26 protein-coding genes are annotated in these 57,671 nt (G+C 62.0%); 15 read left to right on the plus strand and 11 right to left on the minus strand.

Annotation, left to right across the window (positions count from 1 at the left end; translation table 11 throughout):
• Window positions 1-115 precede the first annotated feature (115 nt).
• Complete coding sequence (locus BZL43_RS14585; protein ID WP_095632956.1) at window positions 116-1,939, minus strand: glycoside hydrolase family 15 protein; 1,824 nt, start codon at window positions 1,937-1,939, stop codon at window positions 116-118.
• Between the two features lie 165 nt (window positions 1,940-2,104).
• On the opposite strand from BZL43_RS14585, the gene BZL43_RS14590 reads away from it, so the two are divergent.
• The 6 genes from BZL43_RS14590 (at window position 2,105) to BZL43_RS14615 (ending at window position 29,977) form a co-directional block, all read left to right on the plus strand.
• Complete coding sequence (locus BZL43_RS14590; protein WP_095632957.1) at window positions 2,105-2,845, plus strand: thioesterase II family protein; 741 nt, start codon at window positions 2,105-2,107, stop codon at window positions 2,843-2,845.
• A gap of 40 nt (window positions 2,846-2,885) precedes the next feature.
• A complete protein-coding gene (locus BZL43_RS14595) occupies window positions 2,886-3,869 on the plus strand; it encodes a TauD/TfdA family dioxygenase (protein ID WP_095632958.1) in 984 nt (327 codons plus the stop codon).
• Window positions 3,870-4,046: 177 nt separating this feature from the next.
• Window positions 4,047-7,454, plus strand: coding sequence for a non-ribosomal peptide synthetase (locus tag BZL43_RS14600; protein WP_095632959.1), 3,408 nt, complete (start codon window positions 4,047-4,049; stop codon window positions 7,452-7,454).
• The gene (locus tag BZL43_RS14605) at window positions 7,451-15,274 is read left to right on the plus strand and encodes a non-ribosomal peptide synthetase (protein ID WP_095632960.1); all 7,824 of its coding nucleotides are present in this window, start codon (window positions 7,451-7,453) and stop codon (window positions 15,272-15,274) included. The genes BZL43_RS14600 and BZL43_RS14605 overlap by 4 nt, the downstream gene beginning before the upstream one ends.
• A gap of 12 nt (window positions 15,275-15,286) precedes the next feature.
• Window positions 15,287-28,945 carry a non-ribosomal peptide synthase/polyketide synthase gene (locus BZL43_RS14610; RefSeq protein WP_095632961.1) on the plus strand — a complete coding sequence of 4,553 codons (13,659 nt, stop codon included), beginning with the start codon at window positions 15,287-15,289 and terminating at the stop codon, window positions 28,943-28,945.
• A gap of 75 nt (window positions 28,946-29,020) precedes the next feature.
• On the plus strand, window positions 29,021-29,977 hold the full coding sequence (locus tag BZL43_RS14615; RefSeq protein WP_095632962.1) for an alpha/beta hydrolase: 957 nt from the start codon (window positions 29,021-29,023) through the stop codon (window positions 29,975-29,977).
• 155 nt (window positions 29,978-30,132) lie between these two features.
• Here the strand turns inward: BZL43_RS14615 and BZL43_RS14620 are convergent, their stop codons facing one another.
• The 6 genes from BZL43_RS14620 to pvdM all read right to left on the minus strand — a co-directional run bounded on the left by BZL43_RS14620 (window position 30,133) and on the right by pvdM (window position 39,462).
• Window positions 30,133-30,492 (minus strand): DUF6124 family protein, encoded by a 360-nt coding sequence (locus tag BZL43_RS14620; RefSeq protein ID WP_095632963.1) that lies wholly within the window; start codon window positions 30,490-30,492, stop codon window positions 30,133-30,135.
• Between the two features lie 709 nt (window positions 30,493-31,201).
• Window positions 31,202-33,682 carry a TonB-dependent receptor gene (locus tag BZL43_RS14625; protein WP_095632964.1) on the minus strand — a complete coding sequence of 827 codons (2,481 nt, stop codon included), beginning with the start codon at window positions 33,680-33,682 and terminating at the stop codon, window positions 31,202-31,204.
• 297 nt (window positions 33,683-33,979) lie between these two features.
• Window positions 33,980-35,629, minus strand: a complete 1,650-nt coding sequence (locus BZL43_RS14630; RefSeq protein ID WP_095632965.1) for a cyclic peptide export ABC transporter — start codon at window positions 35,627-35,629, stop codon at window positions 33,980-33,982.
• A gap of 248 nt (window positions 35,630-35,877) precedes the next feature.
• On the minus strand, window positions 35,878-36,765 hold the full coding sequence (locus BZL43_RS14635) for a formylglycine-generating enzyme family protein (protein ID WP_095632966.1): 888 nt from the start codon (window positions 36,763-36,765) through the stop codon (window positions 35,878-35,880).
• 43 nt (window positions 36,766-36,808) lie between these two features.
• Window positions 36,809-38,095, minus strand: coding sequence for an aminotransferase class V-fold PLP-dependent enzyme (locus tag BZL43_RS14640; protein ID WP_095632967.1), 1,287 nt, complete (start codon window positions 38,093-38,095; stop codon window positions 36,809-36,811).
• Entirely contained in the window at window positions 38,092-39,462 is a 1,371-nt protein-coding gene (gene pvdM, locus BZL43_RS14645) for a pyoverdine-tailoring dipeptidase-like protein PvdM (RefSeq protein WP_095632968.1), read from the minus strand. The genes BZL43_RS14640 and pvdM overlap by 4 nt, the downstream gene beginning before the upstream one ends.
• 277 nt (window positions 39,463-39,739) lie before the next feature.
• Between pvdM and BZL43_RS14650 the strand changes: the two genes are divergently transcribed.
• The gene (locus BZL43_RS14650) at window positions 39,740-41,365 is read left to right on the plus strand and encodes a PvdJ/PvdD/PvdP-like protein (protein ID WP_095632969.1); all 1,626 of its coding nucleotides are present in this window, start codon (window positions 39,740-39,742) and stop codon (window positions 41,363-41,365) included.
• Window positions 41,366-41,493: 128 nt separating this feature from the next.
• Here BZL43_RS14650 and BZL43_RS14655 read toward each other — a convergent pair whose 3' ends face one another.
• From BZL43_RS14655 to BZL43_RS14665, 3 genes are read right to left on the minus strand one after another with little or no spacing between them, the layout of a single operon-like run.
• Complete coding sequence (locus BZL43_RS14655; RefSeq protein WP_095632970.1) at window positions 41,494-42,891, minus strand: efflux transporter outer membrane subunit; 1,398 nt, start codon at window positions 42,889-42,891, stop codon at window positions 41,494-41,496.
• Between the two features lie 7 nt (window positions 42,892-42,898).
• Window positions 42,899-44,872, minus strand: coding sequence for a MacB family efflux pump subunit (locus BZL43_RS14660; RefSeq protein WP_095632971.1), 1,974 nt, complete (start codon window positions 44,870-44,872; stop codon window positions 42,899-42,901).
• Window positions 44,873-46,033: an efflux RND transporter periplasmic adaptor subunit gene (locus tag BZL43_RS14665; RefSeq protein WP_095632972.1), complete on the minus strand. Its 1,161-nt coding sequence runs from the start codon at window positions 46,031-46,033 to the stop codon at window positions 44,873-44,875.
• 303 nt (window positions 46,034-46,336) lie between these two features.
• Here BZL43_RS14665 and BZL43_RS14670 point away from each other — a divergent pair, with 303 nt between their 5' ends.
• From BZL43_RS14670 to BZL43_RS14690, 5 genes are all read left to right on the plus strand, one after another.
• Window positions 46,337-46,819 carry a sigma-70 family RNA polymerase sigma factor gene (locus BZL43_RS14670; protein ID WP_095632973.1) on the plus strand — a complete coding sequence of 161 codons (483 nt, stop codon included), beginning with the start codon at window positions 46,337-46,339 and terminating at the stop codon, window positions 46,817-46,819.
• A 144-nt stretch (window positions 46,820-46,963) separates the two neighbouring features.
• Entirely contained in the window at window positions 46,964-48,301 is a 1,338-nt protein-coding gene (locus tag BZL43_RS14675) for a lysine N(6)-hydroxylase/L-ornithine N(5)-oxygenase family protein (protein WP_095632974.1), read from the plus strand.
• Between the two features lie 325 nt (window positions 48,302-48,626).
• Complete coding sequence (locus BZL43_RS14680) at window positions 48,627-49,064, plus strand: chemotaxis protein CheY (RefSeq protein ID WP_095632975.1); 438 nt, start codon at window positions 48,627-48,629, stop codon at window positions 49,062-49,064.
• Window positions 49,065-49,217: 153 nt separating this feature from the next.
• Window positions 49,218-49,838 carry a response regulator transcription factor gene (locus tag BZL43_RS14685; protein WP_095632976.1) on the plus strand — a complete coding sequence of 207 codons (621 nt, stop codon included), beginning with the start codon at window positions 49,218-49,220 and terminating at the stop codon, window positions 49,836-49,838.
• Complete coding sequence (locus BZL43_RS14690; protein WP_095632977.1) at window positions 49,839-53,081, plus strand: transporter substrate-binding domain-containing protein; 3,243 nt, start codon at window positions 49,839-49,841, stop codon at window positions 53,079-53,081.
• Between the two features lie 131 nt (window positions 53,082-53,212).
• On the opposite strand, the gene BZL43_RS14695 is transcribed toward BZL43_RS14690, so the two are convergent.
• Window positions 53,213-54,118, minus strand: a complete 906-nt coding sequence (locus BZL43_RS14695) for a LysR substrate-binding domain-containing protein (RefSeq protein ID WP_095632978.1) — start codon at window positions 54,116-54,118, stop codon at window positions 53,213-53,215.
• A 107-nt stretch (window positions 54,119-54,225) separates the two neighbouring features.
• On the opposite strand from BZL43_RS14695, the gene BZL43_RS14700 reads away from it, so the two are divergent.
• From BZL43_RS14700 to BZL43_RS14710, 3 genes are all read left to right on the plus strand, one after another.
• A complete protein-coding gene (locus tag BZL43_RS14700; protein WP_095632979.1) occupies window positions 54,226-55,092 on the plus strand; it encodes a pirin family protein in 867 nt (288 codons plus the stop codon).
• Window positions 55,093-55,221: 129 nt separating this feature from the next.
• Entirely contained in the window at window positions 55,222-55,848 is a 627-nt protein-coding gene (gene ycaC, locus BZL43_RS14705; protein WP_008011497.1) for an isochorismate family cysteine hydrolase YcaC, read from the plus strand.
• A 242-nt stretch (window positions 55,849-56,090) separates the two neighbouring features.
• The gene (locus BZL43_RS14710) at window positions 56,091-57,533 is read left to right on the plus strand and encodes a mechanosensitive ion channel domain-containing protein (RefSeq protein WP_095632980.1); all 1,443 of its coding nucleotides are present in this window, start codon (window positions 56,091-56,093) and stop codon (window positions 57,531-57,533) included.
• Window positions 57,534-57,671: the final 138 nt, after the last annotated feature.

Consider the following 57,671-nt stretch of genomic DNA (forward strand, 5'->3'; position numbering starts at 1 on the left):
GCTACGTTGTTCATGGCAATGATCTCCGATGAGCCCCCGGTGAAAGCTTAGTGGGCGATCACAGGGGGGGGGAGGCGGGGGTAGCCATTTCATTAGGTTCAGCGCAACCCGGTCTTCAAGGCTGCCAGAAGTTTTTCTCCCCGCTCAACTTCCTGTTCAGAAAACTCGCCGCGCTGATCAGCGCCAGGTGCGTCAGCGCTTGTGGGGTGTTGCCCAGATGCCGGGCATGGCTGTCGAATTCTTCGGCATACAGCCCCAGCGGGTTGGCGTACTTCAGCAATTGCTCGAACTCCAGGTGGGCCTTTTCCACCTGGCCGGCACGGGCCAGGCATTCGACGTACCAGAACGAGCACGCGGCGAAGGCCCCTTCGGTGCCGGGCAGGCCGTCGATCCGGCCATCGTCGTTGCGGTAGCGGTAGACCATGCCGGCGCGCACCAGGGTTTTCTCGATGGCTTCGAGGGTCGCGATCCAGCGCGGATCCTTGGCACTGACAAAACGCACCAGCGGCATCAGCAGCATCGAGCCGTCGAGGCCGGTGCCGCCGATGTGCTGCACGAAATGCCCGCGTTCTTCATTCCAGAAGTTGCTCCAGATGTCGGTGTAGATCGCTTGACGGGTCTGGTCCCAGCGGGCGAACGGGGCGGGCAGCGAGCGTTTAGAGGCCAGCCGGATGGCCCGGTCCACGGCCACCCAGCACATCAGTCGCGAGTGCAGGAAATGATACGGCTCGCCGCGCATTTCCCAGATGCCGACATCTTTTTGCTGCCAGGTTTCACAGACTTGATCGACCACTTCCACGGTGTGTTTCCAGCCTTCATGGGAAATTGCTTCACCGTGCTTGTTGACCAGGTACACCGCGTCCAGCAGCTCGCCGAAGATGTCGAGCTGGATTTGATCGTAGGCTTGATTACCGATACGCACCGGTGTCGCGCCGCAGTGACCGGCCAAGTGTGGCAGTTCAACTTCCGGCAGTTCCTGATGGCCATCGATGGCGTAGAGGATGTTGAGCTTCATGGTCTTGCCGTGACAATCCCTGACCCGACCGCGCAACCAGCGCGTATAGGCGTTGGCTTCCTCGACGAAGCCCAGGCGCATGAAGGCATAGACGGTGAACGAGGCGTCGCGGATCCAGGTGTAGCGGTAGTCCCAGTTGCGTTCGCAGCCGGGTGTTTCCGGCAGACCGAAGGTGGCGGCGGCGAGGATGGCGCCGTGTTTGCGCGAGGTCAGCAGCTTAAGGGTCAGGGCCGAGCGATTGACCATTTCTCGCCAGCGCCCGTGATAATTGGACTGGCCGATCCAGTCACGCCAGAATTTCAAGGTGCGTTCCAGGCACAGCGCGGCAGCCCCTTCCTTGAAGCGCGCATCGTCAACACCGCCGAGCAGGAACTCGGCGCTCTGGTCCTGTTCAAGGCTGAATTGGGCGACGGCCGCATGGCCCTCGACGCGCAAGGACTGATCCGAGCACAGCTGCACGGCTGGCTGGCCGGGAGCCTCGAAATACACACTCCGATCATGTGCGCGGGCCTTGGTCGGAGCCCGGGCATAATCATGCCGCACGGCGCAACGCATGCCGATGGTCGCTTGTCCGCTGACCACGCGCACCCGGCGCATCAGCATCGGCCAATCGTCTTCGCTGTCACCGATGGGCAGCAGGTCGGTGACTTCGACCACCGCGTGATCGCTGAGCCAGCGGGTTTGCAGGACGTTGGTGTCGGGCAAGTAGATTTGCTCACGGCGAGCGTCGGGCAGGTCCGGGGCGAGCTGGAAAATGCCGGCTTCGGGAGTGTCCAGCAGCGCGCAGAAAATCGATGGACTGTCGAATTCCGGCCAGCAGAAAAAGTCCACGCTGCCCTTGTCGTTGACCAGCGCGGCGCTGCGCATGTCGCCAATGATGCCGTGGGCGTCGATGGCGCTTTGTCGTTCGAACGGATCAACCATTGCCGCCGTGCTCCGGGAATGAGGATCTAACTAGCTGACCGGTTTGAGCCCCAGAGAGTTCATTTGCCGGCAAACTGCCCCGCAGGTAGCTTATCCATCCAACAGACTAATTCTGATCACAACTCATCCGTTCTCCTAAACAGATAACCAATCGAGGTAAGTGCGGTGACAAAGCTGACACTGCTGTGCCTGCCCTATTCGGGCGCCAGCGCCATGGTCTATAGCCGCTGGCGGCGCCAGTTGCCGCCGTGGCTGCACTTGCAGCCGGTGGAGTTGCCGGGGCGGGGCGTTCGTTATGACGAACCCTTGCAGACCGACATGCGCGCCCTGGCCCTGCAGTTGGCCAGGGAACACAAGCCATCCCTGCATGGCCCCTATGCCTTGTTCGGTCACAGCCTGGGGGCGTTGCTGGCCTGCGAGATGGCCCACGCCTTTCGTGCCCTCGGCGCTGCGGAGCCGGTGGCGCTGTTTGCTTCGGGCACGGCCGCTCCGACGATGCGCAGTGACTATGACCGTGGCTTCGCCGAACCGCAGAGTGACGAACAGTTGATCGAGCAACTGCGCACCTTCCAGGGCACCAGCGAGGAAGTGTTGGCCAATCAGGAGTTGATGAGCCTGATGCTGCCGATCCTGCGCGCCGACTTCATGCTTTGCGGGCGCTTCCGACCGATGCAGCGTCCGCAGCTCAAGTGCCCCGTGCACGTGCTCGGCGGCAAGGAAGACAGGGCGACCACCGAGCAATTGATCGGCTGGAGCCAGGAAACCCTGGGCAGTTTCTCGGTGGACATGCTGACCGGCGGGCATTTCTTCATTCATGAGCATGAAGCCAAGGTGCTGCGGATTATCAAGAATCATCTGGAAGTCCATCACCGACGTCATGCGCAACTGGCCGCGCCGGTTTTTTAGCGCGCGGTTCGCTTTATCGAGTGTTAACAGGAGGCCCGTCATGGGTGTTGCCGTGGGTTTTGCCGTTCGGCCGTTGCTGCCGGCGCGGGGTCGCTTGCCGCTGTTGGTGGAAGCGACCGAGCCGAATACCAGCCTGTTGGCGGTGTTCGATGAATTGAATGAATTGGTGGATGAGCATTTGCTGCGTGACGGCGGCATTCTGTTTCGCGGATTCCAGCTGGACGGCGCCGAGCAATTCCGCCAATTCGCCGCCGGCTTCGGCCATCCGCTGCTCAATTACGAGTTCGGTTCGACGCCGCGCACCAATGTCACCCAAGGGGTCTACACCTCTACCGAATACCCGGCGCATCAGAGCATTCCGTTGCACAACGAGCAGGCCTATTCCCGGGACTGGCCGATGAAAATCTGGTTCTACAGCATGATCGCCGCCACCTCGGGCGGTGAAACGCCGATTGCCGACAGCCGGGAAGTCTATCGGCGCATGCCTGTCGCAATCCGCGAGCGCTTCATCAGCAAGGGCCTGATGTACGTACGCAATTTCGGCAACGGGCTGGACGTGGCCTGGGAGCAAGTGTTCAACACCGAAGACCGCGAAGTGGCCGAGGCCTACTGCAAGGCCCACGGCATCATTTGCGAGTGGAAGGACGACGGAGAATTGCGCACTCGCCAGACGTGCCAGGCGGTGGCGTGTCATCCGGTGACCGGCGACCGGGTCTGGTTCAATCAGGCGCACCTGTTCCACATATCCAATCTTCAACCAGAGGTGCGCGAAACCCTGCTGGACATCGTCGATGAAGAAGACCTGCCGCGTAACGTCTACTACGGCGACGGCTCGCCCATCGAGGATGAAGTGCTTAATGAAATTCGTGCGGTGCTCGATGACTGCGCCATCAGCTTTCCCTGGCAGGAGGGCGATGTGCTGATGCTCGACAACATGCTCTCGGCCCACGCCCGCGCGCCGTTCGAAGGCAAGCGCAAGGTGATTGTCGCGATGGCCGAAGGGCATTCCCAGGACGCGCGCTGATCTGAACCGTCCCTGATGCATTTGTCGCCGAAGCCGGTCTTGCACCGGCTTCGGCGTTTTTGTGTTCTCTCAAGAGAGCCCGGGTATCTGTACCGCTAAATCATCGCGCTAGCCATTCGTTCTTGTTGATACGACCGGGCCTCCTGGTCACGCCGCCGATCAGCAAGGACCCCATGCATGAATGCCGCAGACGCACAGAAACTCGCCCGCCGTTTTATCGAACTGCCACAGGACAAGCGCCGCTTGTTTCTGGCCGGCATGGCCCGCGAAGGCATCGATTTTGCGCAGCTTTCCATGACCTCCTGTGTCGGGGTCGATGAGCGTGACGGCCTGTCCTATGCCCAGCAGCGGATGTGGTTTCTCTGGCAGCTGGACCCGCAGAGCGCGGCCTACAACCTGCCGATGGCGGTGCGCCTGAGCGGTGCGCTGCAAATCGATGCGCTGGAGCGCGCGTTCAGTGTGTTGGTGGCGCGCCATGAGTGCTTGCGCACCACCTTCGGCCAGAAGGGCGAGCGTGCATTCCAGCGGGTGGCCGAACCCCGTGACCTGACGCTGGCGATCAATGACCTGTGTGCCTTGCCTGAAGAGCGGCGCTGGCCGCAGGCGCAACAGCACATGATGGCTGAAGCCACTCAGGCCTTCGACTTGCAACAGGGGCCGCTGCTGAGCCTTCGCCTGTTGCGTCTGGCCGAGCAGGAACATGTGTTGCTGCTGACGCTGCACCACATCATTGCCGATGGCTGGTCGATGAACATTCTGATCGACGAGTTCATGCGCACCTACGATGGGCTGGTCGCGGGGCGGCAACCGGCCTTGCCGGAACTGACCGTGCACTACCGCGACTATGCGCTGTGGCAGCGCAGTTGGCTGGAAGCGGGGGAGCGCGAGCGCCAGCTCGATTATTGGTGCACGCAGTTGGGGGAAGAGCACCCGATCCTCGAATTGCCCACCGACCGTGCCTATCCGGCCCACTCCAGCCACCAGGGCGCGCGCCTGGAAAAAGTCATCGACGGTGCTCTGCGCCAGAACCTGAAAACCCTCGCCCAGCGCCAGGGCGTGACGCTGTTCGTGGTGCTGCTGGCGGCTTTCAAAACCTTGCTGCATCGCTACAGCGGCCAGACCGACATCCGTGTCGGCGGCTTGATCGCCAACCGCACCCGCAGTGAAACCGAAGGCCTGATCGGCTTCTTCGTCAATACCCAGATCCTGCGCAGCGAGGTCACCCCGCAGACCCGTTTCAGCGACCTGTTGCAAAGCCTGCGTCAAGCAGCGCTGGGCGCCCAGGCTCATCAGGAGTTGCCATTCGACGCCTTGATCGAAGCCCTGCAACCGGCCCGCAGCCAAAGCCACAATCCGTTGTTTCAGGTGATGTTCAATCACCAGCCACTGGTGACCGATCTGCAGGACGTGCGCCTCGATTGCGGTTTGCAGGTCGGCTATCTGAGCGAGCAGCAACTGGCCGGCAGCGGGCGTCAACATGCGGCCACCAGCGACCTGATGCTCGACACCCGAGAGGAGGGCGAGCAACTGTTCGCCGCGTTCACTTACGCCACCGACCTCTTCGATGCACAAACCATCGCCGCATTGGCCGAGCATTGGCACAACGTGCTGGTGTCGGTCTGCCGTGATCCGCAACAACCCCTGGGCGAGGTGGCGATGCTCGGCACGGATGAGCGCGAGCGCTTGATTCAAGCCGTCGCCACTCCGGCGCTGCTGCCCGGCATGCCGCAACTGTTCGAGGCCCAGGCGGCGCGCATTCCCGAGGCCAGCGCCGTGATCCTCGTTGGCGATCAGTCGCCCTCGCTCAGCTATGCCCAATTGAATGTTCGCAGCAATCGTCTGGCCCATCAGTTACGCGCCAAGGGTGTCGGTCCCGATGTGCTGGTCGGTGTGGCGTTGGGGCGTTCGCTGGAACTGGCGGTGGCGTTGCTGGCCGTGCTCAAGGCTGGCGGCGCCTATGTGCCGCTGGACCCGCACACCCCGGCCGAACGCCTGCGCCATGTGCTGGATGACAGTGGACTGAAACTGTTGCTCACCGAGAGCCCGCTGCTGAGCAGCCTGCCGGCGCTCGAGGGCATCGATTGCCTGTGCCTGGATCAACTGCCGGACGGTGACGCTGCGAGTGAAAACAACTTGCAAGTGACGGTAGATCCGCAGAACCTCGCGTACGTGATCTACACATCCGGCTCCACCGGCCGGCCGAAGGGCGTGGCCGTCAGCCACGGCGCGCTGAGTGAATTCATCGCCCGGGCGATCGACTACAGCGATTTGCGCGAAGGCGATCGCGTCCTGCAATTCGCCACCAGCAGTTTTGACGGTTTCGTCGAGCAATTCTTCCCGCCGCTGTGCCATGGCGCCTGTGTGGTCCTGCGCGATGCGGGCCTGTGGGACAGTGCGACCCTGCATCAGGTGATCGTCGAACAGGGCATTACCCTGGCGGATTTGCCGGCCGCTTACTGGTATTCGGTGGTGCAGGATTACGCGGCCAACCCGCCTGCCCATTTCGGCGTCTTGCGCCAGATTCACGTGGGTGGCGAGGCGATGGCGGTGGACGGGCTGCGCCTGTGGCAACGCGCCGGGTTGGGTCATGTGCGTTTGCTCAACACTTATGGCCCGACCGAAGCGACGGTGGTTTCGACTCTCCACGATTGCAGCGCATTGACCGCCGAGGCGGTGTCGTGGCGTGGCATTCCGATAGGTCACGGCCTGGCGCAACGCCGGCTGTACCTGCTCGACGACGATTTGAACCTGCTGCCGCAAGGCGCGGTGGGCGAGTTGTACATCGGCGGGCCGGGTCTGGCCCGTGGTTATCACCGACAACCAACGCTCAGCGCCCAACGGTTTATCGCCGATCCGTTCGCGGTCGGCGAGCGCCTGTACCGCACCGGCGACCGTGCCCGGCTGCGCGACGACGGCGCGGTGGAGTACATCGGCCGCGTCGATCACCAAGTGAAAATTCGCGGCTTCCGCATCGAGCTGGGAGAAATCGAATCACGGTTGCAGCAATGTCCGGGGATTCGTGAGGCGGTGGTGCTGGCCTTGCCCTTGACCGGTGGCGCGCAACTGGTGGCGTATCTGGTCGTCGATCAGAGCGTGCTCGGCAGCGCGGCGGAGCAAGTGATTCTGCGTCACCAAATCAGAGCCTCACTGCAGAAAAACCTGCCGGACTACATGGTGCCCGGCCACTGGCTGCTGTTGCCGCGCCTGCCCCTGACCCCCAGCGGAAAACTCGACCGCAAGGCCCTGCCGATTCCCGATCCAAGTCAATTGCAGAGCAGCTATCGCGCCCCGCAAACCGCCACCGAACAGGCGTTGGCGCAGATCTGGATCGAGGTGTTGCAAGTGCCACGGGTCGGTGTCGATGACCATTTCTTCGAGTTGGGCGGGCATTCGTTGCTGGCCGCTCAAGTGATCGCGCGGATCAAAAGCCAGTTGGGCGTGGTGCTGCCGTTGCGCAGCCTGTTCGAGACACCGCTGCTGGGCGATCTGGCCCTGGAACTGGCCACGCTGGCCGGCGGTGCCAGCGATAACGACTGGTCCGACATGGATCAGTTCATGAATTCTTTGGAGGGAGTTGAAGTATGAGCGGCAATAGGGCGGAGCGTATCGCTAAAAGATTCGTCGGTTTGCCGCTGGAGCAACGTCGACTGTTTCTCGCCAGACTGCGCGAGGAGGGCAAGGACTTCAGCCTGCTGCCGCTGCCGGTCAGTCGTCATGACTGCGCGGTGATCCCGCTCTCGTTTGCCCAGCAGCGCTTGCTGTTTCTCTGGCAGCTCGACCCGCAGAGCGCCGCGTACAACATGGCCGCCGGCCTGCGCTTGCACGGGCAGCTGAACGAGGCCGCGCTGTTGCGTTCCTTCGATCATCTGGTGGCGCGCCATGAAGTACTGCGCACGGTGTTCCAGACCGACAACGACCCGCCGAGCCAGATCATCCTCGACCAACAAAGCGTGCCACTGCAGCGCGTCGATCTGTCGACCGTCGCCGTGCAAGAACGTGAAGCCGAGCTGGCGCGGCAGGTTCAGGAGGCGGCCGCGCAACCGTTCGATTTGCTCCACGGGCCATTGCTGCGGGCCAGCCTGTTCCGTCTGGCGGACGATGAACATGTGCTGATCGTAAGCATGCACCACATCGTCTCCGATGGCTGGTCGATGGACGTCATGGTCAAGGAATTCGTGCAGTGCTATCAGGCCTTCAGCCTGGAGCGCGCACCGCAGTTGCCGGCGTTGCCGCTGCAGTACGCCGACTACGCGATCTGGCAGCGCCGCTGGCTGGAGGCCGGCGAGGGCGAGCGGCAACTCGATTACTGGCGTCAGCAGTTGGGCGAAGAGCATCCGCTATTGGACGTGGCGGCGGATTTCCCCCGGCCGCTGACCCAGAGTTTCGAAGGCCAGACCCTGAGCTTTGATTTCGGTGCGGACCTGTCCCGGCAGTTGAATGGTTTTGCCCGGACTCAAGGCATCAGCTTGTTCATGCTGGTGCTGGCCGGGTTTTCGCTGTTCCTGTCACGTCTTGGCGGCGAGCGCGATATCCGCGTCGGCGTGCCCAACGCCAACCGTGGGCGCTCCGAGGTCGAAGGGCTGATCGGTTTCTTCGTCAACACTCAAGTGTTGCGTTGCCAGGTCGATGAGCGCGGCAGTTTCGTCGATTTGCTGGCCCGGGTCCGGGAGGCATCGTTTGGTGCCCAGGCCCATCAAGAGCTGCCGTTCGAGCAACTGGTGGATGAACTGGTGCCCGAGCGAACCCTGGGGCATAACCCGTTGTTCCAGGCCAAGTTCAACCAGAACGTCGGCATGCAGACCCAGCGTGCGATGAACCTGCCGGGCCTGAGCGTCACCGAGTATCCGCTGGACAAAGCAGGCACGCACTTCGATCTGGCGCTGGACATCACCGATGACGGCACGCTGATCCACGGGCAGATGACCTACGCCAGCGACCTGTACCGCCACTCGACCATCGAGGGGTTCATTCCGACGCTGCTCGGGCTGTTCCGCGCATTGCTCAGCGCCCCGCAGGCGCCGCTGCACAGTCTTGCAACCACATCTGTGCAACCGGTGCTGGCGCCACGGCAGCCGGCGGAGTCGGTGTTGCAGCAATGGGATCGTCAGGTGGTCGCGCAGCCTGAAGCGCTGGCCGCTCGCTGTCTTGAACGGACGTTGAGTTTCCAGACGCTGGATCAGGACGCCAATCGCCTGGCCCACTACCTGCGTGCGCAAGGTGTGCAAAACGGGCAACCCGTGGCGGTGCTGATGGAGCGCTCCCTGGAATGGCTGACCTGTGTGTTAGGGGTGATCAAGGCCGGGGCGGTGTACATGCCGCTGGACGTCAAGGCGCCGGCCGCGCGATTGCAGCAGATGCTCGCAGGTTCGCAGGCGAAAGTCCTTTTGTGTGCCGCAGGCGACGCGCGGGAAAGCAGTCTGGCGGTCGCCGGTTGCCAGGGGCTGGCCTTCGCCCCCGAACGCTGGCAGGACCAGCCGGCGACGAAGCCTTCGCTGTCGGTGTCGGCGGATGCCGCGGCCTATGTGATTCACACCTCCGGTTCCACCGGCCAACCCAAAGGCGTGTTGGTGAGCCACGGCGCCCTGGCCAGTTACGTGCGCGGTGCGCTGGAACGTCTGGCGCTGGAGCCGGCAGCGAGCATGGCGCTGGTGTCGACCATTGCCGCGGACCTGGGATTTACCGTGCTGTTCGGCGCCCTGTGTTCCGGGCGTTTGTTGCATGTATTGCCGGAGGAATTGGGCTTCGACCCGGACCGGTTTGCCGATTACATGGCTGAGCACCAAGTGGGCGCGTTGAAGATCGTGCCGGGGCATTTAGCGGCGTTGATGCAAGCGTCCCGGGCCGCCGACGTGTTGCCGCAACACGCACTGATCGTGGGTGGCGAAGCCTGCTCGCCGGCATTGCTCGAACAGGTGCGGCGCCTCAAGCCGGGCTGCCGGTTCATCAACCATTATGGCCCGAGTGAAACCACGGTGGGCGTGCTGACCCATGAGCTCAAGGATCTCGACTCGGGTGCCCGCAGCGTGCCGGTCGGCCGGCCGTTGTCGGGTGCGCATGTCTACGTGCTGGACGACGTGCTCAACGCGGTCGCCGATCAGGTGGCGGGCGAGCTGTACATCGGTGGCGACAGCGTGGCGCTGGGTTACCTCGGGCAGCCGGGCTTGACCGCCGAACGCTTCTTGCCAGACCCGTTTGGCGCCATCGGCGCACGGGTGTACCGCAGCGGTGATCGCGTGCGCCGCAACCGTCAGGGCGCGCTGGAGTTCATCGGTCGCGCCGATGACCAGGTCAAGGTGCGCGGCTATCGGGTGGAGCCGGCGGAAGTCGCCCGGGTAGTGCTGGGCTTGAACGGCGTAAGCGAGGCCGCAGTGTTGGCCTTGCCGCTGGACGGCGATGAAGCGCGCCTGCAACTGGTGGCGTACTGCGTGGCCGCGCCTGACCTGGCGCTGAATGTCGACGCCTTGCGCCAGCAGTTACAGGCCTGCCTGCCGGAGTACATGGTGCCGGCGCAGATCGTGGTGCTGGAGCGCCTGCCGCTGACCGCCAACGGCAAACTGGACAAGCGTGCCTTGCCGGCGCCGGGGTTGGTCACGCAGCAATTTGTTGCCCCGGTGGGCGAGGTCGAACAGAAGCTTGCCGCCATCTGGGCCGATGTCCTGAAGCTTGAACAGGTGGGCAGTACCGACAATTTCTTCGAGCTGGGCGGCGATTCGATCCTTAGCCTGCAAATCATTGCCCGGGCCAAACGCCAGGGCATCAAGCTGAGCCCCAAGCAACTGTTCGAGAAGCAAAGCATCGGCCAGTTGGCGGCGGTGGCCAAACTGATCGAGAGCAAACCGGCCGCCAGCGTCGTGCAGAAGGTCAGCGGCGAGCTGCCGTTGTTGCCGATCCAGGCCCGCTTCTTCCAGACCGACATTCCCCAGCGTCATCACTGGAACCAGTCGGTGATGCTGCAACCGCAAATCCCCCTCGACGCGATGCATCTCAGCAACGCATTGGCCGCCCTGATCGAGCAGCACGATGCGCTGAACCTGAGTTTCCAGGCGTCGGGCGAGACTTGGCAAGCGACGTTCCAGACGCAGCGCCACACAGACCTGTTGTGGGTGCGGGCGCTGGACGACCTGGCCGATTTGCCCGCGCTGGCCACCGAAGCCCAGCGCAGTCTCGACTTACAACAGGGCCGGCTGGTGCGCGCGGTGCTGGTGAACCTGCCTGATGGTGCGCAACGTTTGCTGCTGGTGATCCATCATCTGGTGGTGGATGGCGTGTCCTGGCGAGTACTGCTGGAGGATTTGCAGCAGGCTTACACCGCGTCGGCGGCGGGCAAGACGATGGTCCTGCCGGGCAAAAGCAGTTCGCTTCAGGCCTGGGCCCAACACCTGCACCGTTACGGGCAAAGCGATGCCTTGAACGCCGAGCGCGATTACTGGCAGCGCACGCTGGAGGGCGGTAACAGCGACTTGCCGAGGGACTTCCCCGAGACCGTCCAGACTCGTCGCCAAGCCGCTCGGGCCACTTCTCGCCTGAACAAGACACTGACCCACGCACTGCTCAAAGTGGCGCCGGCCGCCTATCGCACCCAGATCAACGACTTGCTGCTGACGGCCCTGGCGCGGGTGTTGTGCGACTGGAGCGAACAGGATTCGGTGCTGATCCAGCTCGAAGGCCACGGCCGCGAAGACCTGTTCGACGACCTCGATTTGAGTCGCACCGTCGGTTGGTTCAGTAGCCTGTTTCCGGTGCGTCTGACCCCACAGGCAGAGCCGGGCACTTCGCTGTGCGCAATCAAGGAACAACTGCGAGCCGTGCCGGGCAAAGGCATCGGCTACGGCGTGCTGCGCTACCTCGCGGGCTTCGAACCGCTGCGTGATCTGCCGCGACCGCGCATCACCTTCAACTACCTGGGCCAGTTCGACGGTGCGTTCAGTGTCGCTGACGGCGCACTGTTGGTACCGGCCGCCGAAAGCACTGGCGAGCATCAGGACGATGATGCGCCCTTGGGCAACTGGCTGAGTGTCGATGGCCAGGTCTACGGCGGCGAGCTGGAATTGAGCTGGACGTTCGGCCAAGGCATGTACCGCCCGCAAACCATTCAGGCGCTGGCCGATGCCTATGGCCATGAACTGGAACGGCTGATCGAACATTGCACTGGCGGTGAGCATGCCGGGGTCACGCCCTCGGATTTCAATCTGGTGCGCCTGACGCAAGCGCAACTGTCGGCGCTGCCGGTGCCGGCACGAGAGATCAGCGATCTGTATCCGTTGTCGCCGATGCAACAGGGCATCCTGTTCCATAGCCTCAACGAGCCGGACGGCCCGGCCTACACCAACCAGTTGCGGGTCGATGTGCAGCAGTTGGACACCGAGCGTTTCCGCCAGGCCTGGCAACAGACGCTGGAGGCCCATGAGATTCTGCGCACGGTATTCGTCTGGCCCGAGGACGCCGATGCGCCGGTGCAGATTGTAAGGCAGACGGTGCAGATGCCCATGACCGTGCAAGACTGGCGCGGTCGTGATGACCTTCACGCAGCGCTCGATCAGTTGGCTCGGGAGGATCTGGCCGCCGGTTTCGAGCTGGACCAGGCGCCGCTGTTGCGTGTGTTGCTGGTGCGAACCGGTGAGGCGCAGCATCACTTGATCTACACCAGCCATCACATCTTGATGGATGGCTGGAGCACCTCGCAGTTGTTCGGCGAGGTGTTGCAACGCTATGCCGGCATGACCCCGGCGGCGACTCCGGGGTGCTATCGCGATTACATTGAATGGCTGGGGCAGCGCGACGTTCAGGCCAGTCGCGCGTTCTGGACATCGGCGTTGGTTGACCTACAAGAGCCGACCCACCTGGCCAGCGCCATGCCGGTCAGCCAGGCGCCGGCCAGCGGTTATGCCGATTACCGGCATGTGTTCAGCGAACAGCAGACCGGCGATCTGAACCGCTTCGCCCGCGAACAGAAAGTCACCCTCAATAGCCTGATGCAAGCCGCGTGGCTGGTGCTGTTGCAGCGCTATACCGGCCAGGACACGGTGGCTTTCGGCGCGACGGTGGCCGGTCGGCCAACGGACTTGCCCGGTGTTGAGCAGCAAATCGGCCTGTTCATCAATACCTTGCCGGTGGTGGCTGCGCCGTCCGCCGAGATCCCGGTCGGCCAATGGATTCAGCAAGTGCAGCGCCTCAACCTGGCCCTGCGCGAACATGAGCACACGCCGCTCTACGATATCCAGCGCTGGGCGGGGCAGGGCGCGCTGTTCGACAGTATTCTGGTGTTCGAGAACTACCCCATGGCCGAAGCGCTGGCCCAAGGCTCGGCCACCGGTCTCGAGTTCTCCACCCTCTCGCGTCAAGAGCAAACGAACTATCCGTTGACGCTGGTGGCGGTTACCGGTCGTGAGTTGACCCTGGGCTTGAGCTTCGATCAGGCCTGTTTCGATCACTCCACCATCGCCGACCTGAGCACCCAGATCGAAGGCCTGATGATGCAATTCATGGCGGATGCTTCGCAGCCTCTGGGCGCGTTGCAACTGCTGGACGGCGCACCGCGCCAAGTGGCGGTCGACTGGGGCAAGGCTGCGATCACGGCGCTGGATTCGCGCAACGTGGTCGAGCGGATCGATGCGCAGGTACAACGCCGACCGCAGGCCGCGGCGGTGTTGTTTGCCGAGCAGACTCTCGATTACCACACCCTGGACGCCCGGGCCAATCGATTGGCGCACAAACTGCAAACGCTGGGCGTGGGGCCGGAAGTGCGGGTGGGCGTGTGCATGCGCCGCACCCCGGACATGCTGGTCGGGCTGCTGGCGATCCTCAAGGCCGGCGGTGCCTACGTGCCGCTGGACCCGGAGTATCCGCAAGAGCGCTTGCTGCACATGCTCGAAGACAGTTGCGCGGCAGTGCTGCTGACCGAAGCCGCGTTGCAGACGATGTTGCCCGAGGCGTTGCCGGCGCAAGTGCTGTTGGTCGAAGAGGGCGCCGAATGGCTTGCCGGGTATCCGTCCACGGCGCCTGTTTGCCGCATCGTGGCGCAGAACCTGGCCTACGTGATTTACACCTCCGGCTCCACCGGCAAACCCAAAGGCGTGGCGATTACCCACGCTAACCTCGCGGCGCTGATCCAGTGGTCGCAGGGTGTTTACCGCGAAGAGCAACTGCGTGGCGTGCTGGCTTCGACCTCGATCTGCTTCGACCTGTCGGTGTGGGAGATTTTCGTCACGTTGGCCAGCGGCGGTTGCATGGTGCTGGCGGACAACGCCCTGGCGCTGTCCGAGTTGCCGGCCCGTGAGCGCGTGACGCTGATCAACACCGTGCCGTCGGCGATTGCCGCGCTGCAACGAGCCGGGCAGATCCCGGCGTCGGTCACCACCATCAATCTGGCCGGCGAGCCGCTCAAGCAGACGCTGGTCGATACGCTGTACGCCAGCACCTCGGTCAAGGAGGTCTATGACCTGTACGGGCCGTCGGAAGACACCACCTATTCGACCTTCACCCTGCGCACCGCCAACGGCCGGGCGAACATCGGGCGGCCGCTGGACAACACCGTGGCCTACCTGCTCGACAGCCAGTTGCAAGTGTTGCCGGCAGGGCTGACGGCCGAGTTATACCTGGCCGGTGCCGGTGTGACCCGAGGTTATCTGCTGCGTCCCGGCCTGACTGCTGAACGCTTCGTACCGAACCCGTTCGCCATTAATGGTGAGCGGTTGTATCGCACCGGCGATCTGGTGCGACAGGGGCCAGACGACAGGATCGAGTACATCGGTCGTGCCGACCATCAGGTGAAGATTCGCGGCTTCCGCATCGAGCTGAGCGAGATCGAAGCCCGATTGCTGGAACAGCCCGAGGTGCGCGAAACCGTGGTGCTGGCGCAGGAGGGCGCGGCGGGCAAGCATCTGCATGCCTACGTAGTAGCGAGCCAACCGGGCAATTTATCGTTGGGCGAAACCCTGCGGGCAGCCCTGGCCAGTCGTTTACCGGCGCACATGCTGCCGAGCCATCTGCACGTGATCGACGCGCTGCCGCTGACGCCCAATGGCAAGCTCGACCGCAAGGCCCTGATGGCGCTGGGCGGCCATCCGACGCCGCAGCGTTACGAAGCGCCGCGCACCGATCTGCAATGGGCGGTGGCGACCGTCTGGCAAGAGGTACTGGACGTCGAGCGCGTCGGCCTGACGGACAACTTCTTCCAGTTGGGCGGACATTCGTTGCTGGCGACGCTGGTGGTGACCCGGATCAAGGAACGGCTGGGTGACAAGGTGCCGCTCAAGGAATTGTTCGAAGCCGATACCCTGCAAACGTTCTGCACCCGCATCGAAGCGTTGCGCGTCGATTTATCACCGGTTCAGGACGAATTGGCTAAATCCCTGGAGGCCCTCAAACGTCTATCCCTCGATGATCTGGAAAAACTGATTTCTTGAGGGGAACAACGCGTGCAAGAGTTAATCGAGTCGGTAGGACAACTTTCGGCTAAGCAAAGAAAGGCTCTGGCGGTTCTGCTCAAGCAGAAGGGCGTCAACCTTTTTGAGATTGCCCCGGTTTTCAAGCGCACGGCTGAAGAACCGTTGTTGCTGTCCTACGCTCAGCAGCGCCAGTGGTTTCTCTGGCAATGGGCACCGCACAGCGCGGCCTACAACATCCCCACGGCCCTGCGTTTGCAGGGCCCGCTGGATGTGGCCGCGTTGCAGCGCAGCGTCCAGGCGCTGATTGAACGTCACGAAACCTTGCGCACGGTGTTCACTCAAGACGCCGGGCACCCCTTGCAAACGATCCTGCCCGCAGGATCGTTTGCCCTGGATATTCACACGCTGAGCCCTGAACTGGCGGCAAACCCGCAGGCGTCGATCCAGGCCTTCGTCCAGACCCAGAGCCAGCAAGCTTTCGATTTGCAGACCGGCCCGCTGTTGCGCGCGGCCCTGCTGCAAGTCGCCCCGCAGGATCACGTACTGGTGTTGACCCTGCACCACATCGTGTCGGACGGTTGGTCGTTGCAGGTGATGATCGAGGAACTGGTGCAGTTGTATGCCGGTTTCAACCTCGGGCATGACGCCGGGCTGCCGGCCTTGCCGATTCAATACGCCGACTACGCTTTGTGGCAGCGGCAATGGATGGAGGCCGGCGAACAGGAACGTCAACTGGCCTACTGGCAACACAAGCTCGGCGGCGAGCAACCGGTGCTGGAGTTGCCCACCGACCGCCCGCGTCCAGTGGAACAGAGCTTTGCCGGCGCCAGTCACAACCTGATTCTGGACCCGACCCTGAGCGACAGCCTCAAGGCCTTCGCCCGACGGGAAAACGTCACGCTGTTCGTGCTGTTGCTGGCCTCGTTCCAGGCCTTGTTGCACCGCTACAGCGGCCAGGCCGACATCCGCGTCGGTGTGCCGGTGGCCAACCGCGGACGCGTGGAGATCGAGCGTCTGATCGGTTTTTTCGTCAACACCCAAGTACTCAAGGCGGACGTCGACGGCCAAGCCAGCTTCATCGATCTGCTGCGCCAGGTTCGGCAAACCGCCCAGGAAGTCCAGGCGCATCAGGACCTGCCGTTCGAACAACTGGTGGAAGCCCTGGAGCCGGGACGCAGCCTGAGTCACAGCCCGTTGTTCCAGGTGATGTTCAATCACCAGGCGGAAAGCCGGATCAGTCTCGAGACGCGGTTGAACGGCTTGAGCATCGAACCGCTGGAATGGCAAAGCGCAACCGCGCAGTTCGACCTGGTGCTGAACACCACCGAACAGGCCCATGGCATTGAAGCGGTGCTCAAGTACGCCACCGACCTGTTCGAAGCTTCGACCATCGAACGCCTGGCGCAGCACTGGCGCAACCTGCTGCAGGCGATCGTTCAGGACCCGCCCCAGCGCATTGCCCAACTGCCGGTGCTCGATGACGCGCAGCAACAGCAACTGCTCGCGCACTGGAACCCGAGCCCGGTGATGCACCCGGTCAGCCAATGCATTCATCAGTTGATCGAGGTTCAGGCCGAGCGTCATCCGCAGGCGCCGGCGGTGGTGTTCGCCGGGCAACGGCTGACATACGCCGAACTCAATCAACAGGCTAACCAATGGGCGCATCAGCTGATCGCCCGTGGCGTGGGCCCCGATGTGCGAGTGGGCGTGGCGGTGGAGCGTTCGCTGGACATGATCGTAGCCATTGTCGCGGTGCTGAAGGCCGGCGGTGCTTATGTACCGCTGGACCCGAGCTACCCCGACGACCGTTTGCGCTACATGATCGAGGACAGCGGCATCGAGCTGTTGCTGACCCAGGGACATCTGCGGGCGCAGCTGCCAATTCCGCCGGGGCTGGCCTGTCTGGACTTGAATCAACCACCGCCGGACAGCAGCACGGCCAATCCTCCTTGCCGCACCACTGCAGACAATCTCGCGTATGTGATTTACACCTCCGGTTCCACCGGCAAGCCCAAAGGCGCGTTGCTGCCCCATGGCAATGTCATTCGCTTGTTCAGCGCCACCGATCACTGGTTCGGTTTCGGCCCCGAGGACAGCTGGACCCTGTTCCATTCCTACGCGTTCGATTTCTCGGTCTGGGAAATTTTCGGCGCGCTGCTTCACGGCGGCAAACTGGTGGTGGTGCCCCACGACGTCACCCGTTCGCCGGAAGAGTTCTACACCTTGCTCTGCGATGAACAAGTCACCGTTCTGAACCAGACGCCATCGGCGTTCAAACCGCTGATGCAAGTGGCCAGTGCCTCGTCGCGCAACCATGCGCTGCGTTACGTGGTGTTTGGCGGTGAAGCGCTGGAAGTGCAGAGCCTGCGCCCCTGGTTCGAGCGTTTCGGTGATCGCGCGCCGACCCTGATCAACATGTACGGCATCACCGAAACCACCGTGCATGTGACTTACCGGCCGCTGTCCATGGCGGACTTGCAGCACAGCCACAGCAGCCCGATCGGCGCGCCGATTGTCGACCTGTCGTGGTACTTGCTCGATGAGGCGCTGAACCTGGTGCCCCAAGGGTGCATCGGCGAGTTGTACATCGCCGGGGCCGGGCTTGCGCGGGGGTATCTGAACCAGCCAGGCATGAGCGCCACCCGGTTCGTACCGGATCCGTTCAATGCTGTGGCCGGCGAACGCCTGTACCGCACCGGCGACTTGGCACGGCTGCGCGGCGACGGGGTGGTCGAATACATCGGCCGTATCGACCATCAGGTGAAGATTCGCGGTTTCCGTATCGAACTGGGGGAAATCGAAACCCGATTGCTCAAGCATGACGCGGTGCGTGAAGCCGTGGTGCTAGCGGTCGATGGGCTCAGTGGGCAGCAACTGGCCGCGTGGATCGTGCCGAGCGAGCCACTGGACGCGGAGGCCCATGGCGGCTTGCGCGATTCGATCAAGGCGCAATTGCGTGAAAGCCTGCCGGACTACATGGTGCCGGTCAGCTGGGCATTCCTCGAACGCCTGCCGCTGACGGCCAACGGCAAGCTCGATCGCAAGCAGCTGCCCAACCCCGATGTGAGCCTGGTGCAAGAGGCTTACGCGGCACCGCGCAGCGAACTCGAACAGCGTTTGGCCGAGATATGGCAGGACGTGCTGAAAGTCGAGCGGGTCGGTCTCAACGACAACTTCTTCGAACTGGGCGGCGATTCGATCATCTCGATTCAAGTGGTCAGCCGGGCGCGTCAGGCGGGCATCCGCTTCTCGCCCAAGGACATCTTCCAGCACCAGACCGTTCAACGCCTGGCCACCGTCGCGCAGCAGAGCGATGCGGTGCAGGCGATGCAAGGTGATGTGCTCGGCGCGGCCGTGCTGACCCCGATTCAACAGTATTTTTTCGCCACCGACATTCCCCAGCGTCAGCACTGGAACCAGTCGATCCTGCTCACCCCGGCCGAACCTCTGCAAGCGGCTGCGCTGGAGCAGGCCCTGGAACACCTGCAACGACATCACGATGCCTTGCGTCTGCGCTATCGCCAGACCGCAGGTGGCTGGGCGCAAGAACATGCCGCCGTCGATCAGCCAAACGCACTGCTGCGCACTGTGGCGTTGGCAGACAGCGAGGCCTTGCCGGCGCTGTGCCTGGAGCTGCAGCGCAGCCTGAACCTGAGCGACGGTCCGTTGATCCGCGCGGCTCTGGTGGATTTGCCCGATGCCAGCCAGCGACTGTTGCTGGTGATCCATCATCTGGTAGTCGATGGCGTGTCGTGGCGGATCCTGCTCGAAGACCTGCAAACCGCCTATCAGCAACTGAGCGCTGGCTCGCCGTTGCGCCTGCCGGCCAAGACCACGGCGTTCAAGGATTGGGGCGAACGCCTGCAAGGTCATGCGCGCAGCGCCGGGCTGGAAACCGAGCTGAATTACTGGCGCGAGCAACTGGCCGAAGCACCGGCGGACTTGCCGCTGGACAACCCTGATGGACAACTGCAGAACCGTTTCGAGCGCAGCGTCGATACCCGTCTGGATGCCGAGCGCACCCGCCAATTGCTGCAACAGGCGCCGGCGGTGTATCGCACTCAGGTCAACGATTTGCTGTTGACCGCGCTGGCTCGGGTGTTGTGTGAGTGGACCGCCTCCGACAGCGCCCTGGTGCAGCTCGAAGGGCATGGCCGCGAAGACTTGTTCGACGACCTCGACCTCAGCCGTACCGTGGGCTGGTTCACCAGCATGTTCCCGGTGCGCCTGACTCCGCAGGCCAGCCTCGAAGCGTCCATCAAGGGCATCAAGGAACAACTGCGCTCGATCCCCAACAAAGGCATCGGCTATGGGTTGCTGCGTTATCTGGGCAGCGACGCTGCGCAGGCGGCCCTGAGCGGCGTGTCCCAACCCAAGGTGACGTTCAATTACCTGGGGCAGTTCGATAACAACTTCGACGAAGGCGCCCTGTGGGTGCCGGCCACCGAAGACAAGGGCGCCGGGCAGGACGAACAGGCGCCGATGAGTAACTGGCTGACCATCGACGGCCGCGTCTACCAGGGGCAATTGAGCCTGACCTGGACCTACAGCGCTGACGTGTTCGAAGAGGCGACCATCAACGCCCTGGCCCGCGCCTATGAAGTGGCGCTGGGTGAGTTGATCGAGCATTGCCTGAGTCATCCGAGCGGCGGCCTGACCCCTTCCGATGTGCCATTGGCCGGGTTATCCCAAGCGCATCTGGACAGCCTGCCAATCGCCGCGCAGCGGATCGAGGACATTTACCCGCTGGCGCCGATGCAGCAGGGCATTCTGTTCCACAGCTTGTACGACGCCGACGCCAGCGCTTACGTCTATCAGATGCTGCTGGATATCGACGGGCTGGATGTACCGCGCTTTCAGCAAGCCTGGCAGCGGGTGGTGGACCGTCATGAAGTGCTGCGCGCCGGTTTCATCTGGGGCCGCGACGGCCTCGATACTCCGTTGCAGGTGATCTATCGCCAGCTGACCCTGGAAATGCCGGAAGTGGATGTGCGCGCCGAACCGGACCTGCAAACCGTGCTCGAGGCCCGTGCCTTGGCCGATCGCGAACGCGGTTTCGACTTGCAGAATCCGCCGCTGCTGCGCCTGTGCCTGCTGCGCACCGACGATGACCGTCATCGCCTGATCTTCACCTGCCACCACATTCTCATGGACGGCTGGAGCAACTCGCGGATGTTTGGCGAAGTGCTGCAGGATTACGCCGGGCATCCGGTGCCGAGTGCCCAAGGCCGATATCGCGACTTCCTGGCCTGGCTGCAACGCCAGGACAAGGACGCGGCGCAAGCCTTCTGGTGCGGGCAGTTGGCCGAACTGGACGAGCCGACGCGGCTGGCCTCGGCCTGCCACGGGCAAACCGCGCCCGGCCCCGGCAAAGGCGTGCATAAGCTGACCTTTGACGCCGCCTTCACCCAGCGCCTCAACGGTTTCTCGCGCCAGCAGCAAGTGACGCTTAACAGCTTGGTGCAAGCTGCGTGGCTGTTGGTATTGCAGCGCTATACCGGGCAGAGCAGTGTCGCGTTCGGCGCGACGGTGTCCGGTCGCCCGGTGGACCTGCCGGGTATCGAGCAACAGTTGGGCCTGTTCATCAATACCCTGCCGGTGATCGCCAGCCCGCAAGCGACCTGCAGTGTCCGCGACTGGGTGCGCAGCGTGCAGGACAAGAACCTGCTGCTGCGCGATTACGAGCAGACGCCGTTGCAAGACATCCAACGGCTGGCCGCGCTCAACGGCGAAGCGTTGTTCGACACCTTGCTGGTGTTCGAAAACTACCCGGTGTCCGACACCCTGGAGGCCAATCCAGGTGGACTGCGTTTCAGCGGTCTCGAACACCGTGAGCAAACCAACTACGGCCTGACGCTGATCGCCGGTGCCGGCGAGGTGTTGAGCCTGGACTTCAACTACCTCACCGAGCACTTCGCCGAGCGCAGCATTGTCGGCCTGGCCCGTCATCTGGAGGAAGTGCTGCGCCAGTTCCTCGACGCACCGCAACGCTTGCTGGGCGAGATCGGCCTGTTGCCGGCGAGCGAGCTGCGCACCTTGGCCAGATGGAATGACCATCACGCCGCGTATCCGACCCAAGCCTTGATCCATCAAGGCTTTGAAGCCCAAGTCGAAGCGCGGCCACAGGCGATTGCCTTGCGCCATGCCGGTGCCGAGCTGACCTATGCCGAACTCAATCGCCGCGCCAACCAATTGGCCCGTCATCTGCAAACCCTGGGTGTCGGTGCGGAAATCCGCGTGGGCGTGGCGATGCCTCGTTCCGCCGAACTGGTGATTGCCCTGATGGCGGTGCTCAAGGCTGGTGGCACCTACGTGCCGCTGGACCCGGACTACCCGGCGGATCGCGTGGCCTACATGCTCGACGACAGTCAGGCGCGGGTTCTTTTGACTCAGCAGCACTTGCTGTCGCAGTTGCCCGAGACCCAGGCGCAAGTGGTGTGGGTCGAGGCGGGTGGGCAGGCTTTTGCCGATCTGGCGCCGCTCAACCTTGAACCCCGGATCGACTCCGCCAACCTGGCGTATGTGATTTATACCTCCGGTTCCACCGGTAAACCGAAGGGCGTGGCGATTGCGCATCGCAACGTACAGGCGCTGATTCATTGGTCGCACGAGGTGTACAGCGAAGAAGACCTGCAAGGCGTGCTGGCCTCGACTTCAGTGTGCTTCGACCTGTCGGTGTGGGAGATTTTCGTCACCCTGGTCCGCGGCGGTTCGATCATCATGGCGCGCAATGCCCTGGAATTGCCGGAGCTGCCGGAGCGCGATCAGGTGCGCCTGATCAACACCGTGCCGTCGGCCATCGCGGCTTTGCAGCGCGCAGGGCAGGTCCCCCAAGGCGTACGCATCATCAATCTTGCGGGTGAACCGCTCAAGCAAGCGCTGGTGGACACGCTGTATCGCGAGACCTCGGTCGAGCACGTTTACGATTTGTACGGGCCGTCGGAAGACACCACCTATTCGACTTGCACCCGCCGCGAAGCCGGCGGCCAGGCCAACATCGGCCGGCCGCTGGTGAACACCACCGCGCACGTGCTCGATGCCCAATTGCAGGCCGCGCCGATTGGCGTTGCCGCCGAGTTGTACCTGGCCGGTGACGGCATTACCCGTGGCTATCTGTTCCGCCCGGGCCTGACCGCCGAGCGCTTCGTGCCCAACCCGCTGGCCAGCAACGGCGAGCGGATGTACCGCACCGGCGACCTGACCCGTTTGCGTGAAGACGGTGTGATCGAGTACGTCGGCCGTATCGACCATCAGGTCAAGGTGCGCGGGTTCCGTATCGAACTGGGTGAAATCGAAGCGCGCCTGCTGGCTCACGACAGCGTGCGCGAAGGCGTGGTGCTGGCAGTGGAAGGTCATAGCGGTCAGCAATTGGTGGCTTACGTGGTACCGACGCAGTCCGACCTGAGCCCGCAACAGCAGGACGATCTGAGCGAAGCGCTCAAGGCCGGACTCAAGGCGCATCTGCCGGATTACATGGTGCCGGCGCAATGGCTGTTCATCGAACAATTGCCCCTGACCCCCAACGGCAAACTCGACCGCAAAGCCTTGCCGACCCCGGACACTAACCCATTGCAGCGCAATTACGTGGCACCGCGCACCGCGCTGGAACAGCAAATTGCCGGAGTCTGGCAAGACATTCTGAAACTCGAACGAGTTGGCGTGACCGACAACTTCTTCACCCTGGGCGGCGATTCGATCATTTCCATTCAGGTGGTGAGCCGGGCGCGTCAGCAGGGCATCAGCTTCACGCCCAAGGATCTGTTCCAGCAGCAGACCGTCCAGGGGCTGGCCACTGTCGCGCAGCTAGGCAAAGCCCTGGCGCCAATCGATCAAGGCCCGGTGACAGGTGAGACACCGTTGCTGCCGATCCAGCAATGGTTCTTCGAGCAACCCTTGCCGCAGCGTCATCACTGGAATCAGTCGGTGCTGCTCAAACCGTTGAACCCTCTGCTGGCCGCGACACTTGAGCAGGCCTTGCACGCGCTGATCGATCATCACGACGGCCTGCGCCTGGGCTTTACCCAAACCCCAGGTGGCTGGTCGGCGAGCTATCGGACCGTGGAACAGCAGCGCCTGTCACCGTTGTGGCTGGAATCGGTCCGTGATGCCGCCCACCTGGAACGCGTCGCCGAACAAGCCCAACGCAGCCTGGATCTGCAACAAGGCCCGTTGTTGCGCGCGGTGTTGTTCAGTTTGCCCGAGGGCGAACAGCGCTTGTTGTTGATCGTTCATCACCTGGTGGTCGATGGTGTGTCGTGGCGGATCCTGCTGGAGGATTTGCAGGGCAGCTACCGCCAGTTACTGGCCGGCGAACCGTTGGCATTGGCGGCCAAGACCACGTCCTTCAAGCAGTGGGCGGAGCAATTGCAAACTCATGCCCGCAGTGAATCGCTGCTTGGACAACTGCCTTACTGGCAGGCGCAGTGCCCGGACGGCGCATCGCTGCCGCAAGATAATCCCCAGGGCAGCCTGCAGAGCCGCCATGCCTTGACGCTTTACAGTCGCCTGAACCCGACCTTGACCCGACGACTGCTGCAACAGACCCCGGCGGCTTACCGCACACAGGTCAACGACCTGTTGCTGACGGCGCTGGCCCGGGTGATCGCCCGTTGGAGCGAGCAGTCGTCGGTGCTGATTCAGCTCGAAGGCCATGGTCGTGAAGATCTGTTCGACGGCCTCGATCTGACCCGCACGGTCGGCTGGTTCACCAGCCTGTTCCCGGTCAAATTGACCCCGACCCAGGAGCTGGCCGGCTCGATCAAGCAAATCAAGGAGCAACTGCGCGCGATTCCGGATCGTGGCATTGGTTACGGTGTGCTGCGTTATCTGGGGGACGAGGCTTGCCAGGCGTCGCTGCGGATCCTGCCGACACCGCGTATCACCTTCAACTACCTGGGCCAGTTCGACGGTAGCTTCGATAGCCAGAGCGGTGCCTTGTTCGTGCCGGCCGATGAGGGCAAAGGCGCAGAGCACAGTGACGATGCGCTGCTGGGTAACTGGCTGACGCTCAATGGCCAGGTGTATGGCGGCGAGTTGAGTGTCGGCTGGTCGTTCAGCACGCACATGTTCAACGCCTCGACCATCGAACGCCTGGCGGAGGAGTACGCCCGGGAACTGGAGCTGCTGATCGAGCATTGCTGCCAGCCGGACAGCCACGGCGTCACGCCGTCGGACTTCCCGTTGGCGCATCTGGATCAGGCCCGGCTGGACGCCTTGCCGATAGCCCCGTCCCGGATCGAAGACATTTATCCGCTGTCGCCGATGCAAGAGGGCATGCTGTTCCACACCTTGTCGGACAATGGTTCCAGCCTGTACGTCAACCAGATCAGTTTGCCGGTGGGCGGTCTGGATGTTGAGCGTTTCCGCAAGGCCTGGGAGGCGGTCATCGAGCGTCAGGCCATCCTGCGCACCAGCTTCCATTGGCACGATGGCTTGGCCAAACCGCTGCAAATTGTCCAGCGTCAGGCGACGCTCGATTTGCAGGTGCTCGACTGGCGCGATCGCGACGCCAGCGAGGCGGACATCGCCGCGCGGGCCGCCGAGGACCGCGCGCGAGGCTTCGAACTGACCCAGGCGCCACTGCAGCGAGTGTTATTGATTCGCAGCACTGAAGATCAGTATCAGATGGTCTGGACCAGTCACCACATCCTGATGGACGGCTGGAGCAGTTCGCGGCTGTTTGGTGAGGTAATCCAGCACTACGCCAAGGGTGAAATCAGCGCTGAAAATGGCCGCTACCGCGACTTCATCGCCTGGTTGCAAGCCCAGGACCAGGACGCCCGGGAGCTGTTCTGGAAAGCCCGGCTGGCCCCGGTCAACGAGGCGACGGCGCTGAGCCAGGCGATCCATCCACGGCATGTGTCCGATGAACCCGGCCACAACGCCATCTACTCCCATTGGGACGCGCAACAGACCGGTCGTCTGCTGCAGTTCTGCCGCGATCTGCGGATTACCCCGAACACCTTGATCCAGGGTGCCTGGTTGCTGCTGTTGCAGCGCTACACCGGGAAAAACACCGTGACCTTTGGTGCCACGGTGTCCGGGCGTCCCGAGAGTTTGCCCAATGTCGGCAACATGCTGGGGCTGTTCATCAACACCTTGCCGATCATTCAGACGCTGGAACCGGATCAGCCTCTGGCAGACTGGCTGAACCGGCTCCAGGCCTACAACCTGGATATCCGCGACCATTCCCAGGCTCCGTTGGCGGACGTGCAACGCTGGTCCGGCCTGGGCGGGCAGGCGCTGTTCGACAGCATCATCGTGTTCGAGAACTACCCGATCGACGACCGCCTGCAAGAAGACAACGATAGCGGCCTGAGCTTCGGCAAATCCATCGGCCATGACGTGACCAACGTGCCGATGGACCTGGCGGTGACGCTCGGCGACGAATTGTCGATTGAATACCTGTACCTGCGCAGCCACTTCAGTGCCGAGGCGGTGGAGGGTATCCGCCTGACCCTGGAAAACACCCTTGAGGCGATGATGCGCGCGCCTGACGAACGCCTGGGTAACCTGCAGCGCCTGTCGCTCGAGCAATGGCAGGCGATGCAAACCTGGAGCGCCGAGCCGCCAGCGGATCATCAGCCACAGCTATTGCCGGAGCTGATCAGCCGACACGCACTGACTCAGCCCGAGGCCATTGCGGTGCAATGCGCCGGGCTGAGCCTGAGCTACGGCGAACTGGAACGCCGGGCCAATCGTCTGGCCCATTGCTTGATCGAGCATGGCGCGGGGCCAGAAGTGGTGATCGGCGTGGCGCTGCCGCGTTCGCTGGAAATGGTCGTCAGCTTCCTCGCCGTGCTCAAAAGCGGCGCGGCGTATGTGCCTTTGGACATTGATTATCCGCCGGAGCGTCTGGCGTACATGATCGAAGATTCCGGCATGGCGCTGCTGCTGACCCAGAGCAGCCTGCGGGCAACGTTACCGGCGCCCGAGGGCCTGTTGCGCCTTGAGCTGGATCAGCTCGACGAGTCCCGTTATGCCGATGAGGCGCCGGTGTATCGCGTGCTGGAGCAAGGGCTGGCCTATCTGGTTTACACCTCGGGTTCTACCGGCCGGCCAAAAGGCGTGGCGGTCACCCAAGGGCCACTGAGCATGCACTGTCAGGCCATCGCCAAACTGTATGAAATGGACCCCCGCAGCTGCGAACTGCACTTCATGTCGTTCGCCTTCGACGGTGCCCATGAGCGCTGGTTGAGTACGCTGTACAGCGGTGGCCGGCTGGTGGTGCGCGACGGTTGCCTGTGGACCCCGGAGCAGACCTACCGGGCGCTGCACGAGTACGGCGTGACCATCGCTTGCTTCCCGCCGGCCTATCTCAAGCAACTGGCCGAGTACGCCGCGGCCAGCGCAATTGCGCCGCCACCGGTGCGCATCTATTGCTTCGGCGGCGATGCGGTGCCGGACCAGACCTTCGAACAGGTCAAGGCGGCGCTGCGTCCCGAGTACTTCACCAACGGCTATGGCCCGACAGAAACCGTGGTCACGCCAATGCTGTGGAAAGTGCCGGTGAGCGCGCGGTGTGAAGCGGCCTATGCGCCGATCGGCCGGGCAGTGGGCGCACGTTCCCTGTATGTGCTGGATGAAGAACTGAATCCGCTGCCGCCCGGTTTTGCCGGCGAGTTGTACATCGGCGGCTACGGGGTTGCCCGGGGTTATCACGGTCGGCCAGACCTGACCTGTGAACGCTTCGTGCCCAACCCCTTTGCCAGCGGCGAGCGGATGTACCGCACCGGCGATCTGGTGCGCTTGCGCCAGGACGGCGTGGTCGATTACGTCGGCCGCATCGACCATCAAGTCAAGGTGCGCGGGTTCCGCATCGAACTGGGCGAAGTCGAGGCCAGCCTGCGGCAACTGGCGCAGGTCCGCGATGCGCTGGTGATCGCCCGGGACAATGCTTCCGGCAAGCAACTGATCGGTTATGTCGTCACTGATGCTGGCCAGCAGTTGGGTGATGAACTCAAGGCTGCTCTGCGCAGCACCTTGCCGGAATACATGGTGCCGGCGCAGATCGTTTGCCTCAGTGCCTTCCCGGTCACCCCCAACGGCAAGCTCGACCGCAAGGCATTGCCCGAGCCGGAGTTCAAAAGCGAGGAATACATTGCCCCGCGTAATCAGCAGGAACACCTGCTGGCGGACATCTGGGCGCAGGTACTGCAGGTGGAGCAGGTGGGTATCAGCGACAACTTCTTCGAACTGGGCGGCGACTCGATCCTGAGCCTGCAAGTGATTTCCCGGGTCAGGAACCACCCGACTTTGCAAATGGAACTCAAGCTGCGCGATCTGATGCGCTACCAGACCATCGCGGGCATCGTCGAACAGAACGTGGTCCAAGCGAGCACCGCGCAACCGGCGGCGGACCTCACCCATGTCGCCAGTGAAGGGCTGTTCAATCTGCTGCCGATCCAGGAGTGGTTCTTTGCCGAGGGCATGGCCGAGTCTCATCACTACAACCAGTCGTTTTTGCTGAGTGCGCGTCAGGTGTTGGATCTGGATGCGCTGGAACAGGCGCTGGGCTGGATCGAAAACCACCACGACAGCTTGCGCCTGCGCTTCTGTCAGGAAGGCGGGCGCTGGTTGCAGCGCTACGCCGCACCGACCGAGCGCCGCGAGCCGATGCTGTGGCGTCGTGAGGCCGAGAACAGCGAGCAGGTCGAAGCCTTGGCCAACCTGGCTCAGCGCAGCCTCAAACTCGATGATGGACCGGCCTGGCGTGTGGTGCACATCGCCTTGCCGGATGGCCAGGCGCGGCTGTTGATGGTCATCCACCATCTGGTGGTCGATACCGTGTCGTGGCGGATTTTGCTCGACGATTTGAAGGTGGCCTACGAGGCTTGCGTGATGGGCATCGAACCGCAACTGCCGATCCGCACCAGCAGCTATCGTGCGTTTGCCGAAGCGTTGCAGGCGCAGGCGCCGGTGATTGCCGAGCAGGAATTGGCCTACTGGCTGGAGCAACTGGATCAGCCGGGGATCGACCTGCCGTGCGACAACCGTCGCGGCAAGAATCAGGTGCGTCATCAGGCTCAGGCGCGGCTCAAGTTGTCTCGCGAGCTCACCGAGCAGTTGCTCAAGCAAGCGCCGGCGGTCTATCGCACGCAGATCAACGATTTGCTGCTATCGGCCCTGAGCCGGGCGTTGTGCCGCTGGAGCGAACAGCAGTCGGCGCTGATTCTGCTGGAAGGGCACGGCCGCGAGGACCTGTTCGAGAACATCGACCTGAGTCGCAGCCTGGGCTGGTTCACCAGCATGTTCCCGGTCCGGCTTACCCCCGACAACACGGACATCGGCGCGTCGATCGTCAACGTGCGGGCGCAATTGGCGGCCATCCCGCAAAAGGGCATCGGCTACGGCGTGTTGCGTCACCTGGCCGGCCCGCAACGGGCCCGCCAATTGGCCGACCTGCCGCAGGCACGGGTGACGTTCAACTATCTGGGGCAGTTCGACCAGAGCTTCGACGAGCAGGCCTTGCTGGTGCCGGCGCTGGAGGAAAGCGGCGACAACTACAGCTTGCAGGCCAATCTGGGCAACTGGCTGGAGGTTGTCGGCCAGGTGTACGACGGTCAGTTGGCGCTGCGTTGCATCTATAGCAGCCAACGTTATCGGGCCAGCACCGTGGAGCGGCTCATGCAGGATTATCAGCGCGAGCTTGAGGCGTTGATCGAGCATTGCATGGCGCGGGTGGGCTGAGGGCCGGGGGTTTAATCATCGTTAGGGGCGTTGCTCAGGCATGCCCCTTTTTTTACGGACATAAGGATTCTTTCGATGTCGTTACACCCTGATCTGGAAGCCTTCCTCGACCTGGCGCAAGACGGCCAGGACGCAGGCCAGCCGGCGCTGCATCAACTGACGCCGGTCGAAGCCCGGGCGATCTTCGAACAAACCACCGCGCAGTTGCGCTGGAATGCGCCTCAGGATCTTGATGTGCTGGAGGTCAACACCACGGCCCGGGACGGTGCGCCGCTAGCGTTGCGTTTGTATCGCCCGAGCGGGGCGACGGCACCGATGCCGGTGCTGGTGTATTTTCATGGCGGTGGTTTTGTAATGGGCAGCCTGGATTCCCATGACGGAGTCTGCCGCGAATTCTGCCGACGTACGCCGTGCGCGGTGTTGTCGGTTGGCTATCGGCTGGCTCCGGAGCATCGTTTCCCGACAGCGCTGGAGGACGGTGAAGACGCCTTGTCCTGGCTGGCGGAACAGGCGCTGGCCCTGGGGCTGGATGCCGGTCGCGTCGCGTTCGGCGGTGACAGTGCCGGTGCCACGCTGGCGACGGTGCTGGCCTTGCAAGCGGTGGTTCAGCCACACACCGTGGCCATCGCCCCCAAGGTGCAGCTGCTGTGTTATCCGGTCACGGATGCCTCGCGCACCCACGATTCGCGCTTGTTGTTCGGTGAAGGGTATCTGCTGGAAAACGACACGCTGGACTGGTTTTACCAGCACTACGCCCGCAGCCCCGAAGATTTGCTGGACTGGCGCTTCTCACCGTTGCTGGCTGAGGACTTGCACGGGGTGGCGCCGGCGATTGTGTTGCTGGCCGGGTTCGATCCGTTGCTCGACGAAGGCCAGGCCTACGTCGATAAACTGCGCGCGCAAGGGGTGAATGTCGAACTCGAACATTGCCCGGGGCTGACCCATGACTTGCTCAGATTGGCTTCGGTGATGCCGGATGTGTTGGGGGTGCATGAGCGCTTGAGTCGGATGCTGGGTCGGCATTTGGGTTGAGCATGGAAACTGCGGGATAGTGCGATGTGATCGTTCCCACGCTCCGCGTGGGAATGCAGCCCGGGACGCTCTGCGTACCATCTAAAGCCGCACGCGGAGCGTCCGTTGAGGCATTCCCACGCAGAGCGTGGGAACGATCGGTTACAGGTTCTTCGCTAGCCTCGCGGATCGAGGTTATCCAGCACCCGGTTCACTGCCAGCTCCCCGAGCATGACCACCGATTGAATCCCCAACATCATGTTGCGATGTGGCATGTCCATCAATCCGGCGAACTCGCTGAGCATCATGCTGGCTGATGCGAGGGATTCGCAGGCGTTGACCAGCAGGGTTTCGTTATCGACTTCGGTGCCGACGTGGTAAATGGTGCTGGGCTTGCGTTTGGTGTCTTTGGGAATGTCCGGTTTGAGGTAGTAATCGAGGGCGCGGTCGGCGGCTTCGTTGAGTTTTTTGGAATTGAGGGATTCGTAGGGGGAGGTTGGATCGGTTTCCGGTGGGTTCGGTGTAGGTTTGAACATAGATGGAACTCCATATGTGATTAAAGGAGCCATCACCCTCGCTACCAAACGAAGGGTGGCGGCCATACGAAGGTTGGTAGACCGGCCCACATGGAAAAACCGGCGCGCCCGAGGGCGCCCTGCGCATGGCCACCATCAAAACAAATGCCGAAAAAGCACCTGCATAAGGTGACGCTATGCGTCATGTGGGACAGCGGGCTACCAAACCCGATCGCTGTTTTTCAGCGACCCGGAAACGATAAAGCCCGGCCCTTAGACGCACAAGCCGGCGGATTCTGGCGCAGTCGTAGGCAGCGGCGCAAGGATGTGTAGCCTGGGTGAGTGTCTGGAAGTGTCGTTTAAACATCGCCTGTTTATTGGTCTGACATCGAGCCTTGTGGCTGTCCCGGCCTCATCGCGGGCAAGCCCGCTCCCACAGGTATCTGCTTAGACCAAAGGATTTGTGAACGACACCCATCACTGTGGGAGCGGGCTTGCCCGCGATGAGGCCCGAAAGAACACCCTTGAACTTTCAGTTAAAAATTACCGCCATTGATCGTTCCCACGCTCTGCGTGGGAATGCCTCAACGGACGCTCCGCGTTCGGCTCTGGAAGGGACGCGCAGCGTCCCGGGCTGCATTCCCACGCAGAGCGTGGGAACGATCAACATCAGCTTTTCCAGCACAAAAAAACGCCCCGCAATGGCGGGGCGTTTTCATTGAGGCTGCAATCAGAAGTCAGCCTTGACCGACATCACGAAGTTGCGCGGTTCACCGTAGAAGTTGCCCCAACTTTCGGTACCGATGGTGGCGTAGTAGCGCTTGTCGAACAGGTTGTTGCCGTTCAGTGCCACGGACCAGGTGTCGTCGATGCGGTAGCCGATGCGACCGTTCCAGACCGCATAACCCGCCTGGGTAATGTTGTTGCCGCTGCTCGGCGAGGTGCGGTAGTTGCTGCTTTGGGCATTGACGCCGGCACCGACGGTGACGCGTTCCAGTGGGCCGCTGAGCGCATAGTCGCCCCATACCCGCAGCAAGTGGCGCGGCACATAGGTGTTGTACGACACGCCGTCCTGACTGACATCAGCGTCTTCCAGAATCTTGGTCTGGGTGTAGGTGTAGCCGGCGAGCAATTGCAGACGGTCGATGACTTCACCGCTGACTTCAGCTTCGAAGCCCTGGGCGCGCACTTTGCCGGAGTTCAGCGAGCAGCTGCTGTCCGGGCAGGCCGGGTCATCCTGGGCTGCGTCTTTCTGGATGGTGCGGAACAGGTTGACGGCGCTGTTCAGGCGACCGTCGAACCATTCACCTTTGATCCCCAGTTCATAGCTCTGGCCGATCAATGGCTTGAGCGTCGAACCGGTGATGGTCTTGTAGCCGCCCTGCGGGGTGAAGATATCCGCGTAGCTGGCGTAGGCGGTCAGGTTGTCGTTGATGTCGAACAGCAAGGCAGCGAACGGGGTGACTTGCCCGGTTTCCTTGGCCTCGGAGCTTGTCGGCGTGCCTTCGCCGCGCCAGAACGAGACGGAGTCGGTTTCGGACTTGTACCAGCTGACGCGACTGCCCAGGACGAAGGTCAGCGGATCGGCCAGTTTCAGGCGTGCCGTGGAGTAGGCGCCGTATTGCTTGATCCGGATGTCCACCGGACCACCCCGGGTGGCATTGGCCAGGTAAAAACTTTCATCCGGCTGGGGCAGGTGATGGTCGGGGTTCAGCACATCCTGGCTCTGCGGCAGGAGGGCCACGGCGTAGAAGTCATCCTTGTGGGAGCGGCTGGCGTTGGCACCGACGATCAGCTCATGCTCTTGGCCGAATGCGTTGAACTTGCCGTCCACATAAGCGTCGAGGCCGTAGTCGACCTGATCGTAGTCAAAGGTGCTGCCGATCATCGCGGTACTGGTGCTGGTGGCGCCAAGCGGTACCGTACCGCTGGGGAAGGCGTATTCCATGTCCTGGGTGTTTTTCGAATAAACCCCTGCAACCTTCAGCGCCCAGTTGTCGTTGAACTCGTGTTTCAGGTCGCCAAAGTAGGTGGCCCGTTTGCTGCGCTGGTTGTTCCAGGCGGTGTTCAGGCACGTGGAGCGTGAGAGCTTCAAGTCGCTGCCATCGGCGTAGCGCGGCAAGCCGCCCCAGCACGGAGTGGCATCGATGTCTTCATAGGCCATGCCCAGGCCCAGGGTGGTGTAGTCGCTCAGATCGAAATCCAGCGCGCCGTAGTAGATCTGGTCCCTGCGTTCGGCCACGTCATAGAAATACTGACGATTCTGCTGGGTTACCACGGCACGGCCACGGATGGTGCCGGCGTCGTTCAGCGGGCCACCGGTGTCGACCTGGCCACGGTAGTTGTCCCAGGTGCCGGCAGACAACGACAATTGAGTGTGCGGGGTGTCCTGGCCGCGCTTGCGCACGAAGTTCACACCACCGGCAGTGCCCCCGGCGCCCTTCATCATCCCGGCCGCACCGCGCAATACTTCAACCCGATCATAAATCGCCATGTCGCTACTGAAGGCGTCGGCCTGTACATAGCTGCTGCCAATGTCCAGCGGCACGCCGTCGTACTGGTACTGGCCGGTCATGCGGAAACCCCGGGAGAAGAAGTACTTGCCGCCCATGGGCGAGTCGTAAACGGTGATCCCCGGGGTCTTTTCCATGACCTGTTCGATGGTGTTCAGGTTCTGGTCGTCGAGCATCTTGCGCGTTATGACGGTGATTGACTGCGGGGTTTCCCTGAGCGAATGCTCGCCCTTGCCAATGGTCACCGCGCCGGTGGTGTAGGAGTTGCTGCCTTCGGTGGTCGCGCCCAACCGCTGACCGTTGATGCTGGTCGGTGCCAGTTCCATCGCACTGCCGGTGGCCGGCGCCAGCAGCGTGATGGTGTTGCCGTCGCGTTGATGGCGGATCCCGGTGCCCTTGAGCATCGCATTCAGCGAATCATCTTCCTGATAGCGACCGTTGAGGGCGCTGGACCGCAGGTTCTGAATGCTCTCGGGGCTGTAGATGATTTGCAGATTGGTCTGTTGACCGAGGGTCTGCAGCGCCTGAGGCAATGGCTGGGCCGGGATATTCAGGGTCCATTCCTGGGCCTGGACATACGGCGTCACCGCCAGGGTCATTGCCAGGCCCAGGCTGGTGGACGTCATGCGCGAGCGAGTGGTGCTGCTCATTAACAGGGCGCGGGTCAGAGGTCGAAGCATGAAACGGGATGCGGACATGAGGTTAAAGACCTTGGCAGGTATAGTTGGTAATGGTTCTTATTCATCTCATTAAGACGAGGCGGCCGCGGCAAACCGGAAAATTATTTTTCCGGTCCAGGGCAATGCCGATCAGTCACATGGAGACCAAGACCTGTGGCGAGGGGGCTTGCCCCCGTTGGACTGCGAAGCAGTCCTGCACCTGCCACCTCGTTCTGCCTGGCACACCGCATGCAACGCATTTGCGACTGCTTCGCAGCCGAACGGGGGCGAGCCCCCTCGCCACAGGGGGCTTGGCACGCCCCTTGGCCTCGTCAGTCAGGCGGGTTGCAGTTCGCTTTTGACCTTGCCGGCCTCCATGCGCACCAGTTGATCGGCGACGTCGAAGTAGCGGTCATCGTGGGAGATGACGATGATGGTCTTGCCCAGGCGCTTCAGGTCCGGCAGCAGTTCGGTGTAGAAAATGCGGCGGAAGGTCGGGTCCTGATCGGCCGCCCATTCGTCGAACACCAGCACCGGCCGTTCTTCGAGCCAGGCGTTGACCAGCGCCAGGCGTTTGCGCTGGCCGGTGGAAAGGTCGGTGGTGCTGAACGCGCCGTCGCGCACGCTGACCTTGTGCGCAATCTCCAGGCGTTCGAGGTAGCGCGTGGCATCCTGTGGCACTTGCCGGTCGCCCTGGATCAGGTCATCGAACAGGTAATAGTCGGCAAATATCGTGGTGAAGTTCTGCCGGTAGTCATCGCGGTTGAGGGCGGTGATCGGCTGGTCGTTCACGCGGATCTCGCCTTCAGTGGGCGCATAAAGGCCCAGCAGCAGCTTGATCAGCGTGGTTTTGCCACAGCCGTTCTCACCAACAATGAACACGATGTCGCCTTGCTCGATACGCAGGTTGACCGGGCCGAGGCGGAAGGGCTCGCTGCCTTCCACCGGTGGGAAGGCGTAACGCACATTGCTCAGTTCCAGGCTGTGGACCGGGCCGGGTTTGTGGCCTTGGTCCTCCAGCAGCAGGTGCGGTTCCGGGGAGGAAAACTGTTCGCTGAGTTCGGCGATCCGGCGAAATGCGATCTGCGCCCGGCTGATGATCGGCAGCGTGCTGACCAGATGTTCCAGCGGTCCTTTCATGTACAGCAGCACCAACACAAACCCGCTCATCACGGCCTTGTCGGCACTGGGCCAGAACGATTGCAGGGCCAGCGCCAGGCCGATGACCACGAAGAACAGCATCGAGCCGAACGACTTGGCGATGACGAAGGTATTGATCGAGCGGATCTGCGTGTCACAGATTTTCTCGGCGGTTTTCCGGATGCCGGACACGAACATGCGCTGACGCCGCGGGCGGTGGATGCGCAGTTCCTTGGCCCCTTCGGCGATGGCGTTGTAGTGCTTTTGCAGCTCGTCTTCGCAGTCTCGCGCCGCATAAAAACCGCGCATGCCCCTGGCCCGGGCGATCGCCTGGATGGTTGTGCCGATAGCGATGGCGACCAGCATCATCAGAAACATCGGCCACGACAGCATGGCCAGGTAGCCGAGGCAACCCAAGGTCACGGTCAGGGAAATCGCCAACGGCGCGAAGGCGAAGGCGAAATCGCTGATGGTGTCCACGTCATGGGTCAGCACCGGGATCAACCGGTGGCTGCGGTAACGCTCGATCTGGTCGATCGGCGCCGACAGCACTTTCTCCCCCAGCTCTTTGCGCAGCCTGGCGATGATGTGCTGGCCGACGTAGTTGGTGCCGATGTCGGACAAAATTGAAGTCAGCAGCGCCAGCATGCACAGCCCGGCAAAAATCATTACCACGGTGCGGGTCAGGCCGTCAGCGGAATGCAGGGCATTGTTGATGGTCGCCAGCAACACGGTGACGCTCAGGCCACCGATCATGCCGAGCACGATGGACACAGAGACGATCAGGCGGAAGGGCTTGAGCAGGGCGAACAATTCGTTGATCGCCCCATGCGTTGGCTTGGTCATGGAGGATTCCTTTCGACACGGAGGGAGTGCCGGTACTTAAGGAAAACGAATGGTCGGGGACTTTATTTAAACGGCAGTGGAGGGTAATGCCGGTGTAGCAGCTGGCGAAGCCTGCGTTCGGCTGCGAAGCAGTCGTGAGTCCGGCTGACACGGTCCGCCTGACTCACTGCAATCACTGGTTTACGACTGCTTCGCAGCCGAACGCAGCCTTCGGCAGCTGCTACAAGGCGTGCGGCGGCCTGTAAAAATCAGAGTTCACGCACGACGCGAAACCCCAGCCAGTCGCCGCTGCTGGTGGGCAGGCTGCTGTTGCGATTGCCGGAGCGGGAAAACACCGGCGCTTCGCCCCAGTCGTTGCCGCGCATCACCTGGCGTTTGCAGTTTTGCTCCAGCCACGGGCTGCCGTCGCTGGGCACGCCCACATAGTCTTCGCGGTAGCAGTCGGCAACCCACTCATAAACATTGCCGTGCATGTCGAACACGCCAAAGGCATTGGCCGGGAAAGTGCCGGCCGGCGAGGTGAAGTTGTAGCCGTCAGCGGCGCCGTAGGTGTTGGCGTTTTTCGAGATCTGGTAGTCGGCGCCTTCATCGAACGCAAACGGGAAAGCCCCGGTGCTGCCGGCGCGGGCGGCGTACTCGCGGATCGACTCGCTGGGCATGCGATAGGCATGACCGGTTTTCTCCGACAGCCAGGCAATGTAGCCCTGGGCCTCGGCCACGTTCATGCACACGGCCGGGTGGCGCGCGGTCTGTTTGAAGCTGGGTTTGCCGGCGGTGCAGCGACGTCCCGGGCGATCATCGAAGTCGGCGGGGGTGTTGCCGGTGGCGCGCACGTACGCGTCCCATTCGCCGGCCAGTACCTGGAAGCGACTGATGGCGAAAGGACGGGTGAAGGTCACTTCATGCAACGGACCTTCATCGGGCTGGTGGCCGACTTCATCCGCTGGTGTGCCCATGGTGTAGCGGCCGGCGGGCAGCACAACCATTTCCGGACACTCCTTGCAGTCCTTGAACACCTTGCCGGGTGCTGGCGGGTTCGCGGCCTGGACCGTGCCGGGCAGCAGGCCGGCGAGCAGTGCGGTCAATGTCAGGGCCGATAGGGTTCGCAGGGAAGAGGGTGTGTGGGGCGTTTTCATAAGTCGTCTCGGTTAAAGGAAAACGGTGCCTCGCAGCGAAGGTTCACGCGGAGCGCTTCTTGCGCAGCACGTCGATCAAACGGTCCACCTCGGCTTCGGTATTGAGCAGGCCGGGCGCAGTGCGAACCACCGGGCCGACGTCGCGGCTGACCGCATCGCTGACAATGCGGTTTTGCATCAGGTGCGCCGCCACGGCATCGGCGTCCTCACCCTTGACCCGGAAGAAGCTGAACCCCGCCGAAAACTTCGGATCGACCGGGGTGACCAGCTCGATACCCGGTTGCTCCAGCAAACGCTGTTTGAGGTAGCTGTTGAGCTGATGGATGCGCGCCTGGACGTCGGCCTTGCCCAGTTCCAGGTGCAATTTGAACGCTTCATCCACGGCCCAGCGATGTTCGAACGCGTGATAGCCGCCCGGAGACATGGTGGTGGAAAAGGTCGTGGCTTCGGAGAAGGTCGGCACGCTCGGGCTGACGTATTTCAGTTCTTCGCTGCGGCTGCAAACGATGCCGGTGCCGCGGGGGCCGAACATCCATTTGTGGGTGCCGGCAATGAAAAAGTCGCAGTTCATCGCCGGAAAACTCAGGTCTTCGACGCCGAAACCGTGCACGCCGTCGACCACGTAAACGATCCGGTCCTGATCGTCGCGCTGGCGATTGTGTTCATCGACGAGGCCAGCGATGTCGCTGATCGGCAGCTTCACGCCACTGCCCGAGTGCACCCAGGTCATGCCCAGCACGCGGGTTTCGGGGCGGATGTTGCGGTTGATGGTGTCCAGCACCTGGTCGGTCGAGATCGACTGTGGCTGCTCGAACAACTGAATCTTGCGCACCCGGGTGCCATCGCGCCGGTTGCGAAAATGCAGGATGTTGTTCGTGGAATAGTGCTCGTGAACCGTGGTGAGGATTTCCTGATCGGGGCGCACCTGCACGCCGCCATAAATCATCGCCAGGCCTTCGGTGGTGCTGCCGGTGAGGGCGATCTGAGTCGGTTTGGCCTGCAAATACCGACCGGCCCAGAGCCGCACGTTTTCTTCGCGCTGGTGGGTCACGCCCAGATCCCAATCCATGGCCAGCCCGGGGTTCAGGTCCAGTGCGGCACGATGACGGGCGATGGCCTCACGGACGGGTTTGGGGTGGGAGGTCACCAGAAAATTGGCGAAGTGAATGCAGTTCGGGTCCTGGTCGAACAACTGACGCAATTGCGCCCACTTGTCCCGGGGCAGCGCTTGCGATTGCCCGGCGGCGACCGGTGAGCCGAGGCTGGCCGCCAACGGCAGGCCGGCGGCGAGGACCCCGGCCTGTTTCAGAAAGGTCCGACGGTTACTCATGGCTTGACCGGTTCCTGGCGAGAAATCAGCGTGGGTTTCGCGGCTTTTTGCACCTGTTCCCAGACCCGCAGGAAGTTGCCGCCCCAGAGCTTGGCGATGTCGGCTTCGGAGTAACCGCGCTGGATCAATTCGGCGGTGACGTTGCGGATTTCGCCGACATTTTCCCAGCCCTTGATGCCGCCGCCATCGTTGAAGTCCGAAGCGATGCCGACGTGGTCGATGCCGACTTTGCGCACGGTGTAATCGATGGCGTCGCCGAGGTCCTTGAGTGTGGCCTTGGGTTCTTCCTCGAGAATGGCGTACAGACCGCTGGCGTATTGACCGAGCTTCTGTTCGGACCACGCGGTGATGATCGGGTCGCCGGGCATCAACGCCATCGCCAGGTTGGGCAATGGCGGCAGATCGAAACGCGCGCGCAGGGCGTTGAGTTTGTCCTGTGTGCCTTGGGTCAGCGGTTTGAGGTATTGCGAGAAGCCGACCACTTGCACCACGCCACCGCTGTTCTTGATCAGCTGCAACTCTTTGTCGCTGAGGTTGCGCGGGATGTCTACCGAGGCCCGTGGTGCCGAGTGCGAGGCCACCATCGGCGTGCGGCTCAGTTGCGCCACTTGCTCCAGGCCTTTGCTCGACATCTGCGACACATCAATGATCACGCCCAGATCGTTCAGGCGCTGCACCGCTTGTTTGCCGATGTCCGACAACCCGTCGAGGGCATCGGGGGAATCGTTGAAAAACGGCAGCGGTCGTGACGAATCGGCCCAGCTGTTGTTGCCGATGTAGCTGAAACCGAACATGCGCATGCCACGGGCGGCCCACAGGTCCAGTTTGCTCAGGTCGTTGCCCAGCGGGTAGGCGTTGAGCATGCTGATGAAAATCGCAAACTTGCCTTCGCCGTGCAGGCGCCGGAAGTCGTCGGGGGTGTAGGCGATGCCGACCTGATTGGGGAAATCGCGCACCAGCCCGGAGATGATTTTGTAGCGCACTTCCTGCTGGTTGCGCGCTTCTTCGACGAAGCCGTCGGTGGGCCGGTGCGGGGCGTTCGGGCCGTTCCACATTTCCGGCCAGCCGAAGACCGTCAGGGCCGCGCCGGACAGTCGGCCACGGTTGGCCTTGATCAGGTCGAACTGGCCGGAACCGTCCTTGTCGGCTTCGTTGCCGTGGGCGCCGAAACTCAGGGGAACGGTGATGTGGCTGTCGAAGGAAAGGATCCGCCCCTGCAGTTCGGTGGCCTGTTTCATGACCTTGACCGGGTAGCCGGGATTGTCTTTGAACCCGTAATCCCAGACCAGCCAGCCCGCGCCGGCACTGATGGCCAAGGCCAGTGGCAGGCCGAGGTACAGCGCCTTTTTCGAACGTGTTTTTGTCATCGCCATCTCAGTCAGGTTCGCCGTTGAGTTGCAGGCGCAGGGGCCTTTGCTATCTGGGAGGAACGAGTGACCGGCACAGGAATTTAGGTGGCCCCGAAAAGATCGCCTTTCAAATGTAGGAGCTGGCGCAGCCTGCGATCTTTTTGGGGGCACCCCAAGATGAAGATCAAAAGATCGCAGCCTTCGGCAGCTCCTACAGGGGATCGCATAAATTTGTCGGGGCAACAAACGTTCTAGCTTGGATAAAGCCTGCTTCATGGCTGACACAGGTAGGGCAATGACGATTTCTCGACGCTGGTTCATGGCGGGCCTGGCGCTCACGAGCGCTGCGGTGCCTGCCGCTTTTTATGCACATCGTGAGTTGACCCGGGAGAAGGAGCCGATCACGCCAGGGGAGGCTACGGTCGACCTGGCCAGCACCGCCGGGCAGCAACTGGCGGACAGCTTGCGCGGAGTCTGGGACATTCGTTTTGTCGGCCGCGATGCCGGGCTTGAGGGCTTGCCGCAGGACGGGCTGGAGCTGTTTCTCGACATCGCTCATCGCGGGCGCGGGTTGCGCGGTTGCCTGGATACCGGCGCTCACCTGCGCGGGGAAGGCCAGCCGTGCTATCAGGTCATCGGCGATCTGGCACCAGCCAATGGCGCCGAACTGTACTGGCGACTGATGCGCACCGATGCCCCGTTGGTGGCGCCGGTGTATGAATTCAAGGCAAAACTCGACGAAGTCTGGGCAGCATTCGGCAACGCCGGCAGCGGCACGTTCAGCGGTCAGGTGCTGAGCCTGAATCGCCCGCTGGGGTTGCCCGAACTCGACAACCGTTTTATCGCCATCAAGCGGCGGTTTCCCGAAGCGCGAGAACGAACCGCCCTCAACCCGGCGTTTCTGGCCTGGCTGGTATCCCCCGAACATCGATTGTTTCACCAGCTCTGGCACGCATCCCGGGACAAATGGCACAAGCTCCCGGAGAAAAAGCGCGAGGCGTTGCGCGGTATCGGCTGGCAACCCGGCCCACGGGACAACGAGCGTGATGCCCGCGGGCCGCGCAAGGACCGCAACGGTTCGGGCATCGATTTCTTCTTCATGCACCGGCATATGCTCGGCATCGCCCGGTCCATGCAGGACTTGCCTTCATGGCCGGCGTTCCCTTTGCCGCAGCCGGAACTCGAGCGGGATCGCCAGGGCTTCGCGCGCTATTTCGATAATCACGATGGCAATGCCTTGCCGCCGACCTGGTTGACCGAAGGCGACGACGAGTACACCAAGTGGGTCAGTGACATCAAAGCCGCAGAGACCTATCACAGCAACTTCCAGGTCTGGGAGTCGCAGTACCGGGATCCGCGTTATCTGTCGGAACTGACCCTCGGCCAGTTCGGCTCGGAAGTCGAGTTGGGCCTGCACGACTGGCTGCACATGCGCTGGGCCTCGGTGGCTCGGGATCCGTCCAACGAAATACCCGTGCCAATGGCCCGGGATCAGGCCGACTTCGCGGCGCGCTGGTATGCCCCGGAAAACGATTTTCTCGGCGATCCGTTTTCGTCGCACGTTAACCCGGTGTTCTGGCGTTTCCACGGCTGGATCGACGATCGCATCGAAGACTGGTTCCGCGCCCATGAGCGTTTTCACCCTGGCGAACTGAGCCGCCTGGAGGTCAACGGCGTGCCGTGGTTTGCGCCGGGGCGTTGGGTGGAAGTGGGCGACCCGTGGCTCGGGCCGGACACCCACGGTTGCAGCACGACCCCGGGGTTGCAAACGGGGCGCTCGGTGGAAATGGACCCGGAAACCATGAAGCTGGCGTTGCGCATCACCTTTGGCGATGAAGACAACATGAGTGACCTGTTGCGCAAAGTGCCGCGACGGCCGTGGTATGCGCGGCATTTGAAGGTCAAGGGATGGCAGTTGTAAAACCCTGAAAGATCGCAGCCTTCGGCAGCTCCTACAGAGATTGATGTTCGTCGAAATATCGCGAGTGAACATCGATCCTGTAGGAGCTGCCGAAGGCTGCGATCTTTTGCTCTTTGAAAAACAAGCCGTCAGATGATCTGCCAACCCCCACCCAACGCTTTGTACAGCGCAATACTGGCCTGCAACCGCGACAATCTCAGCTGCACATTCAGATCCTGGGCGGCATACAGCGTGCGCTGGGTTTGCAGCACCGTGAGCAGGTCTTCGGCGCCGGCCTGGTAGCGGCTCTGGGCGATGTCGAAAGCGCTCTGCGCCTGGCTCAGTTCTTCCCCTTGCCACTGACGTTGTTCGTCCAGCCCATGAATGCTGTTGAGGGCTTTTTCCACATCGGCGAAGCCATTGATGATTGCCCCGCGATAGGTTTCCAGCAGTTCCTGTTGGCGTGCCGTGGCCTTGTCGCGCTCGGCGCTGAGGCGACCATTGTTGAAGACCGGCGCCACCAGCCCCGAGGACAGGTTGTAAAAAGTCGTGCGCAACAGATCCGAGGCCAGATCGGCGCCGGTGCCCAGGCTGGCGGTGAGCGTCAGCTTGGGCAGCATCGCCGCGCGGGCGACGGTCACATCGGCCTGGGCAGCGGCGAGTTTGGCTTCGGCGCTGGCGATGTCCGGGCGGCGGCTCAACAACTCACTGGGCACGCCGCTGGCAATCTGCGGCCAATGCAGTTGATCGAACGGCTGCTCCGTCAGCGTCAGTGCCTGCACCGGTTGGCCGAGCAGGGCGGCGAGGGTGATCCGCGCTTCCTGTGCCTGTTGTTGCACCAACGGTAGTTTGCGTTGCTGTTCGGCCACCAGGCTTTTTTGCTGAGCCAGTTCCAGCGCCGTGGCGCTGCCGGCGTCGTAGCGAGTCTGCACCCATCGCAAAACGCTTTGGGCGTTGGCCAGGTTCAGCTCGGCGATCCGTTGCTGTTCACGCAACGACAAGGCCTGGGTGTAGCTGTTGGCCACGCCGCTTTGCAAGGTCAGTTCCACGGTGGCCCGATCGAACTCACTGGCCTGCAAGCCAAAAAGGGCGCTGTCTCGGGCCGCCCGTTTGCCGCCCCAGAAATCGATTTCGTAACTGGCGCTCAGTTCTGCATCGTAATAATTCAGCGAGCGATTATCGGGGCTGACGTCCAGTTGGCTGTAGCCCTTGCCATGCAGCAAGCGTTGGCGATTGGCGTTGAGACCGGCCTTGAGTTCGGGCAGAAGCGGGGCGCCGGCGATGGTGGCGCTGGCCTGGGCTTGCTGCACCCGGGCGACAGCGGCGGCCAGGTCATGGCTGCCCACGCTGGCCTGTTCGATCAGGCGATTGAGTTGCGGGCTGCCGAACTGCGTCCACCATTGCCGATTGCTGTGTGCAGCGGCGGCGGTGTTCGGCGATTGCCAGGTGGCGGCGGGTGGTTGCAGGCCGCTGTCGGGGCGTGGCGCAGGGTTACTGCAGGCGGCCAGCAACAGGCTGGCGGCCAGAAGGGTCAGGGGCACTTTCATAGGTCGATCATTCACTGGTAAGGGCCGTGACCGGATCGAGCCGGGCAGCCTTGCGGGCAGGCATGAAGCCGAAGATGACGCCGGTGACCAGCGCGCAGCCGAAGGCGCCGAGCACGGCGATCAACTGGAACGCGACCGCAACATTGCCAAGCAGCAACACGCCACCGACCAACAGCGCCAGGCCAATCCCGGCGATACCGCCGACCACCGAGAGCATCACCGCTTCGGTGAGGAACTGGCGCAGAATGTCGCGCTGACGGGCGCCAGTGGCCATGCGAATGCCGATTTCCCGGGTGCGTTCACGTACGGTCATCAGCATGATGTTCATGACGCCGATGCCACCGACCAGCAGCGAAATCGCCGCAATCGAACCGAGCATCAAGGACAGCGTGCCCTGGGTGCGGGCTTCTGCCTGGATCATGGCGGCGTTGTTGGTCAGTTCGAAATCGCGCTTGCCCTTGTGTTCGCGCAGCATCGTGTGTTCGATCGCCTGCTCGGCCTCCTTGACCTTGCGCGCATCTTTGGCGGCGATCACCACGTACTCGGGGTTGCGACTGCCAAACAGCCGCACACTGGCGGCCGAGTAGGGCACAGCGATGCGGTTGTCACTGTCGGAATCGCCGGAACTGGAGCCTTTTTCCGCCAGCACGCCGAGCACCTGGAACGGCACGTTTTCAATCAGGATGTACTGGCCAATCGGGTCGACCCGGTCGTTGAACAGCTTCTCCCGGACCTTGTGGCCGATCACCGCGACGGCGGCGGCGCTGTCTTCATCGGCCTGGCTGAAATAGCTGCCGTGAACCACCGGCCAATTGAAAATGCTCGGGAAGTTGGTGTCGTTGCCACCCACATAAGCGGTGTGATCGGCGTTGCCGAAACGCACGCCGGCCGTCGAACCGTTGACCGGCATGATCCGCTGTACCTGGGGCAGGTCGGCGAGCGCGGCGACGTCGTCGAGGGTAATGATGCCGGGCGGTGTACGCGGATTGGGCGCGGCGCCGCTGAGGTAAATGATGTTGGAACCGAAGGCGCCCATCTGCGCCATCACTTGCCGTTTGCTGCCTTCACCCACCGCCAGCATCACCACCACCGACGCAACGCCAATGACAATCCCCAGCAGCGTCAACGCGGTGCGGAAGCGGTTGATCCACATCACGCGCCACGCTGCCTGAACCGCGTCCAGCAGTTCGCCTTTCCAGGCACCATTGGTTTCGCTGCCGGCGCTCAGGCGCTGGCGCAGGTCCACGGCTTGCAGTGCGTCGGGACGGGCCGTGCGCGGGGGAGCCGAAGGGTGGGCGGCCGTGTCGCTGATGATCAGGCCGTCGCGGATTTCGATGACCCGATTGGCGCGCCTGGCCACTTCGCGGTCGTGGGTGATCAGGATCACCACATGCCCTTGACTGGCCAGTTCATCGAGCAGGCTCATGACTTCGGCGCCGCTGTGGCTGTCGAGGGCGCCGGTGGGTTCATCGGCGAGGATGATGTGGCCGCCATTCATCAAGGCGCGGGCGATCGACACCCGTTGCTGCTGACCACCGGAAAGCTGATGCGGACGGTTACCGGTGCGCGAACCCAGGCCGAGGCGCTCGAGCAGGGCCGCCGCGCGGGCATGGCGTTCGTCCGCCGGGGTGCCGGCATAAATGGCGGGCATTTCGACGTTTTCCTGGGCCGATCCGGACGGGATCAGGTGGTAACCCTGAAACACGAAACCGAAGGCCTCGCGCCGTAGCCAGGCCAGTTCGTCGCTGCCCAGGCCGGCGACGTTTTCTCCGGCGAACAGGTAGTCGCCGCTGGTGGGGCGGTCGAGGCAGCCGAGGATGTTCATCAGGGTCGATTTGCCGGAACCAGAAGCGCCGACGATGGCGACAAATTCGCCAGCATGAATCGCCAGGTCGATGCCGCGCAGCACCTCCACCACGGGGCTGTCGCCACCGCCGTAGGCTTTGCGGATCTGTCGCAGGTCAATCAGGGGCGTTTGCATTCAGCCTCCGCTGCCGGTGAGCGGGGCGCTCAGCACGTGATCGCCTTCCGCCAAGCCGTCGAGAATCTGCGTGCGCAAACGGTCGCTGATCCCGGTGCGAACCTCGCGGCGCTGCACCTCGCCGTTGGCCGCCACCACTTGCGCGATCTGGCGATCCGCCGCGGTGCCGTTTTGCAGGGCAGCGGTGGGCACCGTCAGCACGTTCTGTGCTTGCCGGGCGACGAAAAATACCTGGGCGGTCATGTCGGTCATCAAGGCGTTGTCGGCGTTGTCGACATCCAGCAACACGGTGTAGAGCACCACCCGTTCGCTGCCGCTGCGCCCGCCGGTGGGGCTGCCCTGCGTTTGTTCGAGCGGGCGCGGCGGCACCGGCAAAATCTGCCGCACGGTGCTGCTCCAGCGCCGGCTGCCACCGCTGAGGGTGGTGAACCAGGCGGTCATGCCGGGTTTGACCTGGCCGATATCGGCCTCCGACACTTCGGCCCATACGGTCATTGGTGACAACTTGGCGATGCGCAATATCAGCGGCGTCTGTTGTTGGGCGTTGAGCGTCTGGCCTTCCCGGGCGCCGACGGCGACCACCGTGCCGGACATCGGCGCGTAGATCCGTGTGTAACCGAGCTCTGCTTCATCGCTGCGCAAACTGGCCTGGGCTTGACGAATCTGAGCCTGGAACATGTCGATGCGCGCTTGTCTCGCCCGCACTTCGGCGCGGGCGGTCTGCACATCTTCTTCGCGGGTCGCGCCGCCCGCCTTGAGGTTCTGCTGACGCTGGTATTTTTGTTGCGCCAGGTCGTGCTGGGCGCGCTGCTCTTGCAACTGGGCCTTGAGGTTGTCGATGGAAAAGCGCCCGGCGTCGAGTTTGGCTTTCTGGGTCGAGGGATCGATCTCCACCAGCAATTGGCCTTCCTTGACTTGATCGCCGGCCTCGACATGAATCTTCTGGATCTGCCCGGAGGCCTGGGCGCCGACGTCGACGTACCGTCGCGGTTGCAGGGTGCCGAGGGCGGTCACGCTGGTTTCGATATCGGCGCGGGTCACGGTGGCGGTGGCAAGTTTTTCACGCCCCGGCGGGATCACTTGCCAGGCGGCCAGGGCTGCGGCGGGGATCAGGCACAGTGCGACAAACAGGGCGCGTCGGGTAGGGCGGGGACGTTTCATGCGGGGTTCCAGCCGGTAAAAATCGGCCCGTCGCTCGGCGAGCGCGGCAGTGACCGGCGTCGCTGAACGCTGTCGGTGGACCGACAGACACGGGAAGCTGTCCTGTAAACGAGAACCCCGGAGCAGAATTTAAGCCTTGAAACAGGGCGTTACAGGCCGGGCAAATGAGGTTATTTCTCAGGTAAATGGATCCAGTGCTTTAAATCTATATGAGAATTACTATAAATTACGCCTCTTGCGCGCTGCCATCATCGTGCCGCCATTCTCTTTTTTGGCGCAGATCTGGCTCAAGGACGGGGAGTCATGTTGGAAAACTACTATCGCGAGCTGGTGTGTTTCCTGAACGCCAAGCTTGGCAACCGTCAGGTGGCCGAAGATGTGGTGCATGACGCTTATCTGCGGGTGCTGGAGCGTTCCAGTGACACGCCGATCGAACAACCCCGGGCGTTTCTATATCGCACCGCGCTCAATCTGGTGATCGACGACCACCGACGCAATGCCTTGCGGCAGGTCGAACCCCTGGACGTGCTCGACAGCGAAGAGCGCTACTTCACGCCATCCCCTCATAACAGCCTCGATCATGGCCAGCGCCTGGACATGCTTCAGCGTGCACTGGCGGAGTTGCCAAAGCTGTGTCGCGAGAGTTTTCTTTTGCGCAAGATCGACGGCTTGTCGCACCCGCAAATCGCCGAGCGCCTGGGTATTTCCCGGGCGCTGGTGGAAAAGCACATCGTCAATGCCATGAAGCATTGCCGGGTGCGCATGCGCCAGTGGGACGCTCCCTGATCGCCACTTCAATCAGGCCTCGTTAAATTTTTTTTCATTGTCCTCGTTCCTATTCAACAGACGATCTGCTGCCGCACAAGGCCGGTCAGGTCACCCAGGCGCTTTATCCCCGCTGCTCCGGGGTTCATCCAGAGGACACTGGAAATGACACAGGCAATTGCATCGCCCATCGTTCACGACCTGATCGGCGTCGGTTTCGGCCCTTCGAACCTGGCGCTGGCCATCGCCCTGCAAGAGCGCGGGCCGAGTCAGGGCGAGCTGGACGTGCTGTTTCTCGACAAGCAGGCGGACTACCGCTGGCATGGCAACACCCTGGTCACCCAGAGCGAACTGCAGATTTCCTTCCTCAAAGACCTGGTGACGCTGCGTAACCCCACCAGCCCCTATTCTTTCGTCAATTACCTCAAGCATCACGGTCGTCTGGTGGACTTCATCAACCTCGGCACGTTTTATCCGTGCCGCATGGAGTTCAACGATTACCTGCGCTGGGTCGCCGGGCAATTTACCGGGCAGAGCCGTTACGGCGAGGAGGTGTTGGCCATCGAGCCAGTGCTGCATCACCAGCAGGTCGAAGCACTGCGAGTGATCTCGCGTGATACGCAAGGCCGCCAGCAGGTGCGCACCACCCGTTCGGTAGTGGTCAGCGCCGGCGGTACACCGCGCATTCCCGAGGCGTTCAAGGCACTCAAGGATGACGGTCGGGTGTTCCATCACTCACAGTATCTGGAGCGCATGGCCAAACAGCCGTGCGTGAACAACCAACCGATGAACATTGCGATCATCGGCGGCGGGCAGAGTGCGGCGGAAGCCTTTATCGATCTGAACGACAGCTTCCCGTCGGTGCAGGTGGACATGATCCTGCGCGGTTCGGCCCTGAAACCGGCCGATGACAGTCCTTTCGTCAATGAAGTGTTCTCGCCGCAATTCACCGACCTGGTGTTTCAGCAGGCCAGCGGCGAGCGCGAGCGTCTGGTCAACGAGTACCACAACACCAATTATTCGGTGGTCGATATCGACCTGATCGAACGCATCTACGGCATCTTCTACCGGCAGAAAGTCTCGGGCATTGCGCGCCATGCGTTCCGTACCCTGACCACCGTCGAAAAGGCCACCGCCACCGAGCGCGGCATCGAGCTGGCGGTGCGCGACAACGCCACCGGTGAAGTCACGGTTCGTCATTACGACGCCGTGGTACTGGCCACCGGTTACGAGCGTCAGCTGCACCGCAAACTGCTGGCGCCGCTGGAACAGTACCTGGGCGATTTCGAGGTCGACCGCCACTACAAAATGATCACCGATGAGCGCTGCAAGGCCGGCATTTACATGCAGGGCTTCTGCCAGGCCAGCCACGGCTTGAGCGACACCTTGCTGTCGATCCTGCCGATCCGCGCCGATGAAATTGCCGGCTCGTTGTATGAGCATGGCAAGTCGCGGGGGCATGGCCGCTCGGTGATGGATGTGTTGTTGGCGACTGCCAGCTAAACCTTTTGCACCTGCCAAGCCGCTATCGCGGGCAAGCCCGCTCCCACAGTTTGATCTTCAGTCACCAAATCTGTGTTCACTGAAGATCCCTGTGGGAGCGGGCTTGCCCGCGATGCGGCTCAAAAACACCACGAATCCAGAGTCCTGAACCTGCTGAAGAATCCCGCGCTGCAACGGCGCGGCGAATCCCGACCCGCTCCTTGAGCGCCATGTACTGAAGGAATAAATGGCGCAGTTTTTAGGAAATGTCCTACAGAACGCATCTTCGGTCTTGCGTAGCCTTGCCGCCTCATTCATCAGTCATCGATTGACCTGGAGGCACGCGATGATCAATAAAGCCTTGCGTATCCTGATCGCCGACGAACAGCATTTTCACCGGATGAAAACCGAGCGGCTGTTCAATCAGCTCGGTTATTACCGCGTGGCCCCGGTACAAAGCCTTGTGGAGATGCTGACTCTGATCGAGTACGCCTGGGAGCCATTTGACCTGGTGGTCATCAATGCCTCGCTGGCGGATGGGGCATTGGACCTGCTCGGGTTCTTCCTCGATAACGGCCAGGTTCACCACGCCTTGATCTACGATGGCCGGCAGGCACCGTTGTCGCCGACCCTGGCCACCGGTGTTGAACAGAAGGTTCAGGTGAGCCACGGGGCGCGGCCTGATCTGGAGTCCATTCAACGGCTGATGGCGCTCATCGATCCGCCTGCGGGTGAAGCTGCACAGTCCTTCCTGCCTGCGCAATATCAGCATCAAATTGCCTGATTTCGGGTTACCGCTCGTCGGTACTATCATTTCTGACAGGTGTCTTTTGCCTGTCTGCCGTGCAAAAGTCCTGGCGCAGCCGTTGCGTCCGGTCCGTCATCATCCAGAGTGCCGTCGTGGCGCAATCATCGGGTCTTTGGACAGGATTTCTCCATGAAGAAAGTGCTGATTGTGGACGATCATCCGGTGGTACGCGCCGCAGTCAGACTTGTCCTTGAGCTGGAGGGATTCAAACATATTCATGAGGCGTCCAGCGGTGGCGAGGCGATATCGTTACTCCACGAACATTCATTCAATCTGGTAATCCTCGATCTGGTCATGCCCGGCGGCGATGGGCTGGAACTGCTGGATCGGATCAGGGCCAGTGACTGGTCATGCCTGGTACTGGTTTTCACCTCTCTGGACCCACTGTTTTTTCAAGAGCGTTGCATGCGTGCCGGAGCTATGGCGTATGTCGCCAAGACCAACGTCCTGAGCCAATTGCACAAAGCCGTGCATGCGGTCATGACCGGTTATACCTATTTTGCGCGGCTGCCTTCGGTATCGCAGGACGCCTTGCAACGCAGCGAAAAACAGATGATCGACAAGCTCTCCAATCGCGAACTGACCATCCTGCAATACCTGGCCCGGGGTATGAGTAACAAAAACATCGCCGAGCTTATGCACCTGAGTCACAAGACCGTCAGCACCTACAAGACCCGCTTGATCGAAAAGCTCGGCGTGAACGCGGCGGTGCACCTGCGGGACTTCGCCAAGCGCAATCATCTGATCTGAATGAAACCGACCGTGCCCATCGTTTTGTTGGCCTTGATACTGAGCCTTGTATCGCACGTTTCAGTGTCACTGGCCGACGAGCCGCAGCAGTTGCATCTGCTGGGGCGCTCCACCGTGGAGGGCGTTGAGGTCAGGCTGGAGGAAAAGGACTGGCAATGGCTGCGCGATAAACGAACCCTGCGCCTGGGGGTAACGGGGGCGGATTACCCGCCGTTCGAGGTGACGCGCCATCGCGCTGTGCTGGAAGGGATTACCGCCGATTACGCCAACCTGCTGGGGCAACTGCTGCACGTCAAGATCGACGTGCTGCGCTACGCCACTCGTGAAGCCGCCATGGACGCCCTCAAACGCCATGAACTGGATCTGCTCGGGACATCGAACAACTTCGAATTGGCCGACCCTGCGCTGACCCGGTCCCGAGCCTATGCCGAAGATCAGCCGATGCTGGTCACCCGAGTGGACGAGCGAATGCCCGTCGACCTTGCCGGCAAACGCATTGCCATGGTCGAAGACTATTTGCAGGCTCAGACGGTTGAAGCGTTTTATCCCGAGGCAAGTTTGCAGCTCTATCCCTCGGCACTCGTTGCCCTCGGTGCAGTAGCGTTCGGGCCAGACGATGTGTACCTGGGCGACTTCATCAGCGCCAATTACCTGATCAACAACAACTACCTCAATAATGTTCATCTGGCGGGGCCTTCCGGTCTGGATGCCAATCCGTTCGGCTTCGCTTTGGCGAAGGACAATCCGCGTCTCAAAAGCATCATCGACAAGGCGCTGGCGGCGATTCCGATGGAACAGCGCGTCGTCATCGAAGTGCGCTGGAGTGCCGGTAAGGCTGATTCGGCGGGTCAGGAACAGGTGAGTTTGAGCCCCAGCGAACAACGCTGGCTGGAGCGGCATCCGGTAGTCACTGTGGGTGCGATCGACAACTTTGCCCCGCTGACGTTCTACAATGCCCAAGGCCGGCTCAGCGGGTTGACGGCGCAGTTGCTGACGCTGATCAGCCAGCGCAGCGGTTTGACCTTTGAGGTGCAACGTGGCCATTCACTGGACCGGCAGATCGAGCAACTCCAGGAGGGTGAAATCGATCTATTACCGGTGATTACTCCCAGTACCGAACGTGAAGACGCGTTGCTGTTTACCCGCGCCTATCTCAGCAATCCATTTGTGCTGGTCAGTGCAACGACCCAAGGCAGCCCCAGGACGCTGGACGAGCTGGCCGGTAAACGCCTGGCGATTTATCGTGGTCACCCGTTGTTCGGGTTCATACAGATGCGGGCGCCGCAGGTGCGCCTGATCGAGGTGCAAAGTCCGGCCGAGGGCATGGAACGGGTGATCAAGGGGCAGGCTGATGCGACGCTCAGTTCATTGATCGTCGCCCGTTACCTGATCGCTCGGCATTTCCCGGATCATCTGCGCATCAGCAGCACCGTCGGTGACCAACCCGCCCGAATTGCCCTGGCCACGCACCGCGGCGCGCTGGAGTTGCACTCGATTCTGAACAAGGCGTTGCTGAGCATATCGCCTCAGGAAATGGACGATCTGGTGGCCCGCTGGAGCAATGATGTGGTGCCGGATGACAGCTATTGGCTGCGCCATCGTCAAGGCATTCTTCAGGCGTTTGCCGTGGCTGGCGCCTTGTTGTTGCTCGCCCTGGGCTGGATCGCCTGGCAACGCCGGCAAATTCGCCAGCGTCAGCAGTGGTTGCAGCAATTGCAGGAGGCCAAGAACGAGGCGGACGATGCCAACCGCGCCAAAACCACTTTTCTGGCGACCATGAGTCATGAGATCCGCACCCCGATGAGTGCCCTGATCGGCATGCTCGAACTGGCCCTAAAACGGGCGGAGGAGGGCGTTACCGATCGCTTTGCCATTGAGGTCGCGTCCAATGCCGCACAGCAATTGCTGGCGCTGATCGGTGACATTCTGGACATCGCCCGTATCGAATCCGGACATTTGTCCCTGACACCTGAACGCGCCAATCTTCGGGAGCTGGTGGCGTCGGTGTGCCGGGTTTTCGAAGGCCTTGCACGGCAAAATGAACTGGCGTGGCGCATCGATCTGGACGAACACAGTGACTGCGATGTGTTGATCGATCCCACCCGTTTCAAGCAGGTGCTGTCCAATCTGCTGAGCAATTCCATCAAGTTCACCCGTGAGGGCGAGGTGAGCCTGACGCTGCGGGTCACGCCGATGCCGTCGGGGCATCTGGCGGTCAATGTCCGCATCGAAGACACCGGCATGGGTATCAGCGACGTTGACCGGCAACGGTTGTTCAGTCCGTTCGCTCAAGCCGGCAATAACCAGCAGTCAGCTCGCGGCGGCTCCGGGTTGGGCCTGGTGATCAGCCGCACCCTGTGCGAAATGATGGGCGGCCGGCTGCAACTCGACAGCGTCCTTGGACAAGGCACGCAAGTCGACATCACCCTTGAGCTGATCGCACTGCAACCGTTGCCTTGCATTGCGGCAGTGGAAAGCGGGGTGCAGGTGCCGATGCGCTCGCTGACGATTCTGGTGGTCGACGATCATCCGGCTAATCGGTTGTTGCTTTCATGGCAACTGAGCCATCTGGGGCATCGTGTTCTGGAGGCTGAAGAAGGCGCCCGGGGGCTGGAGCTGTGGCGCGAACATGAGTTCGATCTGGTGGTTACCGACTGCAATATGCCCAGGCTCAGTGGTTACGAGCTGGCGGGTGCAATCCGCGATGAAGAGCGCGCCCAGGGATTACCGTCGACGCTGATTCTGGGCTTTACCGCCAATGCACAGCCTGAGGAAAAAGTCCGCTGCCTGCAGGCTGGTATGGACGACTGCCTGTTCAAACCCATTCTGCTGGCGGATTTGAGCGCATGGCTGGCGTCCAGGTTTGCAAGCGAAGCACCACAGACGCTCCAAGAGCAGCTCGCGCCCGAGATGGATTTGAGTGGCCTGGAGCAATACGTCGGTGCCGACCGCACGTTGCTTGATCACCTGGTGCGTGAACTGGCGGTCACTAACCGCAGTGACCGGAACAATCTGCTGCAGGCGCATGCCAAGGGTGATCGCCATGACCTGCAAGACCTGGCGCACCGCATCAAGGGCAGCGCGCGCATGGTCCGGGCGCTGCGTTTGATTGAGCATTGCGAGCGACTGGAGCGTGTCATCGATGAGGGCAACACGCTGCTGCTCGATGAAGCTGTCGATCGGTTGCAGCATGCCATGGCATCGCTGGACAAGCATTTGAGCGCCGATTTGCGCCAAGGCTGAAACGTTGTTTTCAAGTCATGAATGGAGAATCGAAAGCGCAAAAGATCGCAGCCTTCGGCGCCGCGATATCGCAGTCAAACACAATCCCCGGTAGGAACTGCCGAAGGCTGCGATCTTTTGATTTGCTGCTTTTAAGCAATATCGCTATGGCTGAATTCCTCACCCAGAAAGTCGATCAAGGTCCGCACCGACGGCAGCAATCCGCGTCGTGACGGGAAGATCGCATGCACGATCCCGCACTTGGGTGTCCAGCCCGGCACCAGTTCCACCAGTCGGCCGGCGGCAATGTCATCGCGCACCACCACACTGGGCAGGTGGGCGATGCCGATGCCGGCGAGTACCGCGTGACGCAAGGCCAGCAAGTCGTCGGTGACCATCCGCGGGGTATGACGAATCAGCGCGCTGGCGCCATCGGCACCGAACAATTCCCACTGGTACTCGCGCTGCGCGCCACCCCAATGCACGCTCGGCAGACCGCTGAGGTCGGCCGGTGTGGCCGGTGATGACAAGCGCTGCAAAAACGCCGGAACCCCCACCAGGCATTGGGTGCTGTTGCCCAGCACCTTCATCACCATGTCGGTGTTTTCCAGTGGCGGAAAGCGCACACGCAGCGCGATGTCGAACCCTTCGTGGATCAGATCGACCCGGCGGTTGGTGCTTTCGATGAACAATTCCACCAGCGGGTATTTGAGCATGTAGCGGGTCAGCATCGGCCCGACCCAGGAATTCAGCAGCGCTGTCGGGCAACTGATGCGCACCAGGCCCTGGGGTTCGGAGCGATTGCGTTCGATCAGTTCGGCAGCGCTTTCGGCTTCCACCCGCATGGCCAGGCAACGCTGGTAATACGCCTGGCCGATTTCGGTCAACGAACAATGCCGACTGCTGCGGTGCAGCAAGCGCACACCGAGGCGTTCTTCGAGCTCGGCGATGCGTCGGCTGAGCTTGGATTTGGGCATGTCCAGCGCGCGCCCGGCCGGGGCGAAACCGCGGTGTTCCACCACTTGGGTGAAGTAGTACAGGGTGTTGAGGTCTTCCATAATCGTTCTCCAAATAGAACGCTAAGGCTGATTTTTGCAGTCTAGCGCACCAAAGGCGCCGGTTTTAAGCTTTGTCCATCGCGTCACACCACAGATTTGGAGGAAAGATGAAAAACATCATCGGTCTCTACACCAGCCCACGGCCTCATTGGGTCGGCGACGGTTTTCCGGTTCGCACGCTGTTTTCCTACGACAACCTGGGCAAACACATCAGCCCGTTTCTGCTGCTGGATCACGCCGGCCCTGCCGAATTCACCCCGACCACCGAGCGTCGTGGCGTTGGTCAGCATCCGCACCGCGGTTTCGAAACCGTGACTATCGTCTACAAGGGCGAACTGGAACACCGCGACTCCACCGGCAGCGGCGGCAAGATCGGCCCCGGCGATGTGCAATGGATGACCGCAGCGTCGGGAATTCTCCATGAAGAGTTCCACTCCGAAGGTTTCGCCAAGAGTGGCGGCACCCTGGAAATGGTGCAGCTGTGGGTCAATCTGCCGGCCAGGGACAAGATGGCCGAGCCCGGTTACCAGACGATTCTCGACGCTGACATCCCGAGCATTTCACTGAAGAACAACGCTGGCAGCCTGCGCTTGATCGCCGGTGAGTTCGAAGGCCACAGCGGCCCGGCGCGGACCTTTACACCAATCGATGTGTGGGACGTTCGCTTGAACGCCGGCAAGTTGCTGACCCTGGATCTGCACCAAGGCCGCAACACGGCACTGGTGGTGCTGCGCGGCACGGTTCAGGTCAATGGTGTGGAACTGGTTCGTGAAGGGCAGTTGGCGCTGTTCGAGCGCGATGGCGATCAGCTCAGCCTGCAAGCCAATAACGACGCCGTGGTGCTGGTGCTCAGCGGCGAGCCGATCGATGAACCCATTGTCGGCCACGGCCCGTTCGTGATGAACAGCGAGCAGGAGATTCACCAGGCCTTTGCCGATTTTCAATCGGGCCGGTTCGGCCGGATGAGTGATTGAAATCATTGTTGTAGCGCTGTGTGGCGTGCCGGGTTTGGCTGACTACGCTTGCCTGGCCGCGTTTAAACGAAAAATCAGAGTTCACTTCCGCCGGCCCGTTCGGCATCAACAAAAAGCGAGGATTACCCCATGACCACTTCCTACAAACGTCTCGACAAAGATAACGCCGCCGTTCTGCTGGTTGATCACCAGGCGGGTCTGCTTTCTCTGGTGCGCGATATCGATCCGGATCGTTTCAAGAACAACGTGCTGGCCCTGGCCGACCTGGCCAAGTACTTCAAGCTGCCAACGATTCTGACCACCAGTTTTGAAACCGGCCCTAACGGCCCTCTGGTACCGGAACTCAAAGCGTTGTTCCCGGATGCGCCTTACATCGCTCGCCCCGGCCAGATCAATGCCTGGGACAACGAAGATTTCGTCAAGGCGATCAAGGCTACTGGTAAAAAGCAACTGATCATCGCTGGCGTAGTGACCGAAGTCTGCGTGGCGTTCCCGGCGCTGTCGGCCCTGGCCGAAGGCTTTGAGGTGTTCGTGGTGACCGATGCTTCCGGCACGTTCAACGAGTTGACCCGTCAATCGGCGTGGGATCGCATGTCGTCCTCCGGTGCCCAACTGATGACCTGGTTCGGCCTGGCCTGTGAACTGCATCGCGACTGGCGCAACGACGTGGAAGGTCTGGCGACTCTGTTCTCCAACCACATCCCGGACTACCGCAACCTGATGACCAGCTACAACACCCTCACCAACAGCAAGTAATTAATGGGGGAGCGGGCCTGTGTGGCGAGGGGGCTTGCCCCCGTTCGGCTGCGAAGCAGTCGTAAAACCGGGTCACCGCGTTCTAATTCAAGATCGCGGTGACTGGTTTTAGGGGGGCTTCGCGCCCCAACGGGGGCAAGCCCCCTCGCCACACAAGCCCGCTCCCACAGCGTTTTGTGTTGTTCTGAAGGCATCAAATCCTCCTACACTGTGCCCATCCGTACTATTGCTGGAGTTGCTTGATGCTGTCACTGCTTACCGATCACCCGTTGCTTAGCGCGCTGCTCCTGATTCTTATCGATCTGGTGTTGTGGCGTTTGATCACCGCCAGCGGCAGCCATTGGAAACTGGCGGTACGACTGGTGATTTTTTCCTTGTTCAGCGTGCTGCTGTTCAATGAAGGCTTGAACCCCATGGCGCCGGCGCCTTGGGTCGACAATGTGCCGTTGCACCTGGCGGCGACCGGTTTGCAGATCGGTTGGTGGCTGTATGCAGCGCGCACCCTGACGGTGTTGATCGGCACGGTGATGATGCAACGGGTCGGGCACACCGGGCGTTTGCTGCAGGATCTGCTCGGCGCCGTGATTTTCCTGATCGCGGTCATCGCCGCCCTGGCGTATGTGCTCGAATTACCGGTCAAGGGCGTGCTGGCAACCTCTGGTGCGTTGGCGATCATCGTCGGTCTGGCCTTGCAAAGTACTCTCAGCGACGTGTTCTCCGGGATTGTCCTGAACACCACCAAACCCTATCAACTGGATGACTGGATCTCCATCGACGGCACCGAAGGCCGGGTCACCGACATCGACTGGCGCGCCACACGCCTGCAGACCGCGCAAGGCAGCATGGCGGTGATTCCCAACTCACTGGCGGCCAAGGCCAAGATTGTCAACTTCAGCCGGCCCAGTGACATTTTCGGGGTGTCGATCAGCGTGCACGTCAGCCCCCATGCTCGTCCGCAAACGGTGATTGATGCACTGGAGCGGGCCATGCAGGGCTGCCGCTTTCTGTTGGCCAGACCGGCACCGAGCGTGTCATTGAAAAGCTCCGGCAGCACTGGCATGGAATACGAAATCAGTGGCTTCGTGGTCTCCATGGATCAGAAACGCATGGTGCGTAATCTGCTGTTTGATCTGGCGTTCCGGCACTTGCAGGCGTCCGGTGTCAGCCTGTTGTCCAGTGTCGAGCCCAACGCACCTGCTGCGCCGTCACGGCCGCGGGCGCTGCTGGACAGCTCGAACATCTTCTCGACCTTGCGTCAGGAAGAGAAAGAAACCTTCAGCCAGAATATGAAGCTGCAAACCTTCCGCGCCGGGGAAATGATCCTGCCGGCGGGGGAGGTCAGCGATCACCTGTTCATCATCGAATCCGGCGTGGTGTCGGTCACCCTGAGCCGCGCTGGCAAAAAAATCGAGGCCGGGCGCATGGGGCCGGGTGAGGTGATAGGCGAGGCCGGGATTCTGTCCGATGAATCGACGCTCGCCGATTTTTCGGCCAAGACCTTTTGCACGCTCTACCGCATCGAGAAGGAATACCTCAAGCCATGCCTGGATGCGCGGCATGACATCAATGAGGCGATGCAGGCCTTGCTGGATTTCCGTTTGCATACGGCTCAGGCACTGATTCAGGAAACGCCCAAGATGGTGGAGAAGAAGGGGTTTTTGCAGTGGTTGCGCAGGCGGGCTTAGGTTCGCGTGCATCCGTACACTCGGATGGGGCTTCAACAGGCACTGAACGGATGGGCTGTTCTGCGACAGGGGTGCGGTCTTGAGCGCTCTGCTCCAAGGGCAGATGTTGCAACGCCATGCCGATGGGGCCAACCGCCA

Source organism: Pseudomonas sp. PICF141 (genome assembly GCF_002286815.1).
In the GTDB taxonomy this organism is placed as follows: Bacteria; Pseudomonadota; Gammaproteobacteria; order Pseudomonadales; family Pseudomonadaceae; genus Aquipseudomonas.

What these genes read in the sequence shown, in the direction of transcription:
- BZL43_RS14585 (WP_095632956.1), bottom strand. Translation starts at nt 1,939, where the DNA reads ATGGTTGATCCGTTCGAACGACAAAGCGCCATCGACGCCCACGGCATC.
- BZL43_RS14595 (WP_095632958.1), top strand. Translation starts at nt 2,886, where the DNA reads ATGGGTGTTGCCGTGGGTTTTGCCGTTCGGCCGTTGCTGCCGGCGCGG.
- BZL43_RS14600 (WP_095632959.1), top strand. Translation starts at nt 4,047, where the DNA reads ATGAATGCCGCAGACGCACAGAAACTCGCCCGCCGTTTTATCGAACTG.
- BZL43_RS14605 (WP_095632960.1), top strand. Translation starts at nt 7,451, where the DNA reads ATGAGCGGCAATAGGGCGGAGCGTATCGCTAAAAGATTCGTCGGTTTG.
- BZL43_RS14615 (WP_095632962.1), top strand. Translation starts at nt 29,021, where the DNA reads ATGTCGTTACACCCTGATCTGGAAGCCTTCCTCGACCTGGCGCAAGAC.
- BZL43_RS14620 (WP_095632963.1), bottom strand. Translation starts at nt 30,492, where the DNA reads ATGTTCAAACCTACACCGAACCCACCGGAAACCGATCCAACCTCCCCC.
- BZL43_RS14625 (WP_095632964.1), bottom strand. Translation starts at nt 33,682, where the DNA reads ATGTCCGCATCCCGTTTCATGCTTCGACCTCTGACCCGCGCCCTGTTA.
- BZL43_RS14630 (WP_095632965.1), bottom strand. Translation starts at nt 35,629, where the DNA reads ATGACCAAGCCAACGCATGGGGCGATCAACGAATTGTTCGCCCTGCTC.
- BZL43_RS14635 (WP_095632966.1), bottom strand. Translation starts at nt 36,765, where the DNA reads ATGAAAACGCCCCACACACCCTCTTCCCTGCGAACCCTATCGGCCCTG.
- BZL43_RS14640 (WP_095632967.1), bottom strand. Translation starts at nt 38,095, where the DNA reads ATGAGTAACCGTCGGACCTTTCTGAAACAGGCCGGGGTCCTCGCCGCC.
- pvdM (WP_095632968.1), bottom strand. Translation starts at nt 39,462, where the DNA reads ATGACAAAAACACGTTCGAAAAAGGCGCTGTACCTCGGCCTGCCACTG.
- BZL43_RS14650 (WP_095632969.1), top strand. Translation starts at nt 39,740, where the DNA reads ATGACGATTTCTCGACGCTGGTTCATGGCGGGCCTGGCGCTCACGAGC.
- BZL43_RS14655 (WP_095632970.1), bottom strand. Translation starts at nt 42,891, where the DNA reads ATGAAAGTGCCCCTGACCCTTCTGGCCGCCAGCCTGTTGCTGGCCGCC.
- BZL43_RS14660 (WP_095632971.1), bottom strand. Translation starts at nt 44,872, where the DNA reads ATGCAAACGCCCCTGATTGACCTGCGACAGATCCGCAAAGCCTACGGC.
- BZL43_RS14665 (WP_095632972.1), bottom strand. Translation starts at nt 46,033, where the DNA reads ATGAAACGTCCCCGCCCTACCCGACGCGCCCTGTTTGTCGCACTGTGC.
- BZL43_RS14670 (WP_095632973.1), top strand. Translation starts at nt 46,337, where the DNA reads ATGTTGGAAAACTACTATCGCGAGCTGGTGTGTTTCCTGAACGCCAAG.
- BZL43_RS14675 (WP_095632974.1), top strand. Translation starts at nt 46,964, where the DNA reads ATGACACAGGCAATTGCATCGCCCATCGTTCACGACCTGATCGGCGTC.
- BZL43_RS14680 (WP_095632975.1), top strand. Translation starts at nt 48,627, where the DNA reads ATGATCAATAAAGCCTTGCGTATCCTGATCGCCGACGAACAGCATTTT.
- BZL43_RS14685 (WP_095632976.1), top strand. Translation starts at nt 49,218, where the DNA reads ATGAAGAAAGTGCTGATTGTGGACGATCATCCGGTGGTACGCGCCGCA.
- BZL43_RS14690 (WP_095632977.1), top strand. Translation starts at nt 49,839, where the DNA reads ATGAAACCGACCGTGCCCATCGTTTTGTTGGCCTTGATACTGAGCCTT.
- BZL43_RS14695 (WP_095632978.1), bottom strand. Translation starts at nt 54,118, where the DNA reads ATGGAAGACCTCAACACCCTGTACTACTTCACCCAAGTGGTGGAACAC.
- BZL43_RS14700 (WP_095632979.1), top strand. Translation starts at nt 54,226, where the DNA reads ATGAAAAACATCATCGGTCTCTACACCAGCCCACGGCCTCATTGGGTC.
- ycaC (WP_008011497.1), top strand. Translation starts at nt 55,222, where the DNA reads ATGACCACTTCCTACAAACGTCTCGACAAAGATAACGCCGCCGTTCTG.
- BZL43_RS14710 (WP_095632980.1), top strand. Translation starts at nt 56,091, where the DNA reads ATGCTGTCACTGCTTACCGATCACCCGTTGCTTAGCGCGCTGCTCCTG.